The following is a 57,671-nucleotide window of genomic DNA, read 5'->3' as shown; positions in this document are numbered from 1 at the left end:
CAGCGCCAGTTTTATGGCTTTCTGCAGTAGAACAGAACGGCGAATCTCTGGGGGTATCATCAAGTTATCTCCTTAGCGGTGAGCCAAAGCCAACGGCATTTACCATGACAAAACCTTAGTCTACGATGACCAGATACGCGTGATTGAACCGCTATTTTGCGAACAAACAGACATTTTATTGAGACAGAATTTATCGGCGCGCGCGTGGAAAACGGGGGATACAGACAAAAAATCCACGCCGGGACGTGGATTTTAGCGCAATAACTTGTAGCCTTAACCCGGATAGATACCGCGATCTTTACGGGCCAACAGAATGCGCTCACAGGCGACAATATAGGCTGCGGTGCGCAGAGAACAGGATTTCTCAGCCGCTTTCTCCCAGACATGGACAATCGCGTCGGTCATGATTTTGTCCATGCGCGCGTTGATCTCTTCTTCGCTCCAGAAGAAGCTGGCCATATCTTGTACCCATTCGAAGTAGCTGACGGTTACGCCGCCTGCGTTACAGACCACGTCAGGCACCACAAGGATACCACGGCTGGCCAGAACATCATCAGCATCCGGATAGGTCGGGCCGTTAGCCCCTTCCAGCACCAGCTTACACGTCAGGGCTTCCGCGCGCTGACGAGTTATCTGGCCTTCAAGCGCCGCCGGGATCAGAATATCCATCTCCAGACGCCAGAACGCATCGCTGGCGATAGTTTCCGCGCCCGGGAAACCGGCTATCTGTTTGTGTTCTGTCTGCCATGCCGTGAGCGCCTTCATGTCAATACCGGTGGCGTTAAACAGCGTCGCGGTATGATCCTGAATCGCCACGACACGGGCGCCAGCGCCTGCAAACAGACGCGCGGCTTCGCTGCCGACGTTACCAAAACCCTGAACCGCAACGCGAGCGCCTTCAACGGCGATATTCGCCCGACGTGCGGCTTCCAGCCCGCTGACGAAAACGCCGCGCCCCGTCGCTTTTTCACGACCCAGCGAACCGCCAAGATGGATAGGCTTACCGGTGACGACGCCAGTGACCGTCGTGCCATGATTCATGGAATACGTATCCATCATCCAGGCCATCACTTTACCGTTGGTGCCGACATCCGGCGCAGGAATATCTTTCTGCGGCCCGATGATAATGCCGATCTCGCTGGTATAGCGGCGGGTCAAACGCTCCAGTTCACCTTCCGACAGCGAGAACGGATCGACGCGGATGCCGCCTTTGGCGCCGCCGTACGGCAGATTCAGCGCGGCACATTTGATGGTCATCCATGCTGACAGGGCCATCACTTCATTGAGATCAACGTCAGGATGGTAGCGAACACCGCCTTTACCCGGACCTCGGGAGAGGTTGTGCTGCACGCGATATCCTTCGAAATGACGAATAGTGCCATCATCCATTTGTACCGGAATATCGACGATCAGAGCGCGTTTTGGGTGGCGCAGAGTATCCACCCAGGGAGATAACTCGCCCAGATAAGGGGCCACACGCTCGATTTGTTGCAGGTAGGTATTCCAGGCAGATGTGCTGCTATCTGAAGCGTAAGATAACTTATCCATGATAAACCTTAGTGATAAAAGTAATATGTTCTTTAATTGACCGTGGTACATAGTAGATCACACCATGTAGCGATAAATTTAACACTTTTTTAAACAATTAACTCAGATCAAAAATGGCAGGCAGTTGGATTTTCGTTATGTTTTTGGATGAGAAGTGGTTAACTATCCGTTATAAGAGGTGATATATTGCTAATTATGCAATTATTTGCTTAAATATGCGCAATATGTGCAAGGCGGCTATTTGTCATAATTATGACGCACCTCTAAAAGTAAACATTATGATAACGACATGTATCAATGTTATGTCGTCCTGTCGGCGGGGAAACGTCTTCGCCAGGCGCGTAAAAAGATAAAAATAACCGGAGTCAGACGGCGCTGGCCCCGGTTTACCTCTTTATTGTTGACGCGACTCAAGCCATACCAGCGCCAGCGTCGACAGTGAGCACATCAGCAGAATGCCGACAAACCACAGTAAATACCACATCGCTCCCGCTCCCTAATAAAGTTCATGATCGTTGCGGCGGAGGGTCTCCAGGTTGATACGCCCCAACATTTTGTAATAGCTCCATAGCGTATAGAGCAGTACGATCGGCAGAAAAATCAGCACAATCACCAGCATGATTTCGAGCGTCATCTGGCTGGAGGTGCTGTCCCACACCGTCAGGCTGGAGAGAGGACTAACACTCGACGGCATCACAAAAGGAAATAGCGTTATGCCGGCGGTAAAGATGACGCAGGCCTGGGTCAGGGAAGCGAACAGAAATCCACGAATAGTCTGACCGCGAAGGCAGGCATAGAAAGCCAGAATCGGCAGGATCATACCGAGCAACGGGATGATGAGCAGTAGCGGCGAGCGTATAAAGTGGTTCATCCATGCGCCAGGGAGTATCGCCACGCCTTTTAAGAGCGGATTGGAAGGGCCGTTGGCATCCTGCGTGAGTAAGACAAAGCCATCAACGCCGGCCCACAGCCAGTAACCGGCCAGCAGGAAGCAGATCACGATCAGCAGCGCGCTGTGGCGGGTGGCCGACAGAGCCCGTTGACGAATAACGCCCTCCGTTTTCAACTGTAGCCAGACGCCTCCTTGCATAATCACCAACGACAAACTCAATAATCCACACAGCAGGGCAAAGGGCGAGAGTAACTGCCAGAAGGTGCCAAAATAGTCAACATGAAGCTGCGGCGTGAAGGCAAACGGCACGCCTAAAAACAGGTTGCCGAACGCGATGCCGAATACGACTGGGGGAACCAGGCTGCCAATAACCAGACCGGTATCCCACAGCGCGCGCCAGCGGGCATTGGCGATTTTACCTCGATAATCAAAGGCCAGCGGGCGAAAGAAGAGGGCACACAGCACCAGGATCATCGCCACATAAAAACCGGAAAACGCGGCGGCATAGACCCGTGGCCAGGCGGCGAATAATGCCCCGCCCGCGAGAATCAACCATACCTGGTTTCCTTCCCAGTGGGCGCCGACGCTATTGATCAATACCCGGCGTTCGTCATCGTTGCGCGCTATCAGCGGGAGCAGGCAACCGACACCCATATCAAACCCGTCAGTTACCATAAATGCCACCAGGATGACGCCGATCAGCAGCCACCAAATGAACCGCAACGTTTCATAATCCAACATGATTGTCTCCTTTATCCCTGTTGTTGCGCTTGTTGTTGATGTTGCATGGCGCTCGGCCCAAGACGCGCGTACTTCTGCATCAGATAGACTTCCGCGATTAAAAACAGGGTGTAAAGTCCGAGGATAAGCCCCATTGAGAAGGCCAACTGGCCCGGCGTCAGCGCGGAGTGAGCGTACCAGGTCGGCAGAATGTCCTGAATCGCCCAGGGCTGACGGCCAAACTCCGTCATAAACCAACCGGCTTCAATGGCAATCCACGGTAACGGCAGGCTCCACAGCGTCATACGCAATACCCAGCGATGCTGGTCGATACGCATTCGCAGCGTCTGTATCAACGCAATCAACATCACCACTAACAGTAGCGAACCGCAGCCGACCATAATACGGAAACTCCAGAACACCGGCGCCACCTGAGGAATAGCGCCACGCTGGGCCGCACGATACTGCTCCGGCGTCACATGGTTCATATCCGGGGCATATTTCGCCAGCAGAATGCCGTACCCCAGATCGCCCTCAACGGCGTGAAACGCATTCAGTACCTGCGGCGAGCGATTGCCTTGCGCTATCTCCTGCATGAGTAGCCAGGCCTCCCGGCCACGCTTCAGGCGCGGCAGAGCGTCGTCCATCAGGTTTTTTAACCCCGGAACCGGCGTATCCAGCGAATGGGTGGCCAGAATACCCAGCAGAGCAGGGATCTTCACGGCAAATGCATTACGCTCCTGTTCCTGCTGCGGCCAGGCAATCAGATGAAACGGCGCGGGCGCGGGTTCGGTTTGCCATTCGCCTTCCATCGCCGCCAGTTTCACCGGCTGAATTCGGGCGACCTCGTAGGCCGAACTGTCCCCCAGTTGCAGGGTTCCCAGAATGGCCAGGGTGCCGAATACTGAGCCGATAGCAAACGAGCGCAAGGCCACCTCACGCTCGCGGCCACGTAGCAGATACCAGGCGCTGATGGACATAATAAACATGGCGCCGGTGACATAACCGGACATGACGGTATGGACGAATTTCACCTGGCTCACCGGGTTAAAGACCAGATCGCTGAAGCTGCTCATTTCCATCCGTAACGTATCGATGTTGAAATGAGCGCCGGTAGGATACTGCATCCAGCCATTGGCATTCAGAATCCATAATGCTGAAATATTGGAGCCGAAGGCCACCAGCCAGGTGACCAGCAGGTGTTGGTATTTATTCAGCCGCTGCCAGCCGAAAAAGAACAGGCCGACAAAAGTGGATTCGAGAAAGAAGGCCAGTAACGCTTCCATCGCCAGCGGCGCGCCGAAGATATCGCCCACATAGTTGGAATAGAGCGACCAGTTAGTCCCGAACTGAAACTCCATGGTCAGGCCGGTAGCCACACCGAGAGCAAAATTGATCCCGAAGAGCTTGCCCCAGAAACGCGTCATATCGCGGTAGACGGTTTTCCCCGTCACCACATAGATCGTCTCCATGACGGCCAGCAAAAAAATCAGCCCAAGCGTAAGAGGAACAAATAAAAAGTGATACAGCGCGGTCAGCGCAAACTGCCAGCGCGATAAGTCAATGACATCCCACATGCTAACTCCTGTAGGCAGAAAGAGAGTAAAAAGCTAATCAGTACCGGACACCGGTGACGTTCCTGTTGAGAGCGCTAGCGCGTCTCCAGCCATCGGCAGACTTCATCCAGGCGCTGGCGCGAATCGGCCAGATCTTCCGGGGCCGCCAGTACCAGCTCCGGCAAAGGACAAATCTCATAGCTATCGAGCAACGGCCCTTTAAGGGCGTCCAGACAGCGCACATGCCAGAGATGGCGCAATGCTGTGGCGTTGATTTGGCTTTCGCCATACCCGGAGATGCGAATCTGGATGTTCCCGTGTCCGCATAAACGCGCCAGAAAAAGACGATCGGCCTCGCTGAGCGGCAGTTGGGTCAAATTGATGCTGTGTGGTTGCAACGCCGGATCGCGTACGTGCGCCAATAATTCATGGGCCAGCGGCAGTCCATTCATCAGGCCAGCGACAGGCGGAGGCAGCAGAGAGTCGTCAGGCAACGTATCGGCAGTCGCCGCTTGCCATAATGTCAGGGGCGCGCTACCTGCTTCCAGACGATCCGTCAGCAGACGTCGGTTATGCAGATGGCGTACTCGCCACAGGCCGCAGAAGATGGTCTCCTGGATCTCGCTTTCACTCCCGTCCGGATGCTGAATGCGTACTGAGACTTCGCCTTCGCCCAATAGCGTATTGAGGAATGAGAGATCATCGGCATTCAGGGGAGATAACTCCCATCCCAGCACGTCGCCGACTTCCGGAATGCGCCGGGCAAGCTGACCTCGCAGATCGGTCAACAATGCCATCACCGCCGGGCTGTGAGCGCAGCGCTCCAGCGCCGCCATACTTGGGTCGCCATTGACCTGACAGGCGAGCGGTAAGGGATTCATCGAGAAACTGGCGTCATCAGGCTGCGTACCTGGCCCCAGCAGATGAAAAAAGGTGTTGCTCATTGTGCTGTCTCCTGCGCTGCGGGAGTGTCAACCATCGAACGCATCAGCGTGAGCAGTTCAGCCCAGGGATGAATGCCGCTGAGCGCGCCGCGTAGCTCGCCGTCTGTAAAAACCAACGTCGCCGGAAACCGACGAACATTAAAGCGATCGCCGATAGCTTCGCTTTGTTCAAGGTCGGCCACCGCCACCTGCCAGTCAAACTGCGGGAACTCACGCAGGAGTTCGGCAATCATCACCGGGTTATCGCTGACTTCCGGCGTACGCCGCGGATCGCTACTTAACAGGATGACGCCATCTCCAACCCGTTTGATCCAGTCGTCTACCGTGGAAGCCTCTACCGGTTGCCATCCACGGGTTAACAGGCGTTGCCATAGCGCAGAGAACGGGGTGTCATTCGCCACTTCTTTTGCCCTCCAGACGTGTCTGATACTGACGTATGCGCACTCCCTCATAATTTTCCATCGACAGGCATTTATAGTTCAGGCAGCGTGCGACCTCGTTTGCCTGCGGTACGATCCCCCAGGCGGCCAGTTGCGCCAGGGCGGCCTGTTCCGCCGCCGGTAGCTGGCCGCGAGCTATTTCGCTCAGGCTACCGCCATAGTCGTCCAGTTGCGCCGGTTGCAGACCGACCAGCGCTATGTGACAGGGCAGATGCCCGCGGATGTCGGCCAGCGCCAGAACTTCGGAAAAACTGTTTTGATGCAGACTCATTTTTTTGGCGCTGAGATACGCGGGGATTTTCTCGCCGGCATAGGTTCGCAGGCTGCCCGGCGCCAGGCCGTAATCGATCGCGTCAAGGAGCAGGAGATGGCTGGCTTGCTCTACATAACCTAACAGGTTTAGCCCTTGCGTACCGCCGTCCACAATTTCTACCTCTTCAGGCCAGTGATATCGGGCATACAAACGCTCCGCGACCCGGATACCGAATCCTTCATCGGCCCACAGCAGGTTTCCTAACCCCATCACCACTACGCGTTGCGCATTCATGAGGGCTCCTTGTCGTGCGGTTTGGGGAATTTATGGCTGCGATAGCCATTGATCATGGTGGAGATCACCGTATCGTCGGACATAATGTCTTCCCGGATAGCGAGGTAAACGTGCCCGACGATGAAGGCGGCGATCAGCCACATACCCAGTCGGTGCCAGCTGTGAATATCGATGGAGTTGCCGCCGGTCCAGTAGAAAAATTCAACCACATAGCGGAACGGCGCAAAGATCGCGTACTGGCTATGCTCGCCAAACAGAGCGAAACCGGTGAGGATCATAAATACCGACAACAGGAAATAGCCGAACATCGCGGCCTGCGCGACAGGGTTATGTCCGATGTCGCTCCCCGGTTTTTTCTCCAGAAACAGATACCAGCGGACCACGGAGAAAGCGCCTTGCCACCAACTGCGACGCCAGACCGGGACGATAAACAGCTCTCGTGAATAGCGGTTGCCGACACAGGCCCAATAAATTCGCCCCAGCAGTAACACGGTAAAGATCATCGCGGCGGCAAAGTGGATCAGCCGGATATAGCCCATATAAAACAGATAGGTCGCCTCGCCACTCACCGACGGCAGCGGTCGGCCAATGAAGTAGCCTGTTACCATCAGTACCAACATGCAGGCCACCGTTAGCCAGTGCCACAGGCGTACCGGCGCTTCAAACACATAGTGGCTGACGGCAGTATCACGCGCCTCCCCGACGCGTGGAGATAGCTTTCCAGTCATCGTTCTTTTCCTTAACGCTTAGCGTACCTGGACGGCAATCAGTTCGCTGCCGTCGTCGCCGAGCACGTGGGTTGAACAGGCGAGGCAGGGGTCGAAGCTGTGCAGCGTCCTCAGGATTTCTAACGGTTGGTCGGGAATCGCCATTTGCGTTCCCATCAATGCCGCTTCATAGGCGCCGATCTGTTTTTTAGGATCGCGCGGGCTGGCGTTCCAGGTGGTGGGGACCACGCACTGATAGAGTTCAATCTTCTGATCGCGTATTGACGCCCAGTGCCCCAACGCTCCGCGAGGCGCTTCGGTAAAACCGATGCCGCGGCAGTGCTGCGGCCAACTGGCCGGTTCCCATTTCTCGGTATTGGCGGTGGCCAGGTCGCCGTTTTTCAGGTTGGTCATAAGCCTGTCGAAAAAATACTGCAGCTTACCGACGGCCCATTGCGCTTCGTGCGCGCGGCATAAAATACGGCCAAGCGTAGACTGGATACCGGAGAGCGGCAGTTTAAGGGCGGACATCATGCGATCTACCGACTCTATGGTGGCGGCGTCCCCTTTGTGGTACGCGATAAGCGTTCGGGCAAGCGGGCCGACTTCCATGGCATGACCCCGCCAGCGCGGCGCTTTAATCCAGGAGTAGCGTTCCTGCTCGTTGAGCTGCTGGATATGCGTATCGCTGCCTTTGACATCACCCGGGTTGTACCAGGGATCGGTAATGCCGTCAAAAGGATGACGACCCAGCCGATCGTCCGGATAGCGGTACCAGGCGTGATCCACAAACTCCTGTATCTGCTGCGGATCGGCCAAATCTACCGGCATGACATTTTTAAAGTCGCCATTGACCACTGCGCCGCCCGGCATTAACAGGCTTTGCTGGCTGAAGTCGTTGGCAATGTCCGGAAATGCGCCGTAGCTCAGCACGCATTTATCCGACAGACCGGTGCCAATTTGACTCCATGCTTTATTGAACTGGCCGATAGCCAGCGCGTCCGGAACCATCACGTTGTTAATGAAGTCGGCGGTGCGGGTGATGATCGACTGCACCAGGTTGAGGCGCTCCATATTGATAGCCCCGACCGCGCCGCTTTGATCGAGATTGATCGCGCACGGCATCCCGCCGACGATCCAGTTAGGATGGGGGTTCTTACCGCCAAATATGGTATGGATTTTGACGATCTCGCGCTGGAAGTCGAGGGCTTCAAGATAGTGGGCAAAGCCCATCAGATTAGCCTCTGGCGACAGTTTGTACTGTGGATGTCCCCAATAGCCGTTACGGAATATCCCAAGCTGGCCGCCATCGACAAATTTCTTCAATCGATTTTGTACGTCAAAGAAGTAGCCCGGCGATGACATCGGCCAGGCGGAAAGGCTTTGCGCCAACTGCGAGGTGGCGCGCGGATCGGCTTTCAGCGCATTCAGAACATCAATCCAGTCCATACCGGCTAACTGATAAAAATGGACCAGATGATCGTGACACCACAACGTAGCCAGCATGATGTTACGTATAATATTGGCGTTATCCGGCACCTGGATACCAATCGCATCTTCGATAGCGTACACCGATGCCAGAGCATGTACCCCGGTACATACACCACAAATACGTTCAACAAACGCCCAGGCGTCACGCGGGTCACGGCCTTGCAGAATGATCTCCAGCCCGCGGAACATCGTGCCGCAGGAAACGGCATTGGTAATGACGTTTTGCTCATCAATGTTCACTTCGCAGCGCATATGCCCTTCGATGCGGGTAATCGGGTCCACGATCAGACGACGGCCGGCGTCGTTAACGGTATAACCCTGGGTTTGATACTGGTTACTCATGCCTGTTTATCCTCATTGTCCGGCTGTTGTTCGGCTTGCGCTAACTGTTGTTTGTGGCGTTTACGTTGGTTGAGCGCGCTGGCGACAGCGTGACCGCCAACGCCCGCCGCGACCACGCCCAGCGCGGTCAGCCCCACCGTATCGGCGGTTGAATGGGTACCCATCTGGGGAATATCCACCACGCGGCTATAAAACGAGCCGCGATCCCAGAAACCATTTTCTGAACATCCCAGACATCCGTGACCGGACTGGATAGGAAAGGAGACGCCGTCATTCCAGCGTGTGGAGGAGCAGGCGTTATAGGTGGTTGGCCCTTTACAGCCCATCTTGTACAGGCAGTATCCCTTGCGGGCGGCGTCATCATCCCAGCTCTCGACAAATTCACCGGCGTCAAAATGGGCGCGGCGGTAGCATTTATCGTGGATACGCTGACCATAGAACATCAGTGGACGGCCCATGCGATCGAGTTCCGGCAGACGATCAAACGTCACCATATAGGTGATAATGGCGCTCATGACATCCGGGATTGGCGGACATCCAGGGACTTTCACGATCGGCTTGTCGGTGATCACTTTATCGATAGGCGTTGCCTGGGTTGGATTGGGGCGGGCGGCCTGGACGCAACCCCAGGAAGCGCAGTTTCCCCAGGCGATAATAGCGCTGGCGCCCGCGGCGGCTTTCTTCAGTTTTTCAATAAACGGGCGACCGCCGCTGATACAGAACATCCCTTGTTCTCCTAACGGTGGATTGCCTTCCACCGCCAGAATGTATTTCCCGGCGTAGCGAGTGGTAATATCGTCAAAGACTTCTTCGGCCTGTGCGCCGGCGGCGGCCATCAGGGTGTCGTCATAATCAAGGGAAATCAGCGAGAGGATCACATCTTTGGCTAGCGGGTGCGAGGAACGGATAAAGGATTCGGTACAGCAGGTGCATTCCAGTCCATGAATCCAGACCACCGGAATCCGCGGTTTATTCTCCAGCGCCCAGGCGATCTTTGGCGTCATTCCGGCGCCCAGTCCCAGCGATGTGGCGGCAAGGCTACAGAATTTGAGAAAGCTGCGTCGGGTCACTCCCTTACGACGCATGGCTTGATAAAAGGTCTCCTCGTTATTCATAACGCGTATTTTTTCTCCTTTTTGCACCACGCTCCGCCAGGGGCATAAGGCGCTTTTGCGGGTCCGTTGACGTTCCGCCAGCAAGGTAAATCATTGTGTTACGCGCGAGCGCGGAAACGAGCCCGATTCACTTTGCACCGGCGTATACCGCCAGAAATAATGTGAAAAAAGCGTATCGGATTAACGATAAGAAACAATGTGAAGTGTGTGGGTATAGCTTATAGCGGTATATTTATACCCATTATCGGTTTTTCGGCGAAAGGGCCGTGGCGGGGAAGGACGGTTGAGCTTGTTCCGGAATGAGGTTTTCAGCGAGCCACCTCGGGTAGATTTAGCCTGGTCTCGCCATTTCAGGGATACGTAAGTTGATGCAAAGGGAGGGAAGGTTTGATGTCATCGTTAAAAGAAGCATACTTCGTGATGATTTTTATATAAAATAGTGGTGCTGGTTTTAAAGGAATGCAAAAAAGAGACGGTTTGAAAGAGGGCGTCCCATGAAAAATAACATCAGATTTGACTTATCCGATTATTTGATTCATTTTTTTCGGAACGTTAATCTAGAGACCGGTAGCCATATTTATTTGCCTGAGCACTGTGGTTTTAATAATCAGCACCACGCATGTTCCATTGATGCTAAATATTTACTTAGATTATCTTTACGCAGTCATAAAATTTTCTCGTCCTGGTCATACCGAAATGGGCAACGAACCGTATATGGTGATTCCCCGGTGGTATGCTTTACAGATATGCCGATTGCAGCTTATTTAGAAACTGGTGTTCGCCGATTAGAACGAAATGAAAATATTGGTTTATATGCAATCGTTTTACCTAAAGAGCAAATGTTTAATTATGGGGCAAGGCCAGTCATATATGGGTTGGATCAGCATAACAATGCTCGATGCTCGCAAGGCAGATATGGGGAACGTATTCTTGATGAAACGGCTCTTCCTTTGATTGAACAATATAGATATGTTACTTATGTTCCAGGTAAGATTGACTGGACACATGAACGTGAATGGCGATGGCCATATCGTGGCGATATTAATAATTTCCTTAATCATATTAAAGAGTATGGTATTCCGGAAAACATCGAAAGTACCCCAGGATTTGATTTTAGATCAAGCGAAATAAGTGGTGCGGGGATAATCGTCCCGTTTGCAGAAGATATCCCTACCGTAGCTCACGATATTTTAACTTTAATTGACCGGGGTGTCATTGGAAGAAATACTTTCAAATTCATTATAGCTGTAGAGAGTTTACAATCATGGACCCAGCTCTCGGAACCGGGTGCGTTACTGTCCTGTATTAATGACAATACTTTCGAATTTGAATCTTTTTTTGATTTATCTGCATCTAAAGTAAAAAATTATGCTGACTCTATCAATAATTATGTAAATGAATTATATTCAAAAAAAGATTTTTTAAATGATAGTTATGCAATGGAATTTGGAAATGCCTGGGTCTGGATTCATGATAACCAATCCCAGGTGGTACGGGCGTTACTGCAGGCTGGAATGATCAAGGTTAATAAAGAAGGGCGGTACTTATTAGATGTTAATTTGGCTTCTGTTGATTGGCCATTAAGAAGAAAAGAGGCTTTCGCAAGTCATGTCGCGGGATGGCTCAAACATCGTTTTGATATCGAAGCGGGAAGGTATTCCGTTCGGGGAAAAGATGATTATGATGCGATCCCAAGTTATGAGACGCCGCTAAAGGACCAGCATCCTTTTTATAATCATACAGTGAATATCGACTGGTAATTAGGAAAAGAACTTACCCTGTTAGCTCTGCGTTAATTGAGCCTGTCAGTATGAGTTGAGATATTATGAAATAAAAAATCCACGCGGCTGCGTGGATTTTATGACTTTCTTTGCCTCTTATGAGATTCAGCAAAACCTCACGAGACAACAAATTTTATTTAGACGTTGAACAGGAAGTTCATTATATCGCCATCTTTAACGATATAATCTTTGCCTTCCGCTCGCATCTTACCGGCTTCTTTCGCGCCTTGTTCACCTTTATAGGTAATAAAGTCGTCAAAGGCGATAGTTTGGGCGCGGATAAAGCCTTTTTCAAAGTCGGTATGGATTTTACCTGCTGCCTGCGGCGCGGTTGCGCCAACCGGAATGGTCCATGCGCGAACTTCTTTCACCCCGGCGGTAAAGTAGGTCTGGAGGTTCAGCAGGCGATAACCTGCGCGAATAACGCGGTTCAGCCCCGGCTCTTCCAGACCCAGTTCAGCCATAAATTCGTCGCGCTCGTCATCATCCAGCTCAGCAATATCAGCTTCGACGGCGGCACACACCGGAACCACGACCGAACCTTCTTTCGCGGCGATTTCGCGAACCTGGTCCAGATACGGGTTATTTTCAAAACCGTCTTCATTGACATTAGCGATATACATTGTCGGCTTCAGCGTCAGGAAGCTTAAATAACGGATAGCCGCTTTATCTTCGTCCGTCAGGTCCAGCGAACGCAGCATCCCCGCTTCGGCCAGGTGCGGCAGGCATTTTTCCAGCGCGGCCAGTTCCGCTTTGGCGTCTTTATCGCCGCCTTTGGCTTTCTTCTGTACGCGATGGATAGCGCGCTCGCAGGTATCGAGGTCAGCCAGCGCCAGTTCGGTATTGATAACATCAATATCTTCTGCCGGGTTTACTTTACCCGCCACATGGATGATATTGTCGTTCTCAAAGCAGCGAACCACGTGACCGATAGCTTCAGTTTCACGGATATTGGTCAGGAACTGGTTACCCAACCCTTCGCCTTTGGATGCGCCTTTTACCAGACCGGCGATATCCACGAACTCCATCGTGGTTGGTAGAATGCGTTGCGGTTTAACAATCTCAGCCAACTGGTCCAGACGCGGATCGGGCATCGGCACGACACCGGTATTCGGTTCGATAGTGCAGAACGGAAAGTTTGCCGCTTCAATACCGGCTTTTGTCAGCGCGTTGAACAGGGTGGATTTCCCGACGTTGGGCAGACCGACGATACCGCATTTGAATCCCATGATTTAACTCACCTTAATATCTTAATAATCAACCTGTTATAGAAAACAGATTGCAGAAATGGAAATAACTTCGCCTATTATACACGGCGTGCGGCAAAAATGCCGCACATCACTGGTTATTGCGCCTTAAAGGTATGCAAACGGCTTGTTGCTTTGGCCAGACCCTCTTTGAACCACAATTCCGTACAGCGCGCCGCTTCGTCAATGGCCTCATCAATTAATTTTTGTTCAGAAACAGGGGGTTTACCCAGCACGAAACCAACAACTTTATTTTTATCGCCTGGATGACCAATTCCAACGCGTAAGCGGTGAAAGTTGGGATTATTGCCCAGCTTGCTGATGATGTCTTTCAGACCATTGTGGCCGCCGTGGCCGCCGCCAAGTTTAAATTTCGCCACGCCCGGCGGGAGATCCAGCTCGTCGTGAGCGACCAGAATTTCGTCCGGCTGAATACGGTAAAAACTGGCCATTGCGCCAACTGCTTTACCACTGAGATTCATGAACGTGGTGGGTACCAGCAGGCGAACATCTTCCCCTTCCAGCGTGATGCGTGAGGTATAGCCAAAGAATTTAGGCTCTTCACGCAACGGCGCGCGCAGGCGCTCCGCCAGTAAATCGACGTACCATGCGCCTGCATTGTGTCGCGTCGCGGCATATTCCGCACCGGGATTCGCCAGACCAACAATCAATTTAATTGCCACGTTTTTTGTCCTGAGTAGATCCATAACTGGCGCGTAGTTTACTGTCTGTCTGCCCGCTTGACAAAACACAGCGACACTCTGAAGTAAATTAAATAATTGCCAGCATTGATTATTAAAAATGTAAACTGTTCAGTGTGTTATTTGTAAAGTTTTGTTAAATGAAACTTTACATTTGTGATCACACCCGCACTTACAAATGGAAGTGTTGTCTATACTTTACACATAAAGTTTAGGGGGATTTCCTAAAAACAACCCAAAAGTTCCGGAGGTGACATATGAAACGCAAAAACGCTTCGTTATTCGGTAACGTGCTGATGGGGTTGGGGCTGGTCGTGATGGTTGTCGGCGTGGGTTACTCTATTTTAAACCAACTGCCGCAGTTTAATTTGCCGCAATTTTTTGCGCATGGCGCAATACTGAGCATTTTTGTCGGTGCAGTTCTTTGGCTGGCGGGGGCTCGTGTAGGGGGGCATGAGCAGGTGAGCGACAAATATTGGTGGGTACGTCACTATGACAAACGTTGCCGCCGTAACGACAATCGTCGTCATAGCTAACCGGTTCAGGCCCGGTAAGCGTTATCGCCACCGGGCATTGTCCATTAACTGAGTAAATCCGCTAACGCCTCCATCCTGTTCGGGAAGAAGGTCAGACGCCCAGGAATAGGTTTGATACCGGCACGCGCCATTGTGCGCAGCGGTTGGAACTCCAGATTACTGATACGCAATTCGCAACCCTCCGGCAGACGCTTCACAAAACGCTGAAAAGCATCAAGCCCGCCTGCATCCAGCACTGGTACTGCGTCCCATTTCAGAACGACGATACGTTTGCCCTTAATACGTGACTCAAGGTCAGTAAACAGCCCTTCCGCCGCGGCGAAAAAGAGCGGACCGATAACACGCAGCACCAGCACATCATCAGGCACATCGACATTGACCGGCGCAAGTCGAGTCATTCGCGCAATACGGCGCATAAACAGCAGGGAAGCAAGGACAATCCCCACGCTGATGGCGATGACCATATCAAACAGAACCGTTAATGACATGCACAGCAGCATAACGATAATGTCGTCTTTCGGCGCATGGCGTAACAGATCCACCACTTTATGGGCTTCACTCATATTCCATGCCACCATCAGCAGTAGCGCCGCCATCGCGGAAAGCGGCAGCCAGGAGAGTAGCGGGGCTAAGACCAGTAGCGCCAGAATAACCAGGATAGCGTGAATTACCGCTGAGACGGGAGAGGTCGCGCCAGCGCGGACGTTGGCGGCAGAGCGGGCAATCGCGGCGGTGGCGGTGATGCCGCCAAAGAACGGCGCGACCATATTCCCCAGCCCCTGGCCGATAAGTTCGCTGTTAGCTTTATGTTTGGTGCCGGTCATGCCGTCCAGCACGACGGCGCAGAGCAATGATTCGATTGCCCCCAGCATTGCCATTGAGAAAGCCGCTGGCAGCAGCGCGCGCAGTGAATCCCAGCTTAGCGTGAAATCGGAGCCAGGAAGACTCCACGGCAGCATCAGTTGCGGCAGGAGCTGCGGGATGCCGTTGCCCTGAGTGCCGTCAGCCAGAACGTAATGGAACTGTGAGCCGATAGTCGCCACATTGCCGCCCAGCAGATTAACGATCCCCATCACGGCGCAACCGGCCAGCAGCGCGGGAAGATGTCCTGGCAGACGAATACCGAGACGCGGCCAGAAAATCAACGTTCCCAGCGTTACCACGCCAATGGCGGCATCGCCAATATTGACGGTGGGCAACGCCATAAACAGCGCGCCGACTTTCTGCAAATAGTGCTCTGGCACATGGGCCATCTGCAGACCAAGAAAATCTTTAATCTGCATGGTACCGATGGTAATACCAATCCCTGAGGTAAAACCCAACGTGACCGACACCGGGATATATTCAATCAATCGCCCCAGTCTCGCCAGGCCGAAAAGGATCAGGAAGAAGCCCGACATCAGCGTGGCGACCAGTAGGCCCGCCAGACCAAACTGTTGCGATACCGGATACAAAATCACCACAAACGCGGCGGTAGGGCCGGAAACGCTAAAGCGCGAGCCGCCGGTTAGCGCGATCACGATCCCGGCGACAGCGGAGGTATAGAGGCCATACTGCGGCGCAACGCCACTGCCAATTGCCAGCGCCATCGCCAGCGGGATAGCAATAATCCCGACGGTGATCCCGGCTATCACATCACGGGTGAACCGGGAGGCGGTATATTTTTCTTTCCAGCAAGCATCGATGAGAGCGCGGAAAGGCATCACATGTGAGGAAAATAATTTGTTCACAATAATGTTTCATCCATGAGCGCATCATCTGTCAACTAAATGGCAGGTGAAGGAGGCATAAGTCATACAAAAGGGTGTTACAGACAAAAAAACCCGCCGCAGCGGGTTTCAGATCCGGGTTCGATCAATGCTCGAACATGGCGGAAATCGATTCTTCGTTGCTGATACGGCGAATCGCTTCGGCCAGCATACCTGACAGGGTCAAAGTACGCACGTTCGGCAGCGCTTTGATTTCGTCGGTCAGCGGAATGGTGTCGCAGACAACGACTTCATCAATGACGGAGTTGCGCAGGTTGTTTGCCGCATTGCCTGAGAAGATCGGGTGCGTCGCGTAGGCAAACACGCGTTTAGCGCCACGTTCTTTCAATGCTTCTGCTGCTTTGCACAGAGTACCGCCGGTATCGATCATATCATCAACCAGCACGCAGTCACGGCCAGCGACGTCGCCGATGATGTGCATCACCTGAGAAACGTTCGCGCGCGGACGACGTTTATCAATGATAGCCATATCGGTATCGTTCAGCAGCTTAGCGATAGCGCGGGCACGAACCACGCCGCCAATATCCGGAGAAACCACGATCGGGTTATCCAGATTCAGTTGCAGCATATCTTCGAGCAGGATTGGGCTACCGAACACGTTATCAACCGGAACGTCAAAGAAGCCCTGGATCTGTTCAGCATGCAGATCTACGGTGAGAACGCGGTCAACGCCGACGCTGGACAGGAAGTCAGCGACAACTTTTGCGGTAATCGGCACACGGGCGGAACGTACGCGACGGTCCTGACGTGCATAGCCAAAGTAGGGGATAACGGCGGTGATACGACCTGCGGAAGCACGACGCAGGGCATCAACCATAACGACCAATTCCATCAGGTTGTCGTTGGTTGGGGCACAAGTGGACTGGATGATGAAAATATCACCACCGCGTACATTTTCGTTGATTTGTACGCTGACTTCGCCGTCGCTAAAGCGACCTACGGCGGCGTCGCCGAGAGAAGTGTACAGGCGGTTGGCAATACGTTGTGCTAGTTCCGGGGTGGCGTTACCAGCAAAAAGCTTCATATCAGGCACGAGAAGAACCTCAGGCATGCGTCCATTGGTGGAAAGAATTTGCCGAAAACTGTGCGGGCCAGGCAAAATCCTATCCAGGCGGTGTATTAAAGAGCGCGATGCAACGTCTGGAACAAGGTGACGTTGTCACCGAAGCTCAGCTTGCCCGGCTTACTCGTCTTCATTCACGTTTCATGTGCGCTGGTATCGATGCCTCACACCGGTCAAATACGGCATATATGACCGGCGATTCGTCATTTCGCCATCTTCCTGAAACCCGAATGCGTTAGAGTAACTCTCGATGCAATGGGGAGAGGTTGACACCCTTCGCCACAAAAGCATTGAGCCATTCCGGGGCTTGCTCAAGCACCTGGCGAGCACAAGACTCTGTATCGAATTCAGCAAAGACACAGGCCCCTGTCCCAGTCAGGCGCGACGGCGCGTATTCTAACAGCCAGGAAAGCGCCGCATCAACCTCGCGAAAACGTTTTCTTGCGATAACCTCGCAATCATTGCTGAATTCACATTTTAGTAACGTATCTATTGACCTTTTTGGCGTATTACGCGGCAATTGAGGATCTTTAAAGATAACCGGTGTGGGAATGCTTACGCCAGGGTGCGCGACCAGATACCATTTTTCCGGCGGATTCACCGGCGTTAATATTTCGCCTACGCCTTCGGCAAACGCGGCGTGGCCACGAACAAAGACCGGGACGTCGGCGCCGAGCGTCAGGCCGAGCGTCGCCAGTTCATCAATGGAAAGCCCGCATTGCCAAAGATGATTGAGCGCCACCAGAACGGTCGCGGCGTTAGATGAGCCGCCGCCCAGACCGCCGCCCATGGGAAGGCGCTTCTCAATGCTGATATCCGCACCGCTTCCGGCGGGCAGGCGCTCACTCTCCGAGGCGACTTTCATCAACAGCCGCGCGGCGCGGACGATCAGATTGTCTTCATTTTCAACGCCGTTAACCGGCGTTAATAAATGGATTTCGCCATCGTGACGCGGTTCGATGTGGAGTGTGTCGCCATAATCCAGAAACTGAAACAGCGTCTGCAGCGTGTGGTAGCCGTCTGCACGCTGTCCGGTGATATATAAAAACAGATTTAATTTTGCCGGAGAAGGCCAATGGGTCATCATTTCACAATCCAGTTATCCATTTTCAGCTTAATGCGCTGACTGCCGTCTGAAAGCTCCATATTGGCAGGCATGGCAGGCTGCGTTTTGCTGTCATAGCCACCGTAAACCACTTTCCAGTTTTTACCATCCTGGCGATAGTTCACTTCGCTCAGGCGATACTGGTCGTCCAGTTTGTAGTCGGTGGCATCGCCAGGCAGACCGAGGATCCACTGCCGCAGGCTGTTTAACGGAATCGGCATCCCGGTAAGTTTGCCGATCATCTCTTCGGCGTCATCGGCGGTATAACGTTGGCCTTTGTTATCCACCAACTGGACGTTGCCCGGCTGGGCGTTAAGCTCCAGCTCGGTGCTGCCCAGCGGGTTGGTAAGCAGCAGGCGGTAGCGATCCTGTCCGGTCTGTTGCCAGAAGAAGCGCGCATAGACTTTCTGATCATCTGAGATGTAAGCAAAGGCGCCGCGCGTCTGGTATTGATTCAGATGACGCACCTCTTGCTGATGCTGGCGCCACTGAGGGGAATCCGGGCTCTTGCCCGGGCCTTTATGCCCAGGAAGCGTACAGGCGGTGAGAACCAGGCTTGCTAACGGCAGTAGACGAATCAGGCGAAAATCGGGCAGGGTCATAGTGATGACGAATCCTTGTGATACGGTGCAATAATTGCCTGATGGCGTTACGCTCATCAGGCCTGAAAACTGAACCTGCAGGCTGTAAAAACGTTCGCGCCGCGATTCGGCAAATTTTTGCTATCGGTTACAGTTATAGCCTTTAATGCTAGCGCCGCCTGGTGACATCGTCTACTTTCAAGTTGTCTTAAATCATCAAATTAGCGAGCGCTGCCAATTACTCCAAAAGGGGGCTCTCTCTTTTATTGACCACGCGCATCCTGTATGATGCAAGCAGACTAACCATATCAACGCTGGTACTACTCCCGCAGACATGACCCTTTTAGCGCTCGGTATTAACCATAAAACGGCACCTGTATCGCTGCGAGAACGCGTAACGTTTTCGCCGGACACGCTTGATCAGGCGCTGGACAGCCTGCTTGCGCAGCCAATGGTGCAGGGCGGGGTCGTGCTGTCAACCTGTAACCGTACAGAGCTGTATCTGAGCGTGGAAGAGCAGGATAACCTGCAAGAAGCGCTGATCCGCTGGTTATGCGATTACCATAACCTGAACGAGGACGATCTGCGCAACAGTCTGTACTGGCATCAGGACAATGACGCCGTCAGCCACCTGATGCGCGTCGCCAGCGGTCTGGATTCACTGGTGCTGGGCGAACCGCAAATCCTCGGTCAGGTGAAAAAAGCGTTTGCGGATTCGCAAAAAGGCCACCTTAACGCCAGCGCGCTGGAGCGAATGTTTCAGAAGTCTTTTTCCGTCGCCAAGCGAGTGCGGACTGAAACCGATATCGGCGCCAGCGCCGTCTCCGTCGCGTTTGCCGCCTGTACGCTCGCCCGCCAAATCTTTGAATCGCTGTCGACGGTCACTGTACTGTTAGTTGGCGCGGGCGAAACCATTGAACTGGTGGCGCGTCACCTGCGCGAGCATAAAGTACAAAAGATGATTATCGCCAACCGAACCCGCGAGCGCGCGCAAGCCCTGGCGGATGAGGTAGGCGCTGAGGTTATCTCGCTCAGCGATATCGACGCCCGTTTGCAGGATGCCGATATTATCATCAGTTCGACCGCCAGCCCGCTGCCGATTATCGGTAAAGGCATGGTGGAGCGCGCATTAAAAAGCCGTCGCAACCAGCCGATGCTGCTGGTGGATATCGCCGTACCGCGCGACGTTGAGCCGGAAGTCGGCAAACTGGCGAACGCTTATCTTTATAGCGTCGATGATTTACAGAGCATCATTTCGCATAATCTGGCGCAGCGTCAGGCTGCGGCGGTAGAAGCGGAAACGATTGTTGAGCAGGAAGCCAGCGAGTTTATGGCCTGGCTACGCGCCCAGGGGGCCAGCGAGACCATTCGGGAATACCGTAGTCAGTCGGAGCAGATTCGTGACGAACTGACTACCAAAGCGCTGTCGGCCCTTCAACAGGGCGGTGATGCGCAAGCCATTTTGCAGGATCTGGCATGGAAACTGACCAACCGCCTGATTCATGCGCCAACGAAATCACTTCAACAGGCTGCCCGTGACGGGGATGACGAACGCCTGAATATTCTGCGCGACAGCCTCGGGCTGGAGTAGCAGCACACACCACACTTTTTTACAGGGTGAATTTACGCCTATGAAGCCTTCTATCGTTGCCAAACTGGAAGCCCTGCACGAACGCCATGAGGAAGTTCAGGCGTTGCTGGGCGATGCGGGAATTATCGCCGACCAGGACCGCTTTCGCGCATTGTCGCGCGAATATGCGCAATTAAGCGACGTTTCTCGCTGTTTTACGGACTGGCAACAGGTTCAGGACGATATCGAGACGGCTCAGATGATGCTCGACGATCCTGAAATGCGGGAAATGGCGCAGGAAGAACTGCGCGAAGCGAAAGAAAAAAGCGAACAACTGGAGCAACAGTTACAGGTACTGCTGCTGCCGAAAGATCCGGACGATGAACGAAACGCGTTCCTTGAGGTTCGCGCCGGCACTGGCGGCGACGAAGCCGCGCTGTTTGCCGGCGATCTGTTCCGCATGTACAGCCGTTATGCCGAAGCGCGCCGCTGGCGCGTGGAGATCATGAGCATGAGCGAAGGCGAGCATGGCGGTTATAAAGAGATCATCGCCAAAATCAGCGGCGACGGCGTGTATGGCCGACTGAAATTTGAGTCCGGCGGACACCGCGTACAGCGTGTTCCGGCGACCGAGTCGCAGGGGCGTATCCATACCTCCGCCTGTACCGTCGCCGTGATGCCGGAGCTGCCGGAAGCCGAGCTGCCGGATATTAACCCGGCGGATCTGCGCATTGATACGTTTCGTTCTTCCGGTGCGGGCGGTCAGCACGTTAACACCACCGACTCCGCTATCCGAATTACCCACTTGCCGACCGGCATCGTGGTGGAATGCCAGGACGAGCGTTCGCAGCATAAAAACAAAGCGAAAGCGCTCTCGGTGCTCGGGGCGCGCATTCACGCCGCCGAAACGGCAAAACGCCAGCAGGCCGAGGCGTCAACGCGACGCAATCTGCTTGGCAGCGGCGATCGCAGCGATCGTAACCGGACCTATAATTTCCCGCAGGGGCGCGTGACCGATCATCGTATTAATCTGACGTTATATCGCCTTGATGAAACGATGGAAGGTAAGCTGGATATGCTGATTGAGCCGATTGTTCAGGAACACCAGGCTGACCTGTTAGCCGCCTTATCCGAGCAGGAATAATGGATTTTCAGCACTGGCTGCATGAGGCGGTAAACCAGCTCCGGGACAGCGACAGCCCCCGGCGCGACGCCGAGATCCTGCTAGAGTACGTTACGGGCAAGGGGCGGACGTATATCATGGCCTTTGGCGAAACGCCGCTTACCGACGTCCAGCAACAACAGCTCGCGGACCTGCTGCAGCGGCGTAAACAGGGCGAACCTATTGCGTACCTGACGGGCTTACGCGAATTCTGGTCGCTGCCGCTCTTCGTTTCTCCCGCCACGCTAATCCCGCGCCCGGATACCGAATGTCTGGTTGAACAGGCGTTGGCGCGATTGCCGGTAAAAACCTGTCGTATTCTGGATTTAGGCACCGGAACCGGTGCGATTGCGCTGGCGCTGGCCTGCGAGCGACCGGATTGCGAGGTGACTGCGGTCGATCGTATGCCTGATGCGGTTGCGCTGGCGATACGCAACGCGGAACATTTGGCTATCCGGAATGTGCGTATACTGCAAAGTTGTTGGTTCAGCGCGCTATCGGGGCAGCAGTTCGACATGATTGTCAGCAATCCGCCCTACATTGACGCGCAGGACCCGCACCTTAGCGAAGGCGATGTACGCTTTGAACCGCGCTCAGCGTTGGTGGCGGACGAAAACGGTATGGCGGATCTTACGCATATTATCGATAATGCCCGCCAGATGTTAACGCCCGGCGGCTTCCTGCTGCTGGAGCACGGTTGGCGGCAAGGCGAAGCGGTAAGAGCGGTTTTCAGGCGGTCTGGTTACTCGGATGTAGAAACGTGTCGTGATTATGGCGGTAATGAACGCGTGACCTGCGGACGTTTTACGCCATGACAATTGCAATGTTGCTCACGCTTCATCTTATCTGTGTTGCGCTCTCCGTCAGTTTGTTTGTCGCTCGTTACTGGTGGCGCTATTGCGGCCATGCGTTGGCCGCCGCGCGCTGGACACGAATCGTGCCTCCCGTCATAGATACCCTGTTACTGCTTAGCGGTATTGGGTTAATCGTTAAAACGCACATCCTGCCATTCACGGAGTCGGGCTCATGGCTGACTGAAAAACTGTTTGGCGTTATCATCTACATCGTTTTGGGTTTTATTGCGCTTGATTATCGTCAGGCGCGCAGCCAGCAGGCGCGTTTTATCGCTTTCCCGCTGGCGCTGGTGGTGCTGTACATCATCATTAAACTCGCCACCACAAAAATACCGTTACTGGGGTAAGTCATGAGGTCGTTAGCTGATTTCGAATTTAACAATGCGCCGCTGTGTGATGGCATGATCCTGGCATCAGAGATGATTCGCCTGGATTTTCCCACGCAGTTTGTCTACGACGAACTGGAACGTCTGGTCAGTCTGGCGCAGGAAGAAATTAGCCAGCTCCTGTCTCAGGATGAGCAACTGGAAAAATTGCTGGCACTTTTTTACGGCGAGTGGGGGTTCACGGATTCCCGCGGCGTCTACCGTCTTTCTGATGCTTTATGGCTCGATAAAGTCCTGAAAAAACGCCAGGGGAGCGCGGTATCGTTGGGCGCTATTTTATTATGGATAGCAAACCGTCTTGATTTGCCGTTGGTGCCCGTTATCTTCCCAACGCAGTTGATTTTGCGTATTGAATCGCTGGAAGGGGAAATGTGGCTGATTAACCCATTCAACGGTGAAACGCTTGATGAACATACTCTGGAAGTCTGGTTAAAAGGCAATATTAGTCCGGTCGCCGAGTTGTTTAACGAAGATTTGGACGAGGCGGATAACGCCGAAGTGATTCGTAAGCTACTGGATACGCTGAAATCCTCGCTGATGGAGGAACGGCAAATGGAGCTGGCGCTACGCGTTAGCGAAGCATTGTTGCAATTTAACCCGGAAGATCCTTACGAAATCCGTGACCGCGGGTTGATCTACGCGCAGCTTGAGTGTGAACACGTTGCGCTGACTGATTTAAGCTACTTCGTTGAACAGTGTCCGGAAGACCCGATCAGCGAAATGATTCGTGCGCAGATCAACACCATTGCGCACAAGCAAATTGTTCTACATTAATTAACCGACATTTTACCTATAAGTGTAAGGCGATCCTATGAAACAAAAAGTGGTTAACATTGGCGACATTAAGGTGGCAAATGACCTGCCGTTTGTGCTGTTTGGCGGTATGAACGTGCTGGAGTCACGCGATCTGGCAATGCGCATTTGTGAGCACTACGTAACCGTTACCCAGAAGCTGGGTATTCCTTACGTGTTCAAGGCCTCTTTTGATAAAGCCAACCGTTCCTCTATTCACTCTTACCGTGGGCCGGGCCTGGAAGAAGGGATGAAAATCTTCCAGGAACTCAAACAGACATTTGGCGTAAAAGTGATCACTGACGTCCATGAAGCCAGCCAGGCGCAGCCTGTGGCTGATGTGGTTGACGTGATTCAGCTCCCGGCGTTTCTGGCGCGCCAGACCGACCTGGTGGAAGCGATGGCGAAAACCGGCGCTGTGATTAACGTGAAAAAGCCGCAGTTCGTAAGCCCGGGTCAGATGGGCAATATCGTGGATAAGTTCCATGAGGGCGGTAACGATAAGGTGATTCTGTGCGATCGCGGCGCGAACTTCGGTTATGACAACCTGGTGGTGGATATGCTGGGCTTTAGCGTGATGAAAAAGGTCTCCGGCAACTCGCCAGTGATTTTCGACGTCACCCACGCGCTGCAATGCCGCGACCCATTTGGCGCCGCCTCTGGTGGTCGTCGAGGTCAGGTGACCGAGCTGGCGCGCGCCGGTATGGCTGTCGGTCTGGCGGGCCTGTTCCTGGAGTCGCATCCGGATCCGGCTAACGCGAAGTGCGACGGTCCTTCCGCGCTGCCGCTGGCGAAACTGGAGCAGTTCCTGACCCAGATAAAAGCGATTGATGATTTGGTGAAAAGCTTCGACGAGCTGGATACCGAGAACTGATTGCGGTTTTTAGCTTGTGTAGGCCGGATAAGATACTATCCGGCTTTTTTATATCAGGCAAAAATCGTCATCAGATAGGCGGCAAATAAAGCCAGATGCGCCGCGCCGTTTAGCACGTTGGTGCGTCCGGTAGAGAACGAAATATGGCACAGCACTAACGAGGCCACCATCACTACCATTTCCGGCGCGCCTAAACCAAATACCAGATCATTACCTGTCGCCCAGGCGATGAGCGTGACGACCGGCACGGTTAATGAAATCGTCGCCAACACCGATCCGAAGAACAGATTCATTGCCCGCTGAACCTGATTATTCAGTACCGCCTTCAGCGCACCCAGTCCTTCCGGCGAGAGAATTAACAGCGCGACCAGGAAACCGGTAAAGGCGACCGGGGCGTTCATGCTGGTCAGCAACGCCTCCAGCGGGCTGGCATTCATTTTGGTAACGGCAATGACCGCAATTAAATGAATGAGTAACCAGACCGTATGCCAACCGCTACTGTGCGCGGAGGGTTTACCGTGGTGTGGATTGTCATCATCGCCTTCATCTTCATGTTCATAGATAAATAAGCTCTGGTGCGTTTTGGTTTGAATCAACAAAAATACGCCGTACATCGCGGCGGAAATTAACGCGACCAATAATGCCTGACCGGTAGAGAAATTGGCTTGCGGCAATGCCATTGGAAAAACCAGCACAATAATCGCCAGCGGAAACAGCGCGATAAGATACTGCTTAATCCCAAATAAATTCATATATTGCGTTGCGAATTTACGGCCGCCCAACAACAACGAGAAACCGACCAGTCCCCCGGTGACAATCATAATAATAGAGTAGAGCGTATCGCGCATAAGCGTTGGCGCAGCATCGCCGGTAGCCATCAGCGCTGAAATTAAACTCACCTCAAGAATAACGACGGACAGGCTTAAAATAAGCGATCCATAGGGTTCGCCGAGTCGATGCGCTAATACATCGGCATGACGGACCACGCTAAATGCGCTGCTTAAAATACCAATAAGTGCAAGGATATTGATGCCAATAACCACTGGTAGTGACTGGCTGCTTCCCCAAAGGAACAGCACTACCAGCGCAAGAACCGGGAAAATAAGCGAAGTCTCCTTATGGCGGGTTTTCACCGCCTCACAGGCATGTGTCATGAGGGTCTCCCTTGTGCAGGTGTTAATATTTTGGAAAGAGTAAAGAAAGTAAAAATAGCAGAAATTTGTATTTTTTTAGTGGTTTTTTACGTAGTTTTACGGCGTAGACGATTTTTTTCTTTCAAGGTCAGTAAAACAACGATCTTGTTTTAACAGTGTTTAAATAACAAAAAGTTAATTTCCGTAAAAAGCAAAAATCCTCCTCGACTGGCGTAATAACGCATTGTTTACCACACTTAATGTTTTCCCTGAAGACGGAGGCGCTGATGCCGTATAAAGCCAAAAGTGATTTACCCGATAATGTGCGGAATGTTCTTCCAGCCCATGCCCAGGACATTTACAAAGAAGCGTTTAATAGCGCCTGGGAGCAATATAAAGATAAAGCCGATCGTCGTGATGACGCCAGTCGCGAGGAAACCGCACACAAAGTCGCCTGGGCGGCGGTTAAAAACGATTATGAAAAAGGCGAGGATGATAAATGGCATAAGAAAAAATAAACGCGGTATTACTCACGCGTTAGCCTGATTTTCTTGCCGGAAGTCTATCCTGACGCGGGAGCTTTTCCCGCGTACAGATTCAAAATGTCAGCACTTTGTCCGCCGCCAGCGTCCATTGCGCCAGCTCGACCAGCGTTCCGATTTCCACACCGTCAATCAGCGGCAGGGGAGTGATACCACGTCCGTCCGCACAGGTTTTGCATAATTTTACCGGTACGTTTTGCGCGGTTAGAATTTCCAGCATTTGCTGAATATTGTAGCCTTCGGCTGGTTTTTGACCGCGTAACCCTGCGGTTACGGCATCTGACATCAAAAACAGGCGTAAATCGAGATGGCTTTCCTGCTCGCGAAGCGCAATGGCCAGACGCAGGCTATTAAATAATGATTCGCTGCCGTAGGCGGCGCCGTTAGCGATAATGACGATATTTTGCATGGATAACCCTTCTCCTTGAGAAATTTTGTCGGCAATGGCGTTATGTTACCTCGGGAACCGGGTACCGCCAAATGCGTGGAGAAAATCCTGGGACGCTCTGCGGAAAAAATAAGGATATTCCTGGAAGCACGAGAAAAGGCTGCAAAACCTGTCCGGACACGTTATGGTTTACTCTGATGCCATTCCTCTTATCTTTTGTTGTAGAAGTTGCCGACACGTTGAGCCGTATTGTTTTTCGTTCATTCTCACTCTCGCTTCTCTTGCTGGCTGCCAGCGGTACGATCCGTGCGCAGGCGCAAGATCCTTTCACGCAAAACCGTCTGCCGGATTTAGGCATGATGCCGGAATCCCACGAAGGGGAAAAGCATTTTGCCGAGATGGCCAAAGCGTTTGGCGAAGCCAGCATGAAAAATAACGATCTGGATACTGGTGAACAGGCGCGGCAATTCGCTTTCGGACAGGTACGCGATGTGGTCAGCGAGCAGGTTAACCAGCAGCTTGAAAGCTGGCTATCAGCCTGGGGCAGCGCCAGCGTTGATATTAACGTCGATAACGAAGGTCATTTTAACGGCAGTCGCGGAAGCTGGTTTATCCCTTTACAGGATAAACAGCGCTATCTGACCTGGAGCCAGCTTGGTCTTACGCAACAGACTGACGGACTGGTAAGCAACGTTGGCATAGGACAGCGCTGGGCACAGGATGGCTGGCTTCTTGGCTATAATACCTTTTACGATAATCTGCTGGATGAAAATCTACAGCGCGCCGGCTTTGGCGCGGAGGCGTGGGGAGAATATTTGCGTTTATCCGCCAACTATTATCAGCCTTTTGCCGACTGGCAGACGCATACGGCGACCTTAGAACAGCGAATGGCGCGCGGATATGATATCAACGCGCAAATGCGCCTGCCGTTTTACCAGCATATCAATACCAGCGTTAGTCTGGAGCAGTACTTTGGCGATAGCGTGGATCTGTTTGACTCCGGAACGGGGTATCACAATCCTGTCGCGTTAAAACTGGGTCTCAACTATACGCCAGTACCTTTGCTTACCATGACCGCCCAGCACAAACAGGGCGAGAGCGGGGTCAGTCAAAATAACCTGGGGCTGACGCTTAACTACCGCTTCGGCGTGCCGCTCAAAAAGCAGCTTGCCGCCAGTGAAGTGGCGCAAAGCCAGTCATTACGCGGTAGCCGCTATGATACGCCGCAACGTAACTCGCTGCCGACAATGGAGTATCGGCAGCGTAAAACGTTAACGGTTTTTCTGGCGACGCCGCCCTGGGATCTTACGCCTGGTGAGACGGTTGCGTTAAAATTGCAGGTGCGCAGCGTGCACGGTATTCGTCATTTGAGCTGGCAGGGCGATACACAGGCATTAAGTTTGACGGCAGGAACGGACACCCGCAGTACCGAGGGCTGGACAATCATTATGCCGGCCTGGGATCACCGCGAAGGCGCGGCAAATCGCTGGCGTTTATCGGTGGTGGTTGAAGATGAAAAAGGTCAGCGTGTCTCTTCCAATGAGATCACGCTCGCGCTGACTGAACCGTTTATCACGATGCCGGACGATAATCCGCATTGGCAACCGTTCCAGGAGCAATAATTAAAAGATGCGTTCCTGATGTACCCAGACGGCGGCCTCCACGCGCGATTTCAGCTTCATTTTCTTGAGCATATGTTTCACGTGCACTTTGACCGTACTTTCGGTGATATCCAGACGTCGGGCAATCATCTTATTCGGCAATCCCTGCGCGATGAGCTTCAGAATATCGCGCTCACGCGGGGTGAGTTGCGTTACATCGCGATCGGTGGTGGCGCGGTTGGCCCGCAGGCTGGCCGCCAGTACCGGCGTTAACGCTTCACTTAATACCATTTCGCCGGCGGCGGCCTGTTGTAACGCTTTGAGCAAGTCCTCCGGCTCCATGTCTTTCAACAGATAACCGTCCGCGCCGCGCTTTAGCGCCGTGACGACATCTTCTTCATGGTTGGATACGCTGAAAACGACAATACGTCCTGACAGCGCTTTTTCGCGTAATTTATCCAGCGTTTCGAGACCATTCATTCCCGGCATATTCAAATCAAGGAGGATCAGATCGGGATCGAGCGATTCCGCCAGGTCAATACCCTGCTCACCGTTGCTGGCTTCTCCGACCACGCTGATATCGGGCGCCATACTCACAAGCTGCTTTACACCCGTGCGTAGCATCGGATGGTCGTCAATTAACAGGATGGTTGCCGGTTCCTGATTATTCATGGGTATCTCCCTGGGTTTCTGTGAAGTTTGTTTCTGGAATAAAAGTAACAGTGACCTCTGTTCCGCCAGTCTCGCGTCGGCGTACCTGGCAATCGCCGCGCAAACTTTGCGCCCGATCGCGCATGATGATCATGCCGTAGTGATTACTGCGTTCGGCGTTTTCCGGGACGCCGCAGCCATTATCCTGCACTTTTAGTTTGACCTGTTTGCCACATTGCGTCACTGTCACCACCACATCGTCGGCATGAGAGTGTTTAAGGGCGTTGCTGAGGGCTTCCCTGGCAATTTGCAACAGGTGTATCGCCTGGTGTGAAGGCACCAGGCGGGGGGGAAGCTGATAATCCAGTTTTACCGTAAAGCCAAACCGGGCGCTGAACTCATGGCAGCTTGCCTCCAGCGCCGGACGTAGCCCGGGTTCCGTCAACTGTAACCGGAAAGTGGTTAACAGTTCGCGCAGTTGCGCCCAGGAGCAGTTTAGCTCATTGCGAATTTGGCTGAGTAACTCACGGCTGCTTTCCGGTAACACGTCGCCCTGCATTTGCAGGCAGCTCACCTGCATCTTCATACAAGAGAGCGACTGGGCAATAGAATCATGTAGTTCGCGGGCAATGGTGGCACGCTCTTCCATGACAATCAACTGCTGCTGGCGCTCCTGATGCCTGTCGAGCGCCAGAGTCGCGGTAAGCTGTTCAACCAGCGTGTCCACCAACTGTTGCTGATCGTGGCTGAGATGGCGTCCATAGGGCAGCGTCGCCAGCAAAATACCGTATTGGGTGTGAGAGTCGGTGAGCCGCCATTTTAAGGTGGTGCCGCCGTTAATCATCGGCAGGGCGCTACGTGGGCAAAGGTGGCAGCCTTTATCATCGCAACTGATGTCCGACTGACAGGTAAATTCCTGGTGATTATCTTCATCTTCCAGGTCATAGACTCGCAGCTCAATATCATGCAACTGGGTTAAATTTTGCAGGCCATTCAGTACCGGTGAAAGACGCTCACATAGCGGAGCCTGTGAATGCAGCCGGCGGTTGGCTTGCCACAAAAACGAGAGAATCTGGTTTTTATGTTCCAGACCGGCTGTTTTTTCCTGTACGCGCTGTTCCAGTACCGCATAACTTTCGGCCAGTTCTTCAGACATATTATTGAGCGCAGAACCCAACGCGGCCATCTCATTGCGTCCACTGATATTGGCACGTTGGGTAAAGTCGCGCTGACTGACGGCGCGCGCCATTGATAACAACTGTTTCCAGGGCTGCAAAAGGCGAACACGTAGCCAGATAATCGTAAATACCAGCAATAGCGCCATAAAGATCGCCATTACCCGGTGAACTAATACCACGCGTTCGATACGCAATTCAGTAGTATGGTCGAACGACGTGACCAGGCGATCCAGGCCCGCCACAAAGCGCGTGACATCTTCTGCGACCGCGTGCGCGTTTTGCGCGTGCTGTAGCCCTGGCGAGAGTTCGTTATGCCAGTAATCCTGCAACGCTTTAAGCTGCTTCTGCTGCCCGTCTCGCTCAGCGGCGCGGGTCAGTTCAGGGCTGAATGCCGTTTGCTCCATCTCATCCAGCAGCTTTTGATCTTTAGCATCCAGCGGGACAGCGGCCAGTAGTCGATAGCTTTGCATACGCAATGAGCCCGCTTTATTAATCGCATGAGCGCTACCCTGCACGCCCTGAACCAGCCAGCCGGAAACCGCCATCCCCGCCACGCCGATAGCGGTAGAGAGCATGACAATCAGCGCCAGTTGGTTAACCAGCGTAAGAGGAGAGAAACACCGTTTAAACATGTTACCTTCTTTCTTCGGGGTAATGTCGCCGAAAAAACGTAGCAAAAAAGAGGGGCGTCAATCGGCTGTGCCGCTATTCTCAACGATACAGCGGAGTATACCCATACCTATAACGAGTTACTCCTTAATTGCCGCCGTAAAGAGGTATCTGCGACGGGAAGGAGTAGACAGACACAGCATGGTGAAAAACCACAGCTTTTTTACCAAAATAGCCTACTCATTAAGGGTAATAACGCTTTTTAGTCGCCGGTGATGACGACTTTTCCTTTGATTTATATCAACTTACCTTCGGCAGTAAACCCTAATGTGGCAGACATCAAATCAAGAATCAGAGGTGTCTATGAGTCACTCATCCGCCCCGGAAAGGGCAACTGGCGCTGTTATCACGGAATGGCGTCCGGAAGATCCGGCGTTCTGGCAGCAGCGCGGCCATCGTGTCGCCAGCCGTAATTTGTGGATTTCTGTCCCGTGTTTACTGCTGGCGTTTTGCGTCTGGATGCTATTCAGCGCAGTGGCGGTGAACCTGCCGAAAGTGGGATTTAATTTTACGACCGATCAGCTCTTTATGTTGACTGCGCTGCCATCTGTTTCCGGCGCGCTGCTACGGGTGCCTTACTCCTTTATGGTGCCGCTATTTGGCGGACGTCGCTGGACAGCGTTCAGTACCGGTATCCTCATCGTGCCTTGCGTATGGTTAGGCTTTGCCGTTCAGGATACCAGTACGCCCTTTAGCACTTTCATTATTATTTCCTTGCTGTGTGGTTTTGCCGGCGCGAACTTTGCCTCCAGTATGGCGAACATCAGCTTTTTCTTTCCTAAACAAAAGCAGGGCGGCGCGCTGGGTCTGAACGGCGGTCTGGGCAATATGGGCGTGAGCGTGATGCAGCTGGTTGCGCCGCTGGTGGTTTCGCTCTCTATCTTTGCCGCCTTTGGCAGCCACGGTGTAGAGCAGCCGGACGGTTCTCAGCTCTATCTGGCGAACGCGGCCTGGATTTGGGTGCCTTTCCTGGCCATTTTTACGCTGGCGGCGTGGTTCGGCATGAACGAACTGGCGACGTCTAAGGCCTCGCTAAAAGAGCAACTGCCGGTGCTTAAACGTGGTCATCTGTGGATCATGAGTCTGCTGTATCTGGCGACCTTCGGATCGTTTATCGGTTTCTCCGCGGGGTTCGCTATGCTGTCTAAAACGCAATTCCCGGATGTGCAGATCCTGCATTATGCGTTTTTCGGTCCGTTTATCGGCGCGCTGGCGCGTTCGGCGGGCGGCGCAATTTCTGACCGTCTGGGGGGGACTCGCGTCACGCTTATCAACTTTGTCCTGATGGCGATTTTCAGCGGTCTGCTGTTCCTGACATTACCTACTGGCGGCGTTGGCGGTAGCTTTATCGCATTCTACGGGGTATTTCTGGCGCTATTCCTGACGGCTGGGTTGGGGAGTGGTTCTACCTTCCAGATGATCTCCGTTATCTTCCGTAAACTGACGATGGACCGGGTTAAAGCGGAAGGCGGGTCGGACGAAAGAGCCATGCGTGAAGCGGCGACCGATACGGCGGCGGCGCTGGGCTTTATTTCCGCGATTGGCGCGATTGGCGGCTTTTTTATTCCGAAAGCGTTTGGCTCATCTTTAGCATTAACCGGTTCGCCAGTCGGCGCGATGAAGGTCTTTCTTATTTTCTATATCGCCTGCGTCGTTATTACCTGGGCGGTATATGGACGTCATTCTAAAAATAAAAAGTAACTTTTGATTATCCTTTGCGCGGCGTTAGACCGCGCTTTTTTTTATCCGCATTTAGTTACAACATACTTATAGTCAAGAAGAGAGGCGCGACAGGGCTGACCACGCACATTTTTATCGGTCATCCAGGGGGGATACCCCTTAATACCCACTTGTTGAAAATTTAACATTCATGTTGTGCGTAAATTTAATTTTATTTAATTAAATCAGTAATATATATAAATAAAACTCCTCCTCCAAAAGGAGTATGCAGGAGGTTTGCGCGCCATTTGCATCCCTGTCCGCCTTGATCGTTATCAATTCTCACGCCCATTCAGCGCGTTACCTTCGCCCTTAGTTAAGCAATGTCGATTTATCAGAGAGCCGTAAGGTTCCACACAGGAGAAACCCGATGAGTAAATTCCTGGACCGGTTTCGCTACTTCAAGCAGAAGGGCGAAACCTTTGCCGATGGGCACGGCCAGCTTCTCGAAACAAACCGGGACTGGGAGGACGGATACCGCCAACGTTGGCAGCATGACAAAATCGTGCGCTCAACCCATGGGGTGAACTGCACAGGTTCTTGTAGCTGGAAAATTTATGTCAAAAATGGTCTGGTGACCTGGGAAACACAGCAAACCGATTACCCGCGCACCCGTCCTGATATGCCAAACCATGAACCTCGCGGCTGCCCGCGCGGCGCAAGTTACTCCTGGTATCTCTACAGCGCTAACCGACTGAAATATCCGCTAATGCGCAAACGTCTGATGAAGATGTGGCGCGAGGCGAAAAAACTGCATCGCGATCCGGTAGAGGCATGGGCCTCCATCATTGAAGATGCCGATAAAGCCAAAAGCTTCAAACAGGCGCGTGGTCGTGGCGGCTTTGTTCGCTCCTCATGGCAGGAAGTGAACGAGCTGATCGCCGCTTCCAACGTGTACACCGTGAAAACCTATGGCCCTGACCGCGTCGCGGGCTTCTCACCCATCCCGGCGATGTCGATGGTTTCCTACGCTTCCGGGGCACGTTATCTTTCGCTGATTGGCGGTACCTGCCTGAGCTTCTACGACTGGTACTGCGACCTGCCGCCAGCCTCCCCGCAAACCTGGGGCGAGCAGACCGACGTGCCGGAATCCGCTGACTGGTACAACTCCAGCTATATTATCGCCTGGGGCTCTAACGTGCCGCAAACCCGTACGCCGGATGCCCACTTCTTTACCGAAGTACGTTACAAAGGCACCAAAACCGTCGCGGTGACGCCGGACTATGCCGAAATCGCCAAACTGTGCGATCTGTGGCTGGCGCCGAAGCAGGGGACCGATGCGGCGATGGCGCTGGCGATGGGCCACGTCATGCTGCGCGAGTTCCACCTCGACAACCCGCGCCAGTACTTCACCGATTATGTCCGTCGCTATACCGACATGCCAATGCTGGTGATGCTTGAAGAGCGTGATGGTTATTATGCCGCAGGTCGTATGCTGCGCGCTGCCGATCTCGTTGATTCGCTGGGGCAGGAAAATAACCCGGAATGGAAAACCGTCGCTATCAACAGCAACGGTGAAATGGTGGCGCCAAACGGTTCAATTGGTTTCCGCTGGGGCGAAAAAGGCAAATGGAATCTCGAACAGCGCGACGGGGCTACCGGTGCAGAAACTGAATTGCAGCTCAGCTTGCTGGGCAGCCAGGATGAGATTGCTGACGTGGGCTTCCCGTATTTCGGCGGCGAAGGTTCAGAGTACTTTAATCATGTGGCGCTGGATAACGTCCTGCTGCACAAATTGCCGGTTAAACGTCTGCAACTGGCCGATGGTTCTACCGCACTGGTCACCACCGTTTACGATCTGACCATGGCGAACTATGGTCTGGAACGCGGCCTGAACGATGAAAATTGTGCCGCCAGTTATGACGATACCAAAGCGTATACGCCAGCATGGGCCGAGCAGATCACCGGCGTGCCGCGGGCGCAGATCATCCGTATCGCCCGGGAATTCGCCGATAACGCGGATAAAACGCACGGACGTTCAATGATTATCGTTGGCGCTGGTCTGAACCACTGGTATCACCTCGATATGAACTATCGCGGGCTGATCAATATGTTGGTGTTCTGTGGTTGCGTTGGTCAGAGCGGCGGCGGCTGGGCGCACTACGTCGGCCAGGAAAAACTGCGTCCGCAGACCGGCTGGCAGCCGCTGGCGTTTGCCCTTGACTGGCAGCGTCCGGCGCGTCACATGAACAGCACCTCTTACTTCTATAACCACTCCAGCCAGTGGCGCTACGAGACGGTGACCGCCGAGGAGTTACTGTCGCCGATGGCGGACAAATCCCGCTATAGCGGTCATCTGATTGACTTCAATGTGCGCGCCGAGCGTATGGGCTGGTTGCCGTCGGCGCCGCAGTTAGGCACTAACCCGCTGTATATTGCGCGTGAAGCGGAAAAAGCCGGTATGACGCCGGTAGATTATACCGTCAAATCCCTGAAAGAGGGTTCGATTCGCTTTGCCGCCGAGCAGCCGGAAAACGGTAAAAACCACCCGCGTAACCTGTTCATCTGGCGTTCTAACCTGCTTGGCTCTTCCGGTAAGGGCCATGAGTACATGCTGAAATATCTGCTGGGTACTGAGCATGGTATTCAGGGGCTGGATCTCGGCAAGCAGGGCGGTGTGAAGCCGGAAGAAGTGGAGTGGCGTGACAATGGCCTGGACGGCAAACTGGATCTGGTGGTGACGCTGGACTTCCGCCTGTCGAGCACCTGCCTGTACTCCGACATCGTACTGCCGACCGCCACCTGGTATGAAAAAGACGATATGAATACCTCGGATATGCATCCGTTTATTCATCCGCTGTCTGCCGCCGTAGATCCGGCCTGGGAATCGAAAAGCGACTGGGAAATCTACAAAGGCATTGCGAAGAAATTCTCCGAAGTCTGTGTAGGCCACCTGGGTAAAGAGACTGACGTCGTGACGCTGCCGATCCAGCACGATTCTGCCGCTGAACTGGCGCAGCCGCTGGACGTGAAAGACTGGAAAAAAGGCGAATGCGATCTGATTCCAGGGAAAACCGCGCCGCACATCATGACCGTTGAGCGCGATTACCCGGCGACTTACGAACGCTTTACCTCTATCGGCCCGCTGATGGAGAAAATCGGCAACGGCGGGAAAGGGATTGCCTGGAACACGCAGAGCGAAATGGACTTGCTGCGTAAGCTCAATTACACCAAAGCGGACGGTCCGGCGAAAGGTCAGCCGATGCTCAACACGGCGATTGACGCGGCAGAGATGATCCTGACGTTAGCGCCGGAAACCAACGGTCAGGTGGCGGTGAAAGCCTGGGCGGCGCTGAGCGAGTTTACCGGTCGCGACCATACGCATCTGGCAACCAATAAAGAAGACGAAAAAATCCGCTTCCGCGATATTCAGGCCCAGCCGCGCAAAATTATCTCCAGCCCGACCTGGTCTGGTCTGGAAGATGAGCACGTTTCTTATAACGCCGGTTATACCAACGTTCACGAGCTGATCCCGTGGCGTACGCTGTCTGGTCGCCAACAGTTGTATCAGGATCACCAGTGGATGCGCGACTTCGGCGAAAGTTTGCTGGTGTATCGTCCACCGATCGACACCCGCTCGGTGAAAGCGGTGATGGGGCGTAAATCCAACGGTAATCCGGAGAAGGCGCTCAACTTCCTGACGCCGCACCAGAAATGGGGTATCCACTCGACCTACAGCGATAACCTGTTGATGCTGACCTTGTCGCGTGGCGGCCCGATTGTGTGGATGAGCGAAACCGACGCCAAAGATCTGGGCATTGAAGATAACGACTGGATCGAAGTCTTCAACAGTAACGGCGCATTGACCGCACGCGCAGTGGTCAGCCAGCGTGTACCGGCGGGCATGACCATGATGTACCACGCGCAGGAACGTATCGTAAACCTGCCGGGGTCGGAAATTACCCAGCAGCGCGGCGGTATTCATAACTCGGTGACGCGCATTACGCCGAAACCGACCCATATGATCGGCGGCTATGCGCAGTTAGCCTACGGCTTTAACTACTACGGTACCGTCGGCTCCAACCGCGATGAGTTTGTGGTGGTACGTAAGATGAAGAACATTAACTGGTTGGATGGCGAAGGCAATGACCAGGTACAGGAGAGCGTAAAATGAAAATTCGTTCACAAGTCGGCATGGTGCTGAATCTCGATAAGTGCATCGGCTGTCATACCTGTTCAGTCACCTGTAAAAACGTCTGGACCAGTCGCGAAGGTATGGAATACGCCTGGTTTAACAACGTAGAAAGTAAGCCTGGCGTTGGTTTTCCGAATGACTGGGAAAATCAGGAAAAATGGAAAGGCGGCTGGATCCGCAAAATCAACGGCAAACTACAGCCGCGCATGGGCAACCGGGCGCTGCTGCTGGGTAAAATCTTCGCTAACCCGCATCTGCCGGGCATCGACGACTACTACGAGCCGTTTGATTACGACTACCAGAACCTGCATACCGCGCCGGAAAGCAAACATCAGCCGATCGCGCGTCCGCGCTCGCTGATTACCGGCCAGCGGATGGACAAAATTACCAGCGGGCCAAACTGGGAAGAGATTCTGGGCGGCGAGTTCGAAAAACGCGCTAAAGACCAGAACTTCGAAAACATGCAGAAGGCGATGTACGGCCAGTTCGAAAACACCTTCATGATGTACCTGCCGCGCCTGTGCGAGCACTGTCTCAACCCGGCGTGCGTGGCGACCTGCCCGAGCGGCGCGATTTATAAGCGTGAAGAAGATGGCATCGTACTGATCGACCAGGACAAGTGCCGCGGCTGGCGGATGTGCATCACCGGTTGCCCGTACAAGAAGATTTACTTCAACTGGAAGAGCGGGAAGTCCGAGAAGTGCATCTTCTGCTACCCGCGTATCGAAGCGGGTCAGCCGACCGTTTGCTCCGAAACCTGTGTTGGCCGTATCCGTTATCTTGGCGTACTGCTGTATGACGCCGATGCCATTGAAAGCGCTGCCAGTACGGAAAACGAAAAAGATCTGTACCAGCGTCAACTGGACGTGTTCCTCGATCCGAACGATCCGGCTGTCATTGAGCAGGCGCTGAAGGACGGCGTGCCGCAGAGCGTGATCGATGCGGCGCAGCAATCGCCAGTGTACAAAATGGCGATGGACTGGAAGTTGGCGCTGCCGCTGCATCCGGAATACCGCACGCTGCCGATGGTCTGGTACGTGCCGCCTTTGTCACCGATTCAGTCTGCCGCCGACGCGGGTGAACTGGGCAGCAACGGTATTCTGCCGGATGTAGACAGTCTGCGTATCCCGGTGCAGTACCTGGCGAACCTGTTGACCGCTGGCGACACCCAACCGGTACTGTTGGCGCTGAAACGGATGCTGGCGATGCGTCACTACAAACGTGCGGAAACCGTAGACGGTAAAGTGGATACCCGCGCGCTGGAAGAGGTGGGTTTAAGCGAAGCCCAGGCGCAGGAAATGTATCGTTACCTGGCGATTGCTAATTACGAAGATCGTTTCGTGGTACCAAGCAGCCATCGTGAACTGGCGCGTGACGCATTCCCGGAGAAAAGCGGTTGTGGCTTTACCTTCGGCGATGGTTGCCACGGGTCTGATACCAAATTCAATCTGTTCAACAGCCGCCGCATCGACGCTGTTGATGTGACCAGCAAAACGGAGCCGCACGCATGATTGAACTCGTCATTGTTTCGCGTCTGCTCGAGTACCCGGATGCTGCCCTGTGGCAGCATCAGCAGGAGTTGTTCGATGCGCTCGCGTTATCTGAGAACCTGGATAAAGAGGATGCCCAGACTCTGGGCGTTTTCCTGCGCGATTTAACCGCGCAGGACATGCTGGATGTACAGGCCGCCTACAGTGAACTGTTTGACCGTGGTCGCGCCACATCGCTGCTGCTGTTTGAACATGTACACGGGGAATCCCGCGATCGCGGTCAGGCGATGGTTGACCTGATGGCACAGTATGAGCAGCACGGTTTGCAGCTCGACAGCCGCGAACTTCCCGATCATCTGCCGCTGTATCTGGAATACCTTGCGCAATTGCCGAAAAGTGAAGCGTTAGGGGGTTTACAGGATATCGCGCCGATTCTGGCGCTGCTCAGCGCACGTTTGCAACAGCGTGACAGCCGTTATGCGGTGCTGTTCGATCTGCTGTTAAAACTGGCGAATACCGTTATCGACAGCGACAAAGTGGCTGAAAAAATTGCGAATGAAGCACGTGATGATACCCCACAGGCGTTGGATGCGGTCTGGGAAGAAGAGCAGGTGAAATTCTTCGCCGATCAGGGGTGTGGCGAGTCGGAAATCTCCGCTCACCAGCGTCGTTTTGCCGGGGCCGTGGCACCGCAATATCTGAATATCACCACCGGAGGACAGCACTAATGCACTTCCTGAATATGTTCTTCTTTGATATCTACCCGTACATTGCCGGATCGGTATTTCTGATCGGTAGTTGGTTACGTTACGACTACGGCCAGTACACCTGGCGGGCGGCTTCCAGTCAGATGCTAGATCGCAAAGGAATGAACCTGGCGTCAAACCTGTTCCACATTGGGATTCTGGGTATTTTCGCCGGTCACTTCCTGGGCATGTTAACGCCGCACTGGATGTATGAAGCTTTTCTGCCGGTCGACGTGAAGCAGAAGATGGCGATGATTGCCGGCGGCGCCTGCGGCGTGCTGACGCTGGTTGGCGGTATTTTACTGCTCAAGCGTCGTCTGTTTAGCCCACGTGTCCGCGCCACCACTACCGGCGCAGATATTTTGATTCTCTCGCTGCTGGTGATTCAGTGCGCGCTGGGCCTGCTGACCATTCCGTTCTCCGCCCAGCATATGGACGGGAGTGAAATGATGAAGCTGGTCGGGTGGGCGCAGTCAGTTGTGACCTTCCACGGTGGCGCATCCGCACATCTGGACGGTGTAGCCTTTATCTTTCGTATGCACCTGGTACTGGGGATGACGCTGTTCCTGTTATTCCCATTCTCGCGCCTGGTGCATATCTGGAGCGTGCCGGTCGAGTACCTGACCCGCAAATACCAGATTGTACGTGCGCGTCACTGATTTTCTCTCGATGCTCTAAACTCCGCTTCGGCGGAGTTTTTTTATGGCTGTTTGCCGGAGTGCGGCATAAATGCCTTATCGACCGCCGCCTTGTTTCGTTTACAGCGGGTCTGCCATGTCTGGCATCTGAATCCGTACTTTTTGTTTCTGGGTTTATTCAGCATCTGTGCGAGTTTTTTGTAAGCAGAAAAAGGATGATGCAGCATATAATCACGCCATAAACGACAATAAGGATAGTTGCATGCGTTTTTCATCAATTTTCAAAATAATAATATTAAATATATTTATTTCAAAAATGGCTCACGCTGCTGTCTGCGAGGAGCGCTATCCCGCCGACTCAGAAGAATGCCAGTACGTTCAGGAATTAGAGCAAAAAGCGGAACAAGGAGATGAAAGCGCGCAGTTCGCGCTTGGAAGCTGGTATGCGGAGGGGCGATATGTTAAGCCTGATTATAAACTAGCCATAAAATGGCTGGAGAAAGCGGGTAAACAAGGTTCTGATTTTTCCTATTTCATCCTTGGCTATCATTACAACTATGGTGAAAATTTTCCACTTAGTCGACAAAAAGCGCTGGAGTGGTATCGCAAGGCGGCAGAGCTAGGGGATAGTAGTACGCAAGAAATCCTCGGTGACGCCTATATGTATGGCGATGGGTTTCCCCAAAATACCCAGCTAGCGCTGGAGTGGTATCGAAAAGCCGCCTCTCCAACCAATGATGCGGGCGTTGTCCGCGGACAGGGTTCAGCTTCGTCAGCACAATTTAAGCTTGGAGTAATGTACGCCCACGGTCAGGGCGTTCCTCAGGATTATCAGCAAACGGCGATCTTGATGCGTAAAGCGGCGGAAAATATGTACTACCCCGCGCAACTTTATCTCGGTGTTGCCTATTTTTATGGTGAAGGCGTGCCTCAGGATTATCGTCAGGCAGTTTACTGGCTTAATAAAGGTATACCAAGCAGCTATACGCCAGGCCACATTCCGCTGGATGCGCTCTATGATAAAGCGCATCCCGCTGACCGGGTTTATTCTCAGACGTGGTATCGAAAAACAGCGCAACGCGTGATGGCAAAGGTACAGTACAATTTGGGCGTATGGTATTACAACGGTTATCACTTATTGAAAGATCACAATCTGGCGCTGGAGTGGTATCGCAGAGCCGCAGCGCAGGGATTGGCCGAGGCGCAGGATGCGATCGGCGTGATGTTTATGCAGGGCGAGGGCGTTTCTCAGGACTACCAACAGGCGCTGGCGTGGTATCGCAAAGCCGCTCGCCAGGGGCTGCCTGCTGCGCAAACGCATCTTGGCATCATGTCTGCATTTGGTCGCGGCGTCGCGCAAAGCGACAGACAGGCTATCGCATGGTATCGAAAAGCGGCAAAACAGGATTTTGCGAAAGCGCAATATCAGCTTGGCGTAGCATATAGCACGGGAAGAGGCGTGCCTGAAAATAGTCGGAATGCGCTGAAGTGGTACCTTAAAGCGGCAGAGCAGGGGTTTACTCCGGCACAATTAGCGCTTGGGGAAATTTATGCTCATGGGCGCCAGGGGGTGCCTAAAGATAATAAGCAGGCCTATATTTGGTATTACATGGCAAGTATATATACGGAAAAATCTAAGGATGATTGTTCAGCGCTCATTGCCGAAAGAAACCGACTCAAGGGAATGCTTACCCCAGATCAACTTAGCGAGACATATGCCGCCTTTGATCTCATCAGGCGAAAAATCAACCAGTCAAAGGAGGCGAAAAAGATTGCCAGGAAGAAGTATTGATAAGATAGCCAATAAGCTATGGCGCCATGGTGTGAAGTCTGCCTGTGGGGTAAGGATACGGGGCAGTGCTGATTGATTTGAAATTGGTGCCTTATGAAGTCATGGTGGTGGGGGAAGGATGACTCAGCGCTGCGCGTTTCGCCCTTCGGGTCGTTGCCTGCGGCAACGCTTTCTCGCTTTCGCTCGAATCGAACCTTAGTCGAAGCTTCTCATCCTTCCCGTACAGAGAGATATGAGACACTATGCTTAACGGGGATAAGATACGCGACGGAAGTGATGGTGGTGGGGGAAGGATTCGAACCTTCGAAGTCTGTGACGGCAGATTTACAGTCTGCTCCCTTTGGCCGCTCGGGAACCCCACCAGGGGTAATTCAAATTGTAGGTAAAGCTTGAAGATGGTGGTGGGGGAAGGATTATTCGTCGCTTCGCTCCTCACCCTACGGGCCGTTGCCGTTGGCAACGTTCTCTCGCTTTCGCTCGAATCGAACCTTAGTCGAAGGTTCTCACCCTTCCCCGACAAGTGCAGACTTCTGCATTGCTCATCAAGTTAACTACATCGCTGTAGTGAATAATGGTGGTGGGGGAAGGATTCGAACCTTCGAAGTCGATGACGGCAGATTTACAGTCTGCTCCCTTTGGCCGCTCGGGAACCCCACCACGGGGTAATGCTTAATACTGGCCCGCTTCCTTTCGGGAAGCGGGGCGCATCATATCAAATGACACGCCGCTGTAAAGCATTCCTTTGCCTGAAATGAACTGTTTGCGTACTTTTCATCCGTAACGGATTAAAGCTAATCAATTCATATTACTGACGATTAAAGAATAATCGTCCGATTGCCGTAAACAAAGACCCGCTGCGCCAGAACCTGATACAGCGCGCGGCTTAATACGTTTTTCTCAACGTCGCGCCCGGCACGCATCATATCTTCTGCGGTGTAGGTGTGATCGACATGAATCACGTCCTGCATAATGATTGGGCCTTCATCCAGATTATCATTCACATAGTGCGCGGTAGCGCCGATGATTTTCACGCCGCGCTCATAGGCCTGATGATAAGGGCGCGCGCCGATAAACGCCGGCAGGAATGAGTGGTGGATATTGATAATTTTGTTCGGGAAGCGCGCCACAAAACCTGGCGTCAAAACACGCATATACTTGGCCAGCACTACATAGTCCGGTTGATGGACATCAATGGCGTCCGCCATCTTCGTGTCATGCTCTTCACGCGTTAATCCCTCATGGCTGACCAGTTCGAAAGGGATCTCAAAACGTTCAACCAGCGAGCGTAACGTTTCATGGTTGCCAATGACCGCGGCGATTTCAACATCCAGCCCGCCATAGTTGGCTTTCATCAGCAAGTCGCCCAGACAATGCGCCTCTTTGGTAACCAGAATCACTACCCGACGGCGTCCGGCGGGATTGAGTTCACGAACAGAGCCTTCCGGTAAGGCGCTGTCCAGATCGGCCAGAAGAGTGGAATCATTGAAGATGCCTTCCAGCTCGGTCCGCATAAAAAAGCGTCCGGTGCGATGGTCCACAAATTCATTGTTTTGCACAATATTAAGCTCGTGCTTATAGCAAATGTTGGTAATCCGCGCGATAAGGCCTTTTTGATCGGGACAAATAGTACGCAGAACTTTACGTTGTAGTGATTGCATTGCCGGAAAAATCCTGTTGAGAGTGTTTGCTGTATCGATACTGTCAGGCGTCACTGGCCGCAGCACTTTTTAAATTTTTTGCCTGAACCGCACGGGCAGGGATCATTTCGACCCAACTGCGGGCGGGTACCGTCAATATAATACCACTGACCGTTTTCTTTGATAAAACGAGAACGTTCGATAATCGCCCCGGTTTTCCCTTGTTCGGAAAAACGCGCGATAAAACTAACATACCCTGTATTTTCTGCTTCTGACCAGGTATGTTCAAAAATAGTCAGGCCGAGCCACCTGGTATTGGCAAATCCGGCGATGATATCATCACGAAACGCGGCCGCATTGCAGGTTGGATGCCAGCTCTTAATTAAGTAATCTGCGTCTTTCATCACAAAAGCGCAGTAACGAGAGCGCATGAGATGTGACGGATCGGGTGCTACTCGTTCTCCGGACACAATACGACCACAACATAGGCTATACTCGTCAGCGCTACCACAGGGACAAGGCTGAGACACAATAATCTCCCTGAATATAAAAAACGGCGTTGAACGCCAGGGTGGCATTATGTTAACTGAGCAGTGGCGATGTTGCTACGTCTTGAAGCCAGGGGAAGTCGTTAAGTACGATGAGAAAAATGAAAATAGGGCTGGCGCTGGGATCTGGCGCAGCGAGAGGATGGTCTCATATTGGGGTCATCAAAGCCCTCAAGCAAACAGGCATTGATATTGATATCGTTGCAGGATGCTCAATAGGTTCGCTGGTCGGCGCCGCGTATGCCTGTAATAAATTATCGGCGCTTGAACAGTGGGTATGTTCATTCCGCTACTGGGATGTTTTACGCCTGATGGATGTATCCTGGGGCAGAGGAGGGTTGCTTCGCGGCGAACGCGTATTTAATCACTATCGGGATATTATGCCCGTCACGGATTTTGACCACTGTTCAAGACGTTTTGGCGCGGTCGCGACGAATCTTAGCACGGGACGAGAGCTATGGTTTACTGAAGGCGATCTACACCTTGCCGTACGCGCGTCGTGCAGTATGCCAGGGCTGATGTCTCCGGTTGAACATAACGGTTACTGGCTGGTAGATGGCGCAGTCGTTAATCCGGTACCTGTTTCGTTAACCAGGGCGCTGGGGGCTGATATCGTTATTGCGGTAGACCTGCAACATGATGCCCACCTCATGCAGCAAGATTTGCTCTCTGTAAATGTCGGGAATATCAATGAAGAGAGCGATGATGCGCTGCCCTGGCATAAGCGTTTAAAAGAACGTTTCAGTAGCCTGACTTCACGCCGTGGCGTGAGTTCGCCTGGGGCAATGGAAATCATGACAACCTCCATCCAGGTGTTGGAAAATCGTCTTAAACGTAACCGTATGGCTGGCGATCCGCCTGATATTCTCATTCAACCATTCTGTCCGCAAATCTCAACGCTGGATTTTCATCGCGCCCATGCCGCTATTGCGGCGGGTCAGTTAGCCGTAGAGAAAAAGATGGACGAACTTATACCCTTGGTGCGTACCGACGTTTAATGTACCTTTTACGATCACTTAAGCAAATTCTGACAGGCGCAAGCGGCAATACCATGCCACTATTGATTAAAGCCAGTCAGGGGAGAGAACATGACGCAGCCATTGGTCGGAAAACAGATTCTTATTGTTGAAGACGAGCCTGTATTTCGCTCGCTTCTGGATTCGTGGTTTTCCTCTTTGGGAGCGACAACGGCATTGGCAGGCGACGGGGTGGATGCCCTGGAGTTGATGGGGCGTTTTACCCCTGATCTCATGATATGTGATATCGCGATGCCGAGAATGAACGGTCTCAAACTGGTAGAAAACTTACGTAATCGCGGAGACCAGACGCCTATTCTGGTTATTTCCGCAACAGAAAATATGGCGGATATCGCCAAAGCGTTACGCCTTGGGGTTGAAGATGTCTTGCTGAAGCCGGTAAAAGATCTCAACCGCTTGCGGGAAACCGTATTCGCTTGCTTATACCCTAATATGTTTAACTCGCGGGTTGAAGAAGAAGAACGCCTGTTTCGTGACTGGGATGCAATGGTGAGTAATCCGACCGCCGCAGCGCAATTGTTGCAGGAATTGCAGCCCCCGGTACAGCAGGTGATTTCTCATTGCCGCATTAATTATCGGCAGCTCGTCTCCGCCGATCAGCCTGGACTGGTGCTGGATATTGCGCCGCTATCTGATAACGAACTGGCATTTTATTGCCTGGATGTCACCCGGGCGGGCGATAACGGCGTGTTAGCCGCATTGTTGCTGCGGGCGCTATTTAACGGCTTATTGCAGGATCAGCTAGGCCAACAAAAGCACCGTTTACCGGAGTTAGGCGCGCTATTAAAACAGGTAAATCATCTGCTCAGACAAGCCAATTTACCTGGGCAATTCCCGCTATTTGTCGGCTACTATCACAGTGAGCTCAAAAATTTGATTCTCGTCTCCGCCGGATTGAACGCCACCTTAAATACGGGCGCTCATCAGGTTCAAATCAGCAGCGGCGTGCCGCTAGGAACATTGGGTAACGCCTACCTTAACCAATTAAGCCAGCGTTGCGACTCGTGGCAGTGTCAAATATGGGGCGCAGGAGGGCGTCTGCGATTGATGTTGTCTGCGGAATGACCAAACGGAAGAGTGAGCGGAAATTGCTTTACCGGCCTTTCCCGACGAGTGTTACTATCTGCGGCAGATTTATAAGTATTTGTCTTAATTATACCAATATAAGTCCTTTTTGGACCTGAGGCTTGTTCTGGTACTGATATACTGGAACACGATACAGATTAATGAACACGTTCAATACATGAACAGTCCAGGAGAATTTTAAATGGCTGCCCTTAATTCGAAAGTCAAAAAAGCCGTTATCCCGGTCGCGGGATTGGGAACCAGGATGCTGCCAGCGACCAAAGCTATCCCGAAAGAGATGCTGCCGCTGGTTGATAAGCCATTAATTCAGTACGTCGTGAACGAATGTATCGCTGCTGGCATTACTGAAATCGTGCTTGTTACGCACTCGTCTAAAAACTCTATTGAAAACCACTTTGATACCAGTTTTGAGCTGGAAGCGATGCTGGAAAAACGCGTTAAGCGTCAGCTTCTGGAGGAGGTTCAGTCTATTTGCCCTCCGCATGTCACTATTATGCAGGTACGTCAAGGGCTGGCAAAAGGCCTGGGCCATGCCGTATTGTGCGCGCATCCCGTTGTCGGAAACGAACCTGTCGCTGTTATTCTGCCAGACGTTATTCTTGACGAATATGAGTCCGACCTGTCTCAGGATAACCTGGCTGAAATGATCCGCCGTTTCGACGAAACCGGCAATAGCCAGATTATGGTTGAGCCGGTAGAAGATGTGACTGCATACGGCGTGGTAGATTGCAAAGGCGTTGAGCTGGCGCCGGGCGAAAGTGTGCCGATGGTTGGCGTGGTTGAAAAACCAAAAGCGGATGTCGCGCCGTCTAACCTTGCGATTGTCGGACGTTATGTGTTGAGCGCGGATATCTGGGCGTTGCTGGCGAAAACCCCTCCGGGCGCCGGGGATGAAATTCAGTTGACCGATGCTATCGATATGCTGATCGAAAAAGAAACGGTTGAAGCCTACCACATGAAGGGTAAAAGCCATGACTGTGGTAATAAGTTAGGATATATGCAGGCATTCGTTGAATATGGCATCCGTCATAATTCGCTGGGTGCTGAATTTAAAGCCTGGCTTGAAGAAGAAATGGGTATTAAGAAGTAACGATACGTTATAAATTTTTTAACAGAAGCGCTGGTAAATCCGGCGCTTTTTTTATGCCTGGGGTCGTCAGCGGAGAACTCAGGCAAAAAAAATCCCGCCAGCGGCGGGATTTTAAGCATCCAGGAAGTAAATTATTCCTTGATCAGGAAATCTTCCAGTTGCTTACCTTGTTCTTCCATTGCTTTTTTGATTACAGCCGGTGTACGACCCTGGCCAGTCCAGGTTTTAGTTTCACCGTTTTCGTCAACATAGCTATATTTAGCCGGACGAGCTGCGCGTTTAGCTTTGGTGCCGGATTTAGCGGCAGCCATGCTATTCAGCAGTTCATTCGGGTCAATGCCGTCGGCAATTAACATTTCACGATACTGTTGCAGTTTACGAGTGCGTTCTTCCACTTCAGCAGCAGCAGCGCTTTCTTCTTCACGACGCTCATTAACGACAACTTCTAATTTTTCCAGCATTTCTTCAAGCGTTTCCAGAGTACATTCTCTTGCCTGCGCACGAAGAGTACGGATGTTGTTCAGAATTTTAAGTGCTTCGCTCATTGTAGTAATCTCAAACTTATATTGGGGTGGTTTGTTGAGCTAATAATAGAGCGATAAATTCAGTTGTGCAATAGCCAGGAATGTAAGGAATTCAAAATTACGCTTTATTAAGCACACGTTTTAATTATCTCAACTTAAATTTTCCTTGAGGCGCCGCACAAAAAAGAGCTTATTGGCAGGGGGGATACTCACCGTCTGTCGCTAAAAATTTAGGAGTCAGGTCACATTTTATCATGATGAAATACGATCTCATTGCTGAGATATCAATCTCTTGTATTAGATTTCCTTACAAGAAAACCCTATTACTTTGCACCGGGTATGAGTAACGGTAACAATAAGTACAAGGTTTTCATATTGGCGGGTGATGATAAGCATTGTTGATGAATTTTAACGGCATAATTTGTGAAGGAATGTGTATATACCCTTCATACTTCAAGTTGCTTATGCGTTGGCTACGCTCGCTCACTCCAGTCACATAGTTATCTATGCTCCTGGGGACTCACTCCCTTGCCGCCTTTAAGCAACGCGAATTATTTTGGGTATAGTGAGCGATGTTTGTACAATTCTTAATACTCACCGGAGCGCGAGCCGCGCCGTCGCGTCGGTAAATTATGGTACAATCCCGCCAATCTTTATTTCACTCAGGTGAGGTCCTGCGACCAATGGCACAGCTATATTTCTACTATTCGGCAATGAATGCGGGTAAGTCGACTGCACTGCTGCAATCTTCATACAATTATCAGGAACGCGGGATGCGTACCGTCGTATATACGGCGGAAATCGACGATCGTTTCGGCGCAGGCAAAGTCAGCTCTCGTATCGGTTTGTCGTCGCCGGCAAAATTGTTTAACCAAAATACATCCTTGTTTGAAGAGATTCGTGCCGAGAGCGCGCGGCAGACAATACATTGCGTGTTAGTCGACGAAAGCCAGTTTTTGACTCGCCAGCAGGTTTATCAATTATCCGAGGTTGTCGACAAATTAGATATTCCAGTACTTTGCTATGGGCTACGAACAGACTTTCGTGGGGAGCTCTTTGTCGGCAGCCAATACTTGCTGGCATGGTCAGATAAGCTGGTGGAATTAAAAACTATCTGTTTCTGCGGTCGTAAAGCCAGTATGGTTCTGCGCCTTGATCAGGACGGCAGGCCTTATAACGAAGGCGAACAGGTGGTTATTGGCGGGAATGAACGCTACGTTTCAGTTTGCCGTAAGCATTATAAGGACGCGCTGGAGGAGGGCTCACTGACGGCGATTCAGGAGCGTCATCGGCACATATGATACCTGAGGTAAAGATCGGCTTATAAAACGCCCTGTAGCGCTTTGGAGGTCATTATTCAGGCCTCCTGACGAAGGGCGTGCCGTGAGCACGTAGGCCAGATGATCAGCATAGCGCCTTCAGGCATCAGATAAACAGGTAAAACAAAAAAACGGCCTCAATTGAGGCCGTTTTTGTCATGCTAAAGCAGATAACGAATTAAGCGGATTTTTTCGCTTTCTTCTCTGCTTTCGGTGTGGCAACGACGTCTTTCTTCGCTGCAACTTCACCTTCGGTGAAATCACGACCGTAGTAGGTATCCAGCAGAATCTGTTTCAGTTCGGAGATCAGCGGATAACGCGGGTTAGCGCCGGTGCACTGGTCATCGAAGGCATCTTCAGACAGTTTGTCAACGTGTGCCAGGAAGTCAGCTTCCTGTACGCCTGCTTCACGGATAGACTTAGGAATACCCAGCTCAGCTTTAATGCTTTCCAGCCATGCCAGCAGTTTTTCAATCTTAGCGGCGGTACGGTCGCCCGGCGCGCTCAGGCCCAGGTGGTCAGCAATTTCAGCGTAACGACGGCGTGCCTGCGGACGATCGTACTGGCTGAAAGCGGTCTGCTTGGTCGGGTTGTCATTCGCGTTGTAGCGGATAACGTTACAAATCAGCAGGGCGTTCGCCAGACCGTGCGGAATGTGGAACTGAGAGCCCAGTTTGTGCGCCATGGAGTGACATACACCCAGGAAGGCGTTGGCAAACGCGATACCGGCGATAGTCGCTGCACTGTGAACACGTTCACGCGCAACCGGATTTTTAGACCCTTCGTGGTAAGACGCCGGCAGGTTTTCTTTCAGCAGTTTCAGAGCCTGCAGAGCCTGACCGTCAGAGAACTCAGAAGCCAGTACGGAAACATAAGCTTCCAGAGCGTGAGTTACCGCATCCAGACCACCGAACGCACACAGGGACTTCGGCATATCCATCACCAGGTTGGCGTCGACAATCGCCATATCCGGGGTCAGGGCATAGTCAGCCAGCGGATATTTCTGACCGGTTGCATCGTCGGTCACAACCGCAAACGGTGTGACTTCAGAACCGGTACCGGAAGTGGTGGTGACGGCGATCATTTTCGCTTTCACGCCCATTTTCGGGAACTTGTAGATACGTTTACGGATGTCCATAAAGCGCAGCGCCAGTTCTTCGAAGTGAGTTTCCGGATGTTCGTACATGACCCACATGATTTTCGCGGCGTCCATCGGGGAACCGCCGCCCAGCGCGATGATCACGTCCGGTTTGAAGGAGTTAGCCAGCTCAGCGCCTTTGCGAACAACGGAAAGCGTCGGGTCTGCTTCAACTTCGAAGAAGACTTCGGTTTCAACGCCAGCCGCTTTCAGCACAGAGGTGATCTGGTCTGCATAGCCGTTGTTGAACAGGAAGCGGTCAGTCACGATGAGCGCACGTTTGTGGCCATCAGTAATCACTTCATCCAGCGCGATGGGCAGAGAGCCACGGCGGAAGTAGATAGATTTCGGAAGTTTGTGCCACAACATGTTTTCAGCTCGCTTAGCAACGGTTTTCTTGTTGATCAGGTGTTTCGGACCAACGTTTTCAGAGATGGAGTTACCACCCCAGGAACCACAACCCAACGTCAGGGAAGGTGCGAGTTTGAAGTTGTACAGGTCACCGATACCACCCTGAGAGGCAGGGGTGTTGATCAGGATACGCGCGGTTTTCATCATCTGACCGAAGTAAGCAACGCGTTCTGGCTGGTTATCCTGGTCAGTGTACAGGCAGGAGGTGTGACCGATACCGCCCATAGCGACCAGTTTTTCTGCTTTTTCTACCGCTTCTTCGAAATCTTTCGCACGGTACATCGCCAGAGTCGGAGACAGTTTTTCGTGTGCGAACGGTTCGCTTTCATCAACGACCGTAACTTCACCGATCAGAATCTTGGTGGTTTCTGGTACGGAGAAGCCTGCCAGTTCAGCAATTTTGTAGGCTGGCTGACCGACGATAGCGGCGTTCAGAGCGCCATTTTTCAGGATAACGTTTTGAACCGCTTTCAGCTCCTGGCCCTGCAGCATGTAGCCGCCGTGGCTGGCGAAACGTTCGCGAACGGCATCATAGACGGAATCAACAACGACAACAGACTGTTCAGAAGCACAGATTACGCCGTTATCGAAGGTTTTAGACATCAGAACAGACGCCACAGCGCGTTTGATATCAGCGGTTTCATCAATGACAACCGGGGTGTTGCCTGCGCCTACGCCGATTGCCGGTTTACCGGAGCTGTATGCAGCTTTAACCATGCCTGGACCGCCAGTGGCGAGGATCAGGTTGATATCCGGGTGGTGCATCAGCGCATTAGACAGTTCTACGGAAGGTTGATCGATCCAGCCAATCAGATCTTTCGGCGCGCCGGCAGCGATAGCCGCTTGCAGAACGATGTCTGCCGCTTTGTTGGTTGCTTCTTTAGCGCGCGGATGCGGAGAAAAGATGATGGCGTTACGGGTCTTCAGGCTAATCAGCGATTTGAAGATCGCAGTAGAGGTCGGGTTAGTGGTTGGAACGATACCGCAAATAATGCCGATAGGTTCAGCAATGGTGATGGTCCCGAAGGTGTCGTCTTCTGACAGCACGCCGCAGGTTTTTTCATCTTTATAGGCATTGTAAATATATTCAGAAGCGAAGTGGTTTTTAATCACTTTGTCTTCCACGATACCCATACCTGATTCGGCGACGGCCATTTTGGCCAGCGGAATGCGGGCATCAGCGGCTGCCAGAGCGGCGGCGCGGAAGATTTTGTCGACCTGTTCTTGAGTGAAACTGGCATATTCACGCTGGGCTTTTTTTACACGCTCTACGAGTGCGTTAAGTTCAGCGACATTAGTAACAGCCATAATGCTCTCCTGATAATGTTAAACTTTTTTAGTAAATCATCTGCGCGATACGTGAGTATAGACAGATCGACGATACTTTGTATAAATACCTGAAATTCAGGTGGTTACTTAACGTCCGTTTCGCTCTGATTTACTAAAAGAGCTTCTGCGTTAGTATCATTTAACTCTAACGCGTTACGTCCAGGTGGCGTAAGCAAGATTACTCACTTCTGAGTAGCGATTGTGTGATCTAAATCAAGATTACGCAAAGCTGACACCTTTCAGCAGGCCATTTTAGCCTTTTATGTAAATTGTTAAGAAATCGTTGTCATGAAGAGTAAGTGGATTAGCATAACGAGTACATATAAATAACAGCGATGAATGGATGAAATTAGGTGTAGATAAGAGGTGAACTATGCGAATAAAAGGCGTATCTTCTGCGCGTTTTGATCATTAACGAACATTGACTTCATCCGGCTAACGCTTCGGAGCTAACCGTGATTCAACCGCTTTTTGATTTTCCTGTTTACTTTAAGTTCTTTATCGGGCTCTTTGCGCTGGTTAACCCGGTGGGGATTATCCCCGTTTTCATCAGCATGACCAGCTACCAGACGGCCACGGCGCGTAATAAAACTAACCTCACCGCGAATCTGTCGGTCGCGATTATCTTGTGGAGTTCCTTATTCCTCGGCGATGGCATCCTGCAGCTGTTTGGTATTTCTATTGATTCGTTCAGAATTGCGGGCGGTATCCTGGTTGTCACCATTGCAATGTCGATGATCAGCGGGAAGCTGGGGGAAGATAAACAAAACAAGCAAGAAAAGTCAGAGACGGCCATACGCGAGAGCATTGGCGTTGTGCCGTTAGCGCTGCCGTTAATGGCGGGGCCAGGGGCGATTAGCTCCACTATCGTCTGGGGGACGCGTTATCACAGCATCGCGCATTTGCTTGGTTTTTCAGTTGCCATTGCGCTTTTTGCGCTTTGCTGCTGGGGCGTGTTCCGTATGGCGCCGTGGCTGGTTCGTTTGCTGGGGCAAACCGGTATCAACGTTATTACCCGAATCATGGGGTTGTTGTTAATGGCGCTCGGCATCGAATTTATTGTCACAGGAATAAAAGGCATTTTCCCCGGCTTGCTCAACTAAACTCCCACCTGTTGATTTACAGGCGGCGCCCTAAGGGGGCCGCCTTGTGACATTCCCAGTGACATTCCCACGTAACACTTCTTACTTTGATAAGCATTCAGCGTTTAAATGATAAAAAATACTAATATAATCTAACGCTATTTATTTTTATTAATCAAACTATTATCAACATTACTGAGTCCGTGAGAAGCGGTAGGTCTGTTATTTTATTCACACCATACTCTGGGGCTTGATGAAGGATTATTGAAATGTTATTAGTTGTTTCAGCTCCATCGTAGATGAATGTGCTAAATAATGAGTATTTGTTAAATTTGTGTGTGTTTTCTGGCGCAGGCATAACCTACGATGCGACAGAGAGATATTTTTCTTTCAACTTATTGATTATAAAGAATAAATCAAAGATTTTTAACATTCTTTAACCGTTTTTCTGGGCAGGAAATTTTCCATAAAAGAGAATTGGTTAACAAAATTGTAAAATGAATTGGCGGTTCAGAAACGCATTTGATACTTTTCGGCCAAACATTTTGCAGAAGATTTCACATTGTTGATAACTATTTTCATTTAGATGGTTGTCAGAAATAACATGCGACGTGGGCAGGTACGTCGTATACCGAATCGACGAAAGGCGATCGAACGAATCGTCAGAATAAATAAAGTCGGTGATAGCAAAAGCAGTGACAGACCTGGCAGTACATCACCAGTGCTGCACAGGAACCCTGACGGGATTAAACAGGCTGGTAAAAACCAGTAATTATAATGAGTGGAGTACAAACACAATGTCTAACATCACGAAAAAAAGTTTGATTGCAGCGGGAATACTCACTGCGCTCATCGCCGCCAGCGCCGCGACTGCGGCAGACGTGCCCGCCGGCGTTCAGTTAGCCGACAAGCAAACGTTGGTACGTAATAACGGATCAGAAGTGCAGTCTCTCGACCCGCATAAAATTGAAGGCGTGCCGGAATCGAACGTCAGCCGTGACCTCTTCGAAGGCTTATTAATTAGTGATGTCGAGGGGCATCCTTCACCGGGCGTCGCGGAAAAATGGGAAAATAAAGATTTTAAAGTCTGGACATTCCATCTACGTGAAAATGCGAAATGGTCAGATGGTACGCCCGTCACCGCCCATGATTTCGTTTATAGCTGGCAACGCCTGGCCGATCCTAATACGGCATCGCCGTACGCCAGCTATCTGCAATACGGTCATATCGTTAATATCGATGACATTATCGCCGGTAAAAAACCCGCCACCGATCTGGGGGTAAAAGCGCTTGATGATCACACCTTTGAAGTGACCTTAAGTGAGCCGGTGCCTTATTTCTACAAATTGTTGGTCCACCCTTCAGTGTCTCCTGTACCGAAATCAGCGGTCGAAAAATTTGGCGATAAATGGACGCAACCAGCCAATATTGTCACTAACGGCGCTTATAAGTTAAAAAATTGGGTGGTGAACGAACGTATCGTGCTGGAGCGTAACCCGCAATACTGGGATAACGACAAAACCGTCATCAATCAGGTAACTTATTTGCCTATCTCTTCGGAGGTGACGGATGTTAACCGCTACCGCAGCGGCGAGATCGATATGACTTATAACAATATGCCGATCGAATTATTCCAGAAACTGAAGAAAGAGATCCCGAATGAAGTCCGCGTAGACCCTTATTTGTGTACCTATTATTACGAAATTAATAATCAAAAAGCGCCGTTTAACGATGTCCGCGTGCGTACCGCGCTGAAACTGGCGTTAGATCGCGACATTATTGTTAATAAGGTTAAAAATCAGGGCGATTTACCCGCTTATAGCTACACGCCGCCGTATACCGATGGCGCAAAACTGGTAGAGCCTGAGTGGTTCAAATGGTCCCAGCAAAAGCGTAATGAAGAAGCGAAGAAATTGTTGGCTGAAGCCGGCTTTACGGCGGATAAGCCCTTAACATTCGACCTGCTGTATAACACCTCCGATCTGCATAAAAAACTGGCCATTGCCGTGGCGTCTATCTGGAAGAAAAATCTGGGCGTCAATGTGAATCTGGAGAATCAGGAATGGAAAACCTTCCTGGATACCCGTCATCAGGGCACCTTTGATGTCGCCAGAGCCGGGTGGTGCGCAGATTATAATGAACCGACCTCGTTCCTGAATACCATGTTGTCCGACAGTTCAAATAACACCGCGCATTATAAGAGCCCGGCGTTTGATAAGCTGATTGCCGACACGCTGAAAGTGGCGGACGATACGCAGCGCAGCGAACTCTACGCTAAAGCGGAGCAGCAGTTAGATAAAGACTCGGCTATTGTGCCGGTGTATTACTACGTTAACGCGCGCCTGGTGAAACCCTGGGTGGGCGGGTATACCGGTAAAGACCCGCTGGATAATATTTATGTGAAAAACTTATATATTATCAAACATTAATGGCAAGACATGGGACAACTGCGGTTGTCCCATGGTGTCTTTTTTCATCGCACTATAACTTTCCCTGGCGGATCTTTTGTCACGTCCGGGAAGTAAAGGCACAGGCCAGAAGGTACGGGCAATGTTGAAATTTATTTTACGCCGCTGTCTGGAAGCGATTCCGACGCTGTTTATTCTTATTACCATCTCTTTCTTTATGATGCGCCTCGCGCCGGGGAGTCCTTTTACCGGCGAGCGCGCATTGCCGCCGGAAGTGCTGGCCAATATTGAAGCAAAATATCATCTGAACGATCCCATCATGACGCAGTACTTCAGCTACCTGAAGCAGCTGGCGCATGGCGATTTTGGACCATCGTTTAAATATAAAGATTACACGGTCAACGATCTGGTTGCCGCCAGCTTCCCCGTTTCGGCGAAACTTGGCGCCGCCGCTTTTTTGCTGGCGGTCATTATTGGTGTCAGCGCTGGCGTGATTGCCGCGCTAAAGCAAAATACGCGATGGGATTATACGGTGATGGGATTTGCCATGACCGGCGTCGTTATCCCCAGTTTTGTGGTGGCGCCGCTACTGGTGATGGTCTTTGCGATAACCTTGCAATGGCTGCCTGGCGGCGGCTGGAACGGCGGGGCGTTAAAATTTATGATCCTGCCGATGGTTGCGCTTTCACTGGCCTATATTGCCAGCATCGCTCGTATTACGCGCGGCTCAATGATTGAAGTTCTGCATTCGAACTTTATTCGTACCGCGCGGGCAAAAGGATTACCGATGCGCAGAATTATCTTCCGCCATGCGTTAAAACCTGCGCTGCTGCCGGTTTTATCCTATATGGGGCCAGCCTTTGTCGGCATTATTACCGGCTCAATGGTGATTGAAACGATTTATGGCTTACCGGGCATTGGGCAGCTTTTCGTTAATGGCGCGCTCAACCGCGATTACTCGCTGGTGTTAAGTTTGACCATTTTAGTCGGGGCGCTGACCATATTATTTAACGCCATTGTCGATGTGCTCTATGCCGTTATCGACCCGAAAATTCGCTATTGATACTGGAGCTCGCGATGATGTTAAGTAAGAAAAACAGCGAGACGCTGGAAAATTTCAGTGAAAAGCTGGAGGTGGAAGGTCGCAGCCTTTGGCAAGATGCCCGTCGGCGCTTTATGCATAACCGTGCGGCGGTGGCCAGTCTTATTGTCCTGTTTCTGATAGCCCTGTTCGTGACAGTGGCGCCTATGCTGTCGCAATTTACCTATTTCGATACCGACTGGGGCATGATGTCCAGCGCGCCGGATATGGCGTCCGGTCACTATTTCGGCACTGACTCTTCCGGGCGCGATCTGTTGGTGCGCGTTGCCATCGGCGGGCGTATCTCATTAATGGTCGGGATTGCCGCCGCGCTGGTGGCGGTCATTGTCGGAACGCTGTATGGCTCGCTGTCCGGCTATCTGGGCGGCAAAATTGATTCTGTGATGATGCGTTTGTTGGAGATCCTCAACTCGTTCCCGTTTATGTTCTTTGTGATTTTGCTGGTGACGTTTTTTGGGCAGAACATTCTGTTGATTTTCGTCGCCATCGGCATGGTCTCCTGGCTTGATATGGCGCGTATCGTGCGTGGCCAAACCCTAAGTCTTAAACGTAAAGAGTTCATCGAAGCCGCGCAGGTGGGTGGTGTGTCGACTGCCAGCATTGTGATCCGCCATATTGTGCCTAACGTCCTGGGCGTAGTGGTAGTGTATGCATCGTTGCTGGTGCCCAGCATGATTCTGTTTGAGTCTTTCCTCAGTTTCCTGGGGCTTGGGACGCAGGAACCGTTAAGCAGTTGGGGAGCGTTATTGAGCGATGGCGCAAATTCAATGGAAGTCTCACCGTGGCTGCTGCTGTTTCCGGCTGGCTTTCTCGTGGTGACGTTATTCTGTTTTAACTTTATTGGCGATGGCCTGCGTGATGCCCTCGACCCGAAAGATCGTTAAGGAGTACAGCCATGAGCTTATCAGAAACCGCAACTCAGGCGCCGCAACCGGCGAATGTACTGCTGGAGGTAAACGATCTTCGTGTTACGTTCGCTACGCCTGATGGCGATGTGACGGCGGTCAACGATCTGAACTTTACGCTTCGCGCTGGAGAAACGTTAGGTATTGTTGGCGAGTCTGGATCGGGGAAATCGCAAACGGCGTTCGCATTAATGGGACTGCTGGCGACGAATGGTCGAATCGGCGGTTCCGCGACCTTCAACGGACGTGAAATTCTTAATCTACCTGAGCGCGAACTGAATACGCTGCGCGCAGAACAGATTTCGATGATTTTTCAGGACCCGATGACCTCGCTAAATCCTTATATGCGCGTTGGGGAGCAGTTAATGGAAGTCCTGATGCTGCATAAAGGGATGAGCAAAGCGGAAGCTTTTGAAGAGTCCGTCAGAATGCTGGATGCCGTAAAAATGCCGGAAGCGCGCAAACGGATGAAAATGTACCCGCACGAATTTTCCGGCGGAATGCGTCAACGTGTGATGATTGCGATGGCGCTGTTGTGCAGGCCGAAACTGCTTATTGCCGATGAGCCTACCACCGCGCTTGATGTTACCGTGCAGGCGCAGATTATGACCTTGCTTAATGAGCTAAAGCGCGAATTTAATACCGCCATT

General features: G+C 52.1%; 51 protein-coding genes, 2 tRNA genes and 2 other RNA genes (2 of these 55 only partly in view). 26 read left to right on the top strand and 29 right to left on the bottom strand.

Translation table 11 applies throughout. The features are described from left to right. From HV477_RS02865 to hyaA, 11 genes are all read right to left on the bottom strand, one after another. A protein-coding gene (locus tag HV477_RS02865) for an alpha,alpha-trehalase (protein ID WP_000612829.1) crosses the window boundary here: on the bottom strand, positions 1-60 show its 5' portion. It extends 1,653 nt beyond the left edge of the window; 60 of the gene's 1,713 nt are visible here — the first part of the coding sequence; it begins with the start codon at positions 58-60; the stop codon falls past the left edge of the window. Between the two features lie 213 nt (positions 61-273). Further along, positions 274-1,548, bottom strand: coding sequence for a Glu/Leu/Phe/Val dehydrogenase (locus HV477_RS02860; protein ID WP_001526439.1), 1,275 nt, complete (start codon positions 1,546-1,548; stop codon positions 274-276). 394 nt (positions 1,549-1,942) lie between these two features. Then, positions 1,943-2,032: a cytochrome bd-II oxidase subunit CbdX gene (gene cbdX / locus HV477_RS02855; protein ID WP_000270301.1), complete on the bottom strand. Its 90-nt coding sequence runs from the start codon at positions 2,030-2,032 to the stop codon at positions 1,943-1,945. 12 nt (positions 2,033-2,044) lie between these two features. Then, complete coding sequence (appB, locus tag HV477_RS02850) at positions 2,045-3,181, bottom strand: cytochrome d ubiquinol oxidase subunit II (protein WP_000888110.1); 1,137 nt, start codon at positions 3,179-3,181, stop codon at positions 2,045-2,047. An 11-nt stretch (positions 3,182-3,192) separates the two neighbouring features. Further along, complete coding sequence (gene appC / locus HV477_RS02845) at positions 3,193-4,737, bottom strand: cytochrome bd-II oxidase subunit 1 (RefSeq protein WP_000263617.1); 1,545 nt, start codon at positions 4,735-4,737, stop codon at positions 3,193-3,195. 74 nt (positions 4,738-4,811) lie between these two features. After that, positions 4,812-5,660, bottom strand: coding sequence for a hydrogenase expression/formation protein (locus HV477_RS02840; RefSeq protein WP_079898768.1), 849 nt, complete (start codon positions 5,658-5,660; stop codon positions 4,812-4,814). Next, a complete protein-coding gene (gene hyaE, locus HV477_RS02835) occupies positions 5,657-6,061 on the bottom strand; it encodes a hydrogenase-1 operon protein HyaE (RefSeq protein ID WP_001579618.1) in 405 nt (134 codons plus the stop codon). The genes HV477_RS02840 and hyaE overlap by 4 nt, the downstream gene beginning before the upstream one ends. Then, entirely contained in the window at positions 6,051-6,647 is a 597-nt protein-coding gene (gene hyaD / locus HV477_RS02830; protein ID WP_000993807.1) for a hydrogenase 1 maturation protease, read from the bottom strand. The genes hyaE and hyaD overlap by 11 nt, the downstream gene beginning before the upstream one ends. Next, positions 6,644-7,375 carry a Ni/Fe-hydrogenase b-type cytochrome subunit gene (hyaC, locus tag HV477_RS02825; protein ID WP_000147031.1) on the bottom strand — a complete coding sequence of 244 codons (732 nt, stop codon included), beginning with the start codon at positions 7,373-7,375 and terminating at the stop codon, positions 6,644-6,646. The genes hyaD and hyaC overlap by 4 nt, the downstream gene beginning before the upstream one ends. Before the next feature lie 18 nt (positions 7,376-7,393). Beyond that, positions 7,394-9,187, bottom strand: a complete 1,794-nt coding sequence (hyaB, locus tag HV477_RS02820) for a Ni/Fe-hydrogenase large subunit (RefSeq protein WP_000070982.1) — start codon at positions 9,185-9,187, stop codon at positions 7,394-7,396. Continuing rightward, positions 9,184-10,302, bottom strand: coding sequence for a hydrogenase 1 small subunit (gene hyaA, locus HV477_RS02815; RefSeq protein WP_001058312.1), 1,119 nt, complete (start codon positions 10,300-10,302; stop codon positions 9,184-9,186). The genes hyaB and hyaA overlap by 4 nt, the downstream gene beginning before the upstream one ends. A gap of 494 nt (positions 10,303-10,796) precedes the next feature. Between hyaA and HV477_RS02810 the strand changes: the two genes are divergently transcribed. Then, positions 10,797-12,062 carry a DUF4427 domain-containing protein gene (locus HV477_RS02810; protein WP_079898769.1) on the top strand — a complete coding sequence of 422 codons (1,266 nt, stop codon included), beginning with the start codon at positions 10,797-10,799 and terminating at the stop codon, positions 12,060-12,062. 158 nt (positions 12,063-12,220) lie between these two features. Here the strand turns inward: HV477_RS02810 and ychF are convergent, their stop codons facing one another. Both ychF and pth read right to left on the bottom strand, forming a co-directional pair. Next, a complete protein-coding gene (ychF, locus tag HV477_RS02805; protein ID WP_000505850.1) occupies positions 12,221-13,312 on the bottom strand; it encodes a redox-regulated ATPase YchF in 1,092 nt (363 codons plus the stop codon). A 116-nt stretch (positions 13,313-13,428) separates the two neighbouring features. Further along, a complete protein-coding gene (gene pth, locus HV477_RS02800) occupies positions 13,429-14,013 on the bottom strand; it encodes an aminoacyl-tRNA hydrolase (protein ID WP_000985595.1) in 585 nt (194 codons plus the stop codon). Positions 14,014-14,288: 275 nt separating this feature from the next. Here pth and ychH point away from each other — a divergent pair, with 275 nt between their 5' ends. Next, complete coding sequence (gene ychH / locus HV477_RS02795) at positions 14,289-14,567, top strand: stress-induced protein YchH (protein ID WP_000823878.1); 279 nt, start codon at positions 14,289-14,291, stop codon at positions 14,565-14,567. A gap of 44 nt (positions 14,568-14,611) precedes the next feature. Here the strand turns inward: ychH and dauA are convergent, their stop codons facing one another. The 4 genes from dauA to lolB all read right to left on the bottom strand — a co-directional run bounded on the left by dauA (position 14,612) and on the right by lolB (position 19,106). After that, positions 14,612-16,297 (bottom strand): C4-dicarboxylic acid transporter DauA, encoded by a 1,686-nt coding sequence (dauA, locus tag HV477_RS02790; RefSeq protein WP_079898770.1) that lies wholly within the window; start codon positions 16,295-16,297, stop codon positions 14,612-14,614. Between the two features lie 124 nt (positions 16,298-16,421). Further along, positions 16,422-17,369, bottom strand: coding sequence for a ribose-phosphate diphosphokinase (gene prs, locus HV477_RS02785; RefSeq protein WP_001518537.1), 948 nt, complete (start codon positions 17,367-17,369; stop codon positions 16,422-16,424). A 265-nt stretch (positions 17,370-17,634) separates the two neighbouring features. Then, complete coding sequence (ispE, locus tag HV477_RS02780) at positions 17,635-18,486, bottom strand: 4-(cytidine 5'-diphospho)-2-C-methyl-D-erythritol kinase (RefSeq protein WP_023205578.1); 852 nt, start codon at positions 18,484-18,486, stop codon at positions 17,635-17,637. Continuing rightward, positions 18,483-19,106, bottom strand: coding sequence for a lipoprotein insertase outer membrane protein LolB (gene lolB / locus HV477_RS02775; RefSeq protein WP_000174484.1), 624 nt, complete (start codon positions 19,104-19,106; stop codon positions 18,483-18,485). Before lolB ends, ispE begins: the two co-directional genes overlap by 4 nt. A 17-nt stretch (positions 19,107-19,123) precedes the next feature. Here lolB and HV477_RS28350 point away from each other — a divergent pair, with 17 nt between their 5' ends. The 7 genes from HV477_RS28350 to kdsA all read left to right on the top strand — a co-directional run bounded on the left by HV477_RS28350 (position 19,124) and on the right by kdsA (position 24,723). After that, on the top strand, positions 19,124-19,252 hold the full coding sequence (locus HV477_RS28350; protein ID WP_240195181.1) for a DUF4269 domain-containing protein: 129 nt from the start codon (positions 19,124-19,126) through the stop codon (positions 19,250-19,252). 167 nt (positions 19,253-19,419) lie between these two features. Beyond that, positions 19,420-20,676: a glutamyl-tRNA reductase gene (gene hemA / locus HV477_RS02770; RefSeq protein ID WP_000173208.1), complete on the top strand. Its 1,257-nt coding sequence runs from the start codon at positions 19,420-19,422 to the stop codon at positions 20,674-20,676. 40 nt (positions 20,677-20,716) lie between these two features. Further along, on the top strand, positions 20,717-21,799 hold the full coding sequence (gene prfA, locus HV477_RS02765) for a peptide chain release factor 1 (RefSeq protein WP_000804703.1): 1,083 nt from the start codon (positions 20,717-20,719) through the stop codon (positions 21,797-21,799). After that, the gene (gene prmC / locus HV477_RS02760; protein ID WP_000347314.1) at positions 21,799-22,632 is read left to right on the top strand and encodes a peptide chain release factor N(5)-glutamine methyltransferase; all 834 of its coding nucleotides are present in this window, start codon (positions 21,799-21,801) and stop codon (positions 22,630-22,632) included. Before prfA ends, prmC begins: the two co-directional genes overlap by 1 nt. Beyond that, on the top strand, positions 22,629-23,018 hold the full coding sequence (sirB2, locus tag HV477_RS02755) for an invasion regulator SirB2 (protein WP_000150667.1): 390 nt from the start codon (positions 22,629-22,631) through the stop codon (positions 23,016-23,018). The genes prmC and sirB2 overlap by 4 nt, the downstream gene beginning before the upstream one ends. Positions 23,019-23,021: 3 nt before the next feature. Further along, a complete protein-coding gene (sirB1, locus tag HV477_RS02750; RefSeq protein ID WP_001257065.1) occupies positions 23,022-23,831 on the top strand; it encodes an invasion regulator SirB1 in 810 nt (269 codons plus the stop codon). Positions 23,832-23,868: 37 nt separating this feature from the next. Beyond that, entirely contained in the window at positions 23,869-24,723 is an 855-nt protein-coding gene (gene kdsA, locus HV477_RS02745; protein ID WP_000811046.1) for a 3-deoxy-8-phosphooctulonate synthase, read from the top strand. A gap of 53 nt (positions 24,724-24,776) precedes the next feature. Here the strand turns inward: kdsA and chaA are convergent, their stop codons facing one another. Further along, a complete protein-coding gene (gene chaA, locus HV477_RS02740; protein ID WP_000148418.1) occupies positions 24,777-25,877 on the bottom strand; it encodes a sodium-potassium/proton antiporter ChaA in 1,101 nt (366 codons plus the stop codon). 266 nt (positions 25,878-26,143) lie between these two features. On the opposite strand from chaA, the gene chaB reads away from it, so the two are divergent. Beyond that, a complete protein-coding gene (gene chaB / locus HV477_RS02735; protein WP_001146392.1) occupies positions 26,144-26,374 on the top strand; it encodes a putative cation transport regulator ChaB in 231 nt (76 codons plus the stop codon). A 79-nt stretch (positions 26,375-26,453) separates the two neighbouring features. Here the strand turns inward: chaB and HV477_RS02730 are convergent, their stop codons facing one another. Beyond that, on the bottom strand, positions 26,454-26,807 hold the full coding sequence (locus tag HV477_RS02730; RefSeq protein ID WP_001179794.1) for a DsrE/DsrF/TusD sulfur relay family protein: 354 nt from the start codon (positions 26,805-26,807) through the stop codon (positions 26,454-26,456). 176 nt (positions 26,808-26,983) lie between these two features. Between HV477_RS02730 and HV477_RS02725 the strand changes: the two genes are divergently transcribed. Continuing rightward, complete coding sequence (locus HV477_RS02725; protein WP_001116352.1) at positions 26,984-28,408, top strand: YchO/YchP family invasin; 1,425 nt, start codon at positions 26,984-26,986, stop codon at positions 28,406-28,408. On the opposite strand, the gene narL is transcribed toward HV477_RS02725, so the two are convergent. Together narL and narX are read right to left on the bottom strand one after the other, a co-directional pair. Beyond that, on the bottom strand, positions 28,409-29,059 hold the full coding sequence (gene narL / locus HV477_RS02720) for a two-component system response regulator NarL (RefSeq protein WP_001064598.1): 651 nt from the start codon (positions 29,057-29,059) through the stop codon (positions 28,409-28,411). Continuing rightward, on the bottom strand, positions 29,052-30,848 hold the full coding sequence (narX, locus tag HV477_RS02715; RefSeq protein WP_064000481.1) for a nitrate/nitrite two-component system sensor histidine kinase NarX: 1,797 nt from the start codon (positions 30,846-30,848) through the stop codon (positions 29,052-29,054). Before narX ends, narL begins: the two co-directional genes overlap by 8 nt. A gap of 340 nt (positions 30,849-31,188) precedes the next feature. On the opposite strand from narX, the gene narK reads away from it, so the two are divergent. The 6 genes from narK to HV477_RS02685 all read left to right on the top strand — a co-directional run bounded on the left by narK (position 31,189) and on the right by HV477_RS02685 (position 41,405). Beyond that, entirely contained in the window at positions 31,189-32,586 is a 1,398-nt protein-coding gene (narK, locus tag HV477_RS02710) for a nitrate transporter NarK (RefSeq protein ID WP_000019848.1), read from the top strand. A 388-nt stretch (positions 32,587-32,974) separates the two neighbouring features. Beyond that, a complete protein-coding gene (locus tag HV477_RS02705; protein ID WP_079898771.1) occupies positions 32,975-36,718 on the top strand; it encodes a nitrate reductase subunit alpha in 3,744 nt (1,247 codons plus the stop codon). Next, positions 36,715-38,250 carry a nitrate reductase subunit beta gene (gene narH, locus HV477_RS02700; protein WP_000702629.1) on the top strand — a complete coding sequence of 512 codons (1,536 nt, stop codon included), beginning with the start codon at positions 36,715-36,717 and terminating at the stop codon, positions 38,248-38,250. Before HV477_RS02705 ends, narH begins: the two co-directional genes overlap by 4 nt. Beyond that, positions 38,247-38,957 (top strand): nitrate reductase molybdenum cofactor assembly chaperone, encoded by a 711-nt coding sequence (narJ, locus tag HV477_RS02695; RefSeq protein ID WP_079898772.1) that lies wholly within the window; start codon positions 38,247-38,249, stop codon positions 38,955-38,957. The genes narH and narJ overlap by 4 nt, the downstream gene beginning before the upstream one ends. Beyond that, positions 38,957-39,634 (top strand): respiratory nitrate reductase subunit gamma, encoded by a 678-nt coding sequence (gene narI, locus HV477_RS02690; RefSeq protein WP_000545594.1) that lies wholly within the window; start codon positions 38,957-38,959, stop codon positions 39,632-39,634. The genes narJ and narI overlap by 1 nt, the downstream gene beginning before the upstream one ends. Before the next feature lie 241 nt (positions 39,635-39,875). Next, a complete protein-coding gene (locus tag HV477_RS02685) occupies positions 39,876-41,405 on the top strand; it encodes a tetratricopeptide repeat protein (RefSeq protein WP_175064920.1) in 1,530 nt (509 codons plus the stop codon). A gap of 102 nt (positions 41,406-41,507) precedes the next feature. Here HV477_RS02685 and HV477_RS02680 read toward each other — a convergent pair. From HV477_RS02680 to HV477_RS02655, 6 genes are all read right to left on the bottom strand, one after another. Beyond that, a non-coding RNA gene (locus tag HV477_RS02680) (RtT sRNA) lies at positions 41,508-41,639 on the bottom strand. A gap of 43 nt (positions 41,640-41,682) precedes the next feature. Further along, positions 41,683-41,767: transfer RNA gene (locus HV477_RS02675), tRNA-Tyr, on the bottom strand. 34 nt (positions 41,768-41,801) lie between these two features. Further along, positions 41,802-41,933: non-coding RNA, RtT sRNA (locus HV477_RS02670), on the bottom strand. 44 nt (positions 41,934-41,977) lie between these two features. Next, positions 41,978-42,062: transfer RNA gene (locus HV477_RS02665), tRNA-Tyr, on the bottom strand. Positions 42,063-42,220: 158 nt separating this feature from the next. Then, positions 42,221-43,063 carry a formyltetrahydrofolate deformylase gene (gene purU / locus HV477_RS02660; protein ID WP_058821740.1) on the bottom strand — a complete coding sequence of 281 codons (843 nt, stop codon included), beginning with the start codon at positions 43,061-43,063 and terminating at the stop codon, positions 42,221-42,223. A 50-nt stretch (positions 43,064-43,113) separates the two neighbouring features. After that, positions 43,114-43,572 (bottom strand): YchJ family protein, encoded by a 459-nt coding sequence (locus tag HV477_RS02655; RefSeq protein ID WP_001540172.1) that lies wholly within the window; start codon positions 43,570-43,572, stop codon positions 43,114-43,116. Between the two features lie 110 nt (positions 43,573-43,682). Here HV477_RS02655 and rssA point away from each other — a divergent pair, with 110 nt between their 5' ends. From rssA to galU, 3 genes are all read left to right on the top strand, one after another. Continuing rightward, on the top strand, positions 43,683-44,588 hold the full coding sequence (gene rssA, locus HV477_RS02650; protein WP_001230575.1) for a patatin-like phospholipase RssA: 906 nt from the start codon (positions 43,683-43,685) through the stop codon (positions 44,586-44,588). 90 nt (positions 44,589-44,678) lie between these two features. Next, positions 44,679-45,692, top strand: coding sequence for a two-component system response regulator RssB (rssB, locus tag HV477_RS02645; RefSeq protein ID WP_000193432.1), 1,014 nt, complete (start codon positions 44,679-44,681; stop codon positions 45,690-45,692). 202 nt (positions 45,693-45,894) lie between these two features. Further along, positions 45,895-46,803, top strand: coding sequence for a UTP--glucose-1-phosphate uridylyltransferase GalU (galU, locus tag HV477_RS02640; RefSeq protein WP_000729450.1), 909 nt, complete (start codon positions 45,895-45,897; stop codon positions 46,801-46,803). Positions 46,804-46,934: 131 nt separating this feature from the next. On the opposite strand, the gene hns is transcribed toward galU, so the two are convergent. Then, positions 46,935-47,348 (bottom strand): histone-like nucleoid-structuring protein H-NS, encoded by a 414-nt coding sequence (gene hns, locus HV477_RS02635; RefSeq protein ID WP_001287383.1) that lies wholly within the window; start codon positions 47,346-47,348, stop codon positions 46,935-46,937. A gap of 662 nt (positions 47,349-48,010) precedes the next feature. Here hns and tdk point away from each other — a divergent pair. Further along, positions 48,011-48,628, top strand: coding sequence for a thymidine kinase (tdk, locus tag HV477_RS02630; protein ID WP_000068097.1), 618 nt, complete (start codon positions 48,011-48,013; stop codon positions 48,626-48,628). 196 nt (positions 48,629-48,824) lie between these two features. Here the strand turns inward: tdk and adhE are convergent, their stop codons facing one another. Then, on the bottom strand, positions 48,825-51,503 hold the full coding sequence (gene adhE / locus HV477_RS02625) for a bifunctional acetaldehyde-CoA/alcohol dehydrogenase (protein ID WP_000301679.1): 2,679 nt from the start codon (positions 51,501-51,503) through the stop codon (positions 48,825-48,827). Positions 51,504-51,979: 476 nt separating this feature from the next. Here adhE and HV477_RS02620 point away from each other — a divergent pair, with 476 nt between their 5' ends. The 5 genes from HV477_RS02620 to HV477_RS02600 all read left to right on the top strand — a co-directional run. Then, entirely contained in the window at positions 51,980-52,627 is a 648-nt protein-coding gene (locus tag HV477_RS02620) for a YchE family NAAT transporter (RefSeq protein ID WP_000615840.1), read from the top strand. Between the two features lie 776 nt (positions 52,628-53,403). Then, a complete protein-coding gene (gene oppA / locus HV477_RS02615) occupies positions 53,404-55,035 on the top strand; it encodes an oligopeptide ABC transporter substrate-binding protein OppA (RefSeq protein WP_023227267.1) in 1,632 nt (543 codons plus the stop codon). A gap of 121 nt (positions 55,036-55,156) precedes the next feature. Then, entirely contained in the window at positions 55,157-56,077 is a 921-nt protein-coding gene (gene oppB / locus HV477_RS02610; protein WP_000911097.1) for an oligopeptide ABC transporter permease OppB, read from the top strand. A gap of 14 nt (positions 56,078-56,091) precedes the next feature. Continuing rightward, positions 56,092-57,000: an oligopeptide ABC transporter permease OppC gene (gene oppC, locus HV477_RS02605; protein ID WP_000979653.1), complete on the top strand. Its 909-nt coding sequence runs from the start codon at positions 56,092-56,094 to the stop codon at positions 56,998-57,000. A gap of 11 nt (positions 57,001-57,011) precedes the next feature. Beyond that, positions 57,012-57,671, top strand: the 5' portion of a protein-coding gene (locus tag HV477_RS02600) for an ABC transporter ATP-binding protein (RefSeq protein ID WP_000058857.1). The gene runs 348 nt beyond the window's last position; only the first 660 of its 1,008 coding nucleotides appear in the window; its start codon is at positions 57,012-57,014; its stop codon lies beyond the right edge, outside the window.

The sequence above is a fragment of the Salmonella sp. SG203 genome, from assembly GCF_013350575.1.
In the GTDB taxonomy this organism is placed as follows: Bacteria; Pseudomonadota; Gammaproteobacteria; order Enterobacterales; family Enterobacteriaceae; genus Salmonella; species Salmonella enterica.
Note: the sequence above shows the minus strand (reverse complement) of the source record. Positions and strands in the feature narration are given on the sequence as shown.

Excerpts from the sequence above, each read along its gene's own strand:
- prmC (WP_000347314.1), top strand. The coding sequence starts at position 21,799 with ATGGATTTTCAGCACTGGCTGCATGAGGCGGTAAACCAGCTCCGGGAC.
- appB (WP_000888110.1), bottom strand. The coding sequence starts at position 3,181 with ATGTTGGATTATGAAACGTTGCGGTTCATTTGGTGGCTGCTGATCGGC.
- hns (WP_001287383.1), bottom strand. The coding sequence starts at position 47,348 with ATGAGCGAAGCACTTAAAATTCTGAACAACATCCGTACTCTTCGTGCG.
- rssA (WP_001230575.1), top strand. The coding sequence starts at position 43,683 with ATGAGAAAAATGAAAATAGGGCTGGCGCTGGGATCTGGCGCAGCGAGA.
- rssB (WP_000193432.1), top strand. The coding sequence starts at position 44,679 with ATGACGCAGCCATTGGTCGGAAAACAGATTCTTATTGTTGAAGACGAG.
- ispE (WP_023205578.1), bottom strand. The coding sequence starts at position 18,486 with ATGATGACCCATTGGCCTTCTCCGGCAAAATTAAATCTGTTTTTATAT.
- adhE (WP_000301679.1), bottom strand. The coding sequence starts at position 51,503 with ATGGCTGTTACTAATGTCGCTGAACTTAACGCACTCGTAGAGCGTGTA.
- kdsA (WP_000811046.1), top strand. The coding sequence starts at position 23,869 with ATGAAACAAAAAGTGGTTAACATTGGCGACATTAAGGTGGCAAATGAC.
- oppB (WP_000911097.1), top strand. The coding sequence starts at position 55,157 with ATGTTGAAATTTATTTTACGCCGCTGTCTGGAAGCGATTCCGACGCTG.
- galU (WP_000729450.1), top strand. The coding sequence starts at position 45,895 with ATGGCTGCCCTTAATTCGAAAGTCAAAAAAGCCGTTATCCCGGTCGCG.
- HV477_RS02705 (WP_079898771.1), top strand. The coding sequence starts at position 32,975 with ATGAGTAAATTCCTGGACCGGTTTCGCTACTTCAAGCAGAAGGGCGAA.
- HV477_RS02685 (WP_175064920.1), top strand. The coding sequence starts at position 39,876 with ATGCGTTTTTCATCAATTTTCAAAATAATAATATTAAATATATTTATT.
- narJ (WP_079898772.1), top strand. The coding sequence starts at position 38,247 with ATGATTGAACTCGTCATTGTTTCGCGTCTGCTCGAGTACCCGGATGCT.
- narH (WP_000702629.1), top strand. The coding sequence starts at position 36,715 with ATGAAAATTCGTTCACAAGTCGGCATGGTGCTGAATCTCGATAAGTGC.
- appC (WP_000263617.1), bottom strand. The coding sequence starts at position 4,737 with ATGTGGGATGTCATTGACTTATCGCGCTGGCAGTTTGCGCTGACCGCG.
- narL (WP_001064598.1), bottom strand. The coding sequence starts at position 29,059 with ATGAATAATCAGGAACCGGCAACCATCCTGTTAATTGACGACCATCCG.
- narX (WP_064000481.1), bottom strand. The coding sequence starts at position 30,848 with ATGTTTAAACGGTGTTTCTCTCCTCTTACGCTGGTTAACCAACTGGCG.
- HV477_RS02860 (WP_001526439.1), bottom strand. The coding sequence starts at position 1,548 with ATGGATAAGTTATCTTACGCTTCAGATAGCAGCACATCTGCCTGGAAT.
- hemA (WP_000173208.1), top strand. The coding sequence starts at position 19,420 with ATGACCCTTTTAGCGCTCGGTATTAACCATAAAACGGCACCTGTATCG.
- purU (WP_058821740.1), bottom strand. The coding sequence starts at position 43,063 with ATGCAATCACTACAACGTAAAGTTCTGCGTACTATTTGTCCCGATCAA.
- cbdX (WP_000270301.1), bottom strand. The coding sequence starts at position 2,032 with ATGTGGTATTTACTGTGGTTTGTCGGCATTCTGCTGATGTGCTCACTG.
- tdk (WP_000068097.1), top strand. The coding sequence starts at position 48,011 with ATGGCACAGCTATATTTCTACTATTCGGCAATGAATGCGGGTAAGTCG.
- hyaB (WP_000070982.1), bottom strand. The coding sequence starts at position 9,187 with ATGAGTAACCAGTATCAAACCCAGGGTTATACCGTTAACGACGCCGGC.
- ychH (WP_000823878.1), top strand. The coding sequence starts at position 14,289 with ATGAAACGCAAAAACGCTTCGTTATTCGGTAACGTGCTGATGGGGTTG.
- hyaA (WP_001058312.1), bottom strand. The coding sequence starts at position 10,302 with ATGAATAACGAGGAGACCTTTTATCAAGCCATGCGTCGTAAGGGAGTG.
- HV477_RS02840 (WP_079898768.1), bottom strand. The coding sequence starts at position 5,660 with ATGAGCAACACCTTTTTTCATCTGCTGGGGCCAGGTACGCAGCCTGAT.
- chaA (WP_000148418.1), bottom strand. The coding sequence starts at position 25,877 with ATGACACATGCCTGTGAGGCGGTGAAAACCCGCCATAAGGAGACTTCG.
- HV477_RS02725 (WP_001116352.1), top strand. The coding sequence starts at position 26,984 with ATGCCATTCCTCTTATCTTTTGTTGTAGAAGTTGCCGACACGTTGAGC.
- ychF (WP_000505850.1), bottom strand. The coding sequence starts at position 13,312 with ATGGGATTCAAATGCGGTATCGTCGGTCTGCCCAACGTCGGGAAATCC.
- narK (WP_000019848.1), top strand. The coding sequence starts at position 31,189 with ATGAGTCACTCATCCGCCCCGGAAAGGGCAACTGGCGCTGTTATCACG.
- oppC (WP_000979653.1), top strand. The coding sequence starts at position 56,092 with ATGATGTTAAGTAAGAAAAACAGCGAGACGCTGGAAAATTTCAGTGAA.
- hyaC (WP_000147031.1), bottom strand. The coding sequence starts at position 7,375 with ATGACTGGAAAGCTATCTCCACGCGTCGGGGAGGCGCGTGATACTGCC.
- hyaD (WP_000993807.1), bottom strand. The coding sequence starts at position 6,647 with ATGAATGCGCAACGCGTAGTGGTGATGGGGTTAGGAAACCTGCTGTGG.
- narI (WP_000545594.1), top strand. The coding sequence starts at position 38,957 with ATGCACTTCCTGAATATGTTCTTCTTTGATATCTACCCGTACATTGCC.
- sirB1 (WP_001257065.1), top strand. The coding sequence starts at position 23,022 with ATGAGGTCGTTAGCTGATTTCGAATTTAACAATGCGCCGCTGTGTGAT.
- sirB2 (WP_000150667.1), top strand. The coding sequence starts at position 22,629 with ATGACAATTGCAATGTTGCTCACGCTTCATCTTATCTGTGTTGCGCTC.
- HV477_RS02810 (WP_079898769.1), top strand. The coding sequence starts at position 10,797 with ATGAAAAATAACATCAGATTTGACTTATCCGATTATTTGATTCATTTT.
- lolB (WP_000174484.1), bottom strand. The coding sequence starts at position 19,106 with ATGACCCTGCCCGATTTTCGCCTGATTCGTCTACTGCCGTTAGCAAGC.
- prfA (WP_000804703.1), top strand. The coding sequence starts at position 20,717 with ATGAAGCCTTCTATCGTTGCCAAACTGGAAGCCCTGCACGAACGCCAT.
- HV477_RS02730 (WP_001179794.1), bottom strand. The coding sequence starts at position 26,807 with ATGCAAAATATCGTCATTATCGCTAACGGCGCCGCCTACGGCAGCGAA.
- oppA (WP_023227267.1), top strand. The coding sequence starts at position 53,404 with ATGTCTAACATCACGAAAAAAAGTTTGATTGCAGCGGGAATACTCACT.
- chaB (WP_001146392.1), top strand. The coding sequence starts at position 26,144 with ATGCCGTATAAAGCCAAAAGTGATTTACCCGATAATGTGCGGAATGTT.